This window comes from Bacteroides sp. OF04-15BH, assembly GCF_003477995.1.
Taxonomy (GTDB): Bacteria; Bacteroidota; Bacteroidia; order Bacteroidales; family Bacteroidaceae; genus Paraprevotella.
In genome coordinates this window covers 1-57671 of record NZ_QUEM01000020.1, presented here as the reverse complement: position 1 = coordinate 57671, position 57671 = coordinate 1, and the positions used below count along the sequence as shown (strand labels likewise).

45 protein-coding genes and 1 pseudogene are annotated in these 57671 nt (G+C 47.5%); 27 read left to right on the top strand and 19 right to left on the bottom strand.

What is annotated here, in order from left to right; genetic code table 11:
• Positions 1-8: 8 nt before the first annotated feature.
• Positions 9-782, top strand: a complete 774-nt coding sequence (locus DXA74_RS10075; RefSeq protein ID WP_118527211.1) for a sulfide-dependent adenosine diphosphate thiazole synthase — start codon at positions 9-11, stop codon at positions 780-782.
• A gap of 103 nt (positions 783-885) precedes the next feature.
• Here DXA74_RS10075 and DXA74_RS10070 read toward each other — a convergent pair whose 3' ends face one another.
• The 7 genes from DXA74_RS10070 to DXA74_RS10040 form a co-directional block, all read right to left on the bottom strand.
• Positions 886-2403, bottom strand: coding sequence for a hypothetical protein (locus DXA74_RS10070; RefSeq protein ID WP_147401081.1), 1518 nt, complete (start codon positions 2401-2403; stop codon positions 886-888).
• Positions 2404-2414: 11 nt separating this feature from the next.
• Complete coding sequence (locus DXA74_RS10065; protein ID WP_118527207.1) at positions 2415-3836, bottom strand: hypothetical protein; 1422 nt, start codon at positions 3834-3836, stop codon at positions 2415-2417.
• A complete protein-coding gene (locus DXA74_RS10060; protein ID WP_147401080.1) occupies positions 3833-4303 on the bottom strand; it encodes a T9SS type A sorting domain-containing protein in 471 nt (156 codons plus the stop codon). The genes DXA74_RS10065 and DXA74_RS10060 overlap by 4 nt, the downstream gene beginning before the upstream one ends.
• A 692-nt stretch (positions 4304-4995) precedes the next feature.
• Positions 4996-6504: a hypothetical protein gene (locus tag DXA74_RS10055; RefSeq protein WP_118527203.1), complete on the bottom strand. Its 1509-nt coding sequence runs from the start codon at positions 6502-6504 to the stop codon at positions 4996-4998.
• A gap of 11 nt (positions 6505-6515) precedes the next feature.
• The gene (locus DXA74_RS10050) at positions 6516-7859 is read right to left on the bottom strand and encodes a hypothetical protein (RefSeq protein ID WP_147401079.1); all 1344 of its coding nucleotides are present in this window, start codon (positions 7857-7859) and stop codon (positions 6516-6518) included.
• 83 nt (positions 7860-7942) lie between these two features.
• Positions 7943-8413 carry a T9SS type A sorting domain-containing protein gene (locus tag DXA74_RS10045; protein ID WP_147401078.1) on the bottom strand — a complete coding sequence of 157 codons (471 nt, stop codon included), beginning with the start codon at positions 8411-8413 and terminating at the stop codon, positions 7943-7945.
• A 299-nt stretch (positions 8414-8712) separates the two neighbouring features.
• Positions 8713-11955: a S41 family peptidase gene (locus DXA74_RS10040; protein WP_118527197.1), complete on the bottom strand. Its 3243-nt coding sequence runs from the start codon at positions 11953-11955 to the stop codon at positions 8713-8715.
• A 164-nt stretch (positions 11956-12119) separates the two neighbouring features.
• Between DXA74_RS10040 and DXA74_RS10035 the strand changes: the two genes are divergently transcribed.
• The 4 genes from DXA74_RS10035 (at position 12120) to DXA74_RS10020 (ending at position 15853) form a co-directional block, all read left to right on the top strand.
• Positions 12120-12728 (top strand): thiamine phosphate synthase, encoded by a 609-nt coding sequence (locus tag DXA74_RS10035; protein WP_118527195.1) that lies wholly within the window; start codon positions 12120-12122, stop codon positions 12726-12728.
• Positions 12729-12767: 39 nt separating this feature from the next.
• Positions 12768-13706, top strand: a complete 939-nt coding sequence (locus DXA74_RS10030) for a ribose-phosphate pyrophosphokinase (RefSeq protein ID WP_118527193.1) — start codon at positions 12768-12770, stop codon at positions 13704-13706.
• A gap of 79 nt (positions 13707-13785) precedes the next feature.
• Positions 13786-14883, top strand: a complete 1098-nt coding sequence (locus DXA74_RS10025; RefSeq protein WP_118527191.1) for a TlpA disulfide reductase family protein — start codon at positions 13786-13788, stop codon at positions 14881-14883.
• Positions 14884-14935: 52 nt separating this feature from the next.
• Positions 14936-15853, top strand: a complete 918-nt coding sequence (locus DXA74_RS10020) for a DMT family transporter (protein ID WP_118527189.1) — start codon at positions 14936-14938, stop codon at positions 15851-15853.
• Positions 15854-16454: 601 nt separating this feature from the next.
• Here the strand turns inward: DXA74_RS10020 and glgP are convergent.
• Both glgP and DXA74_RS10010 read right to left on the bottom strand, forming a co-directional pair.
• Positions 16455-19019: an alpha-glucan family phosphorylase gene (glgP, locus tag DXA74_RS10015; protein WP_118527187.1), complete on the bottom strand. Its 2565-nt coding sequence runs from the start codon at positions 19017-19019 to the stop codon at positions 16455-16457.
• 33 nt (positions 19020-19052) lie between these two features.
• Positions 19053-20702 (bottom strand): glycogen/starch synthase, encoded by a 1650-nt coding sequence (locus DXA74_RS10010; protein WP_118527185.1) that lies wholly within the window; start codon positions 20700-20702, stop codon positions 19053-19055.
• A 231-nt stretch (positions 20703-20933) separates the two neighbouring features.
• On the opposite strand from DXA74_RS10010, the gene DXA74_RS10005 reads away from it, so the two are divergent.
• Complete coding sequence (locus DXA74_RS10005) at positions 20934-21344, top strand: hypothetical protein (protein WP_147401077.1); 411 nt, start codon at positions 20934-20936, stop codon at positions 21342-21344.
• A gap of 70 nt (positions 21345-21414) precedes the next feature.
• On the opposite strand, the gene DXA74_RS10000 is transcribed toward DXA74_RS10005, so the two are convergent.
• The gene (locus tag DXA74_RS10000; protein WP_199666149.1) at positions 21415-22371 is read right to left on the bottom strand and encodes a calcium/sodium antiporter; all 957 of its coding nucleotides are present in this window, start codon (positions 22369-22371) and stop codon (positions 21415-21417) included.
• Positions 22372-22396: 25 nt separating this feature from the next.
• The gene (locus DXA74_RS09995) at positions 22397-23071 is read right to left on the bottom strand and encodes a zinc metallopeptidase (RefSeq protein WP_118527179.1); all 675 of its coding nucleotides are present in this window, start codon (positions 23069-23071) and stop codon (positions 22397-22399) included.
• Between the two features lie 171 nt (positions 23072-23242).
• On the opposite strand from DXA74_RS09995, the gene DXA74_RS09990 reads away from it, so the two are divergent.
• Together DXA74_RS09990 and DXA74_RS09985 are read left to right on the top strand one after the other, a co-directional pair.
• Positions 23243-23839 carry a lipocalin family protein gene (locus DXA74_RS09990; RefSeq protein WP_118527177.1) on the top strand — a complete coding sequence of 199 codons (597 nt, stop codon included), beginning with the start codon at positions 23243-23245 and terminating at the stop codon, positions 23837-23839.
• 7 nt (positions 23840-23846) lie between these two features.
• The gene (locus DXA74_RS09985) at positions 23847-24050 is read left to right on the top strand and encodes a hypothetical protein (protein WP_147401076.1); all 204 of its coding nucleotides are present in this window, start codon (positions 23847-23849) and stop codon (positions 24048-24050) included.
• A 73-nt stretch (positions 24051-24123) separates the two neighbouring features.
• On the opposite strand, the gene DXA74_RS09980 is transcribed toward DXA74_RS09985, so the two are convergent.
• Both DXA74_RS09980 and ilvA read right to left on the bottom strand, forming a co-directional pair.
• Positions 24124-24504 carry a RidA family protein gene (locus DXA74_RS09980; RefSeq protein WP_118527173.1) on the bottom strand — a complete coding sequence of 127 codons (381 nt, stop codon included), beginning with the start codon at positions 24502-24504 and terminating at the stop codon, positions 24124-24126.
• Between the two features lie 9 nt (positions 24505-24513).
• Positions 24514-25707, bottom strand: a complete 1194-nt coding sequence (gene ilvA / locus DXA74_RS09975; protein WP_118527171.1) for a threonine ammonia-lyase — start codon at positions 25705-25707, stop codon at positions 24514-24516.
• A 251-nt stretch (positions 25708-25958) separates the two neighbouring features.
• Here ilvA and DXA74_RS09970 point away from each other — a divergent pair, with 251 nt between their 5' ends.
• Both DXA74_RS09970 and DXA74_RS09965 read left to right on the top strand, forming a co-directional pair.
• Positions 25959-27347, top strand: a complete 1389-nt coding sequence (locus DXA74_RS09970) for a lipopolysaccharide assembly protein LapB (protein WP_118527169.1) — start codon at positions 25959-25961, stop codon at positions 27345-27347.
• A gap of 570 nt (positions 27348-27917) precedes the next feature.
• A complete protein-coding gene (locus DXA74_RS09965; protein ID WP_118527167.1) occupies positions 27918-29252 on the top strand; it encodes an NADP-specific glutamate dehydrogenase in 1335 nt (444 codons plus the stop codon).
• Positions 29253-29434: 182 nt separating this feature from the next.
• Here the strand turns inward: DXA74_RS09965 and DXA74_RS09960 are convergent, their stop codons facing one another.
• The gene (locus DXA74_RS09960; protein ID WP_118527165.1) at positions 29435-31216 is read right to left on the bottom strand and encodes a M6 family metalloprotease domain-containing protein; all 1782 of its coding nucleotides are present in this window, start codon (positions 31214-31216) and stop codon (positions 29435-29437) included.
• Positions 31217-31231: 15 nt separating this feature from the next.
• Complete coding sequence (locus DXA74_RS09955) at positions 31232-33190, bottom strand: M6 family metalloprotease domain-containing protein (RefSeq protein WP_118527163.1); 1959 nt, start codon at positions 33188-33190, stop codon at positions 31232-31234.
• Between the two features lie 225 nt (positions 33191-33415).
• Here DXA74_RS09955 and DXA74_RS09950 point away from each other — a divergent pair, with 225 nt between their 5' ends.
• The 17 genes and pseudogenes from DXA74_RS09950 (at position 33416) to DXA74_RS09870 (ending at position 50925) form a co-directional block, all read left to right on the top strand.
• Positions 33416-34291 (top strand): DNA/RNA non-specific endonuclease, encoded by an 876-nt coding sequence (locus DXA74_RS09950; protein WP_118527161.1) that lies wholly within the window; start codon positions 33416-33418, stop codon positions 34289-34291.
• A gap of 24 nt (positions 34292-34315) precedes the next feature.
• Complete coding sequence (locus DXA74_RS09945; RefSeq protein WP_118527241.1) at positions 34316-34975, top strand: B3/4 domain-containing protein; 660 nt, start codon at positions 34316-34318, stop codon at positions 34973-34975.
• A complete protein-coding gene (locus DXA74_RS09940; protein ID WP_233550511.1) occupies positions 34953-35510 on the top strand; it encodes a hypothetical protein in 558 nt (185 codons plus the stop codon). Before DXA74_RS09945 ends, DXA74_RS09940 begins: the two co-directional genes overlap by 23 nt.
• 308 nt (positions 35511-35818) lie before the next feature.
• Positions 35819-37018: a tryptophan synthase subunit beta gene (gene trpB, locus DXA74_RS09935; RefSeq protein ID WP_118527159.1), complete on the top strand. Its 1200-nt coding sequence runs from the start codon at positions 35819-35821 to the stop codon at positions 37016-37018.
• 12 nt (positions 37019-37030) lie between these two features.
• Positions 37031-38434 (top strand): anthranilate synthase component I family protein, encoded by a 1404-nt coding sequence (locus tag DXA74_RS09930; protein ID WP_118527157.1) that lies wholly within the window; start codon positions 37031-37033, stop codon positions 38432-38434.
• A gap of 25 nt (positions 38435-38459) precedes the next feature.
• Positions 38460-39065 carry an aminodeoxychorismate/anthranilate synthase component II gene (locus tag DXA74_RS09925; RefSeq protein ID WP_118527155.1) on the top strand — a complete coding sequence of 202 codons (606 nt, stop codon included), beginning with the start codon at positions 38460-38462 and terminating at the stop codon, positions 39063-39065.
• Positions 39031-40026 carry an anthranilate phosphoribosyltransferase gene (gene trpD / locus DXA74_RS09920; RefSeq protein WP_118527153.1) on the top strand — a complete coding sequence of 332 codons (996 nt, stop codon included), beginning with the start codon at positions 39031-39033 and terminating at the stop codon, positions 40024-40026. The genes DXA74_RS09925 and trpD overlap by 35 nt, the downstream gene beginning before the upstream one ends.
• Before the next feature lie 41 nt (positions 40027-40067).
• A complete protein-coding gene (gene trpC / locus DXA74_RS09915) occupies positions 40068-40871 on the top strand; it encodes an indole-3-glycerol phosphate synthase TrpC (protein WP_118527151.1) in 804 nt (267 codons plus the stop codon).
• A complete protein-coding gene (locus DXA74_RS09910; protein ID WP_233550510.1) occupies positions 40868-41509 on the top strand; it encodes a phosphoribosylanthranilate isomerase in 642 nt (213 codons plus the stop codon). Before trpC ends, DXA74_RS09910 begins: the two co-directional genes overlap by 4 nt.
• A gap of 16 nt (positions 41510-41525) precedes the next feature.
• Positions 41526-42299, top strand: coding sequence for a tryptophan synthase subunit alpha (gene trpA, locus DXA74_RS09905; protein ID WP_118527148.1), 774 nt, complete (start codon positions 41526-41528; stop codon positions 42297-42299).
• 208 nt (positions 42300-42507) lie between these two features.
• On the top strand, positions 42508-44172 hold the full coding sequence (locus tag DXA74_RS09900; RefSeq protein WP_118527146.1) for a putative transporter: 1665 nt from the start codon (positions 42508-42510) through the stop codon (positions 44170-44172).
• Positions 44173-44460: 288 nt separating this feature from the next.
• Positions 44461-46995, top strand: coding sequence for a DUF5686 and carboxypeptidase-like regulatory domain-containing protein (locus tag DXA74_RS09895; RefSeq protein WP_118527144.1), 2535 nt, complete (start codon positions 44461-44463; stop codon positions 46993-46995).
• 28 nt (positions 46996-47023) lie between these two features.
• A pseudogene (locus DXA74_RS09890) lies at positions 47024-48313 on the top strand (inositol-3-phosphate synthase).
• A 74-nt stretch (positions 48314-48387) separates the two neighbouring features.
• Entirely contained in the window at positions 48388-48885 is a 498-nt protein-coding gene (locus DXA74_RS09885) for a phosphatidylglycerophosphatase A (protein ID WP_233550509.1), read from the top strand.
• Positions 48876-49346, top strand: coding sequence for a GtrA family protein (locus DXA74_RS09880; protein ID WP_158576054.1), 471 nt, complete (start codon positions 48876-48878; stop codon positions 49344-49346). The genes DXA74_RS09885 and DXA74_RS09880 overlap by 10 nt, the downstream gene beginning before the upstream one ends.
• Positions 49343-49996, top strand: a complete 654-nt coding sequence (locus tag DXA74_RS09875; RefSeq protein ID WP_118527138.1) for a CDP-alcohol phosphatidyltransferase family protein — start codon at positions 49343-49345, stop codon at positions 49994-49996. Before DXA74_RS09880 ends, DXA74_RS09875 begins: the two co-directional genes overlap by 4 nt.
• The gene (locus tag DXA74_RS09870; RefSeq protein WP_118527136.1) at positions 49993-50925 is read left to right on the top strand and encodes a phosphatase PAP2 family protein; all 933 of its coding nucleotides are present in this window, start codon (positions 49993-49995) and stop codon (positions 50923-50925) included. The genes DXA74_RS09875 and DXA74_RS09870 overlap by 4 nt, the downstream gene beginning before the upstream one ends.
• Positions 50926-51017: 92 nt before the next feature.
• Here the strand turns inward: DXA74_RS09870 and DXA74_RS09865 are convergent, their stop codons facing one another.
• The 4 genes from DXA74_RS09865 to DXA74_RS09850 all read right to left on the bottom strand — a co-directional run bounded on the left by DXA74_RS09865 (position 51018) and on the right by DXA74_RS09850 (position 57436).
• Positions 51018-51779: a 4Fe-4S binding protein gene (locus DXA74_RS09865; protein WP_118527135.1), complete on the bottom strand. Its 762-nt coding sequence runs from the start codon at positions 51777-51779 to the stop codon at positions 51018-51020.
• Between the two features lie 219 nt (positions 51780-51998).
• Complete coding sequence (locus tag DXA74_RS09860) at positions 51999-53282, bottom strand: TolC family protein (protein WP_118527134.1); 1284 nt, start codon at positions 53280-53282, stop codon at positions 51999-52001.
• Positions 53283-53304: 22 nt separating this feature from the next.
• On the bottom strand, positions 53305-56394 hold the full coding sequence (locus DXA74_RS09855) for an efflux RND transporter permease subunit (RefSeq protein WP_118527132.1): 3090 nt from the start codon (positions 56392-56394) through the stop codon (positions 53305-53307).
• Between the two features lie 19 nt (positions 56395-56413).
• Positions 56414-57436 (bottom strand): efflux RND transporter periplasmic adaptor subunit, encoded by a 1023-nt coding sequence (locus DXA74_RS09850; RefSeq protein ID WP_118527237.1) that lies wholly within the window; start codon positions 57434-57436, stop codon positions 56414-56416.
• Between the last annotated feature and the right edge of the window lie 235 nt (positions 57437-57671).

The window sequence follows — 57671 nt, the reverse complement described above, 5'->3', positions numbered from 1 at the left end:
AAAGCAAAATGATCGAAACGAAAGTATCACAGGGCATTATCAGCACCTACTTTGAGAAAATGCAGAAGAATCTGAATCTGGACGTAGCCATCGTGGGTGGCGGCCCTTCAGGCATCGTAGCCGCTTACTACTTGGCCAAGGCCGGTTTGAAGGTGGCTCAGTTTGACCGCAAGCTGTCTCCGGGTGGAGGTATGTGGGGCGGTGCCATGATGTTCAACCAGATTGTGGTGCAGGAAGAAGCCATGGATATCGTGCGCGACTTTGACATCAACTACGCTCCGTTTGAGGACGGTCTGTATGTGATGGACTCTGTTGAGAGTACTGCCGCCCTGCTCTACAAGGCCGTACACGCTGGAGCCACCATCTTCAACTGCTACTCGGTAGAAGATGTCATCTTCAAGAATGATGTGGTGAGCGGTGTGGTTGTAAACTGGACTCCGGTTTTGCGCGAAGGTCTGCACGTTGACCCGCTGAACATTCTGGCAAAATGCGTAATCGACGGTACCGGACACGACAGCGAAATGTGCTGCACCGTGGCCCGCAAGAACGGCATCAAGCTGAACACCGAAACCGGTGGTGTAATCGGTGAGCGCTCACTGGACGTTGTTGCCGGTGAGGACGAAGTGGTGAAGGGCACCAAAGAAATCTACCCGGGACTGTATGTCTGCGGTATGGCAGCCTCAGCCGTTTCCGGGACTCCACGTATGGGACCAATCTTCGGCGGTATGCTGATGAGCGGTAAGAAGGTGGCCGAAATGATTATCGAAAAGCTGAAGAAATAAATCACCGATAAGCAAACAAAAGCCTCATGAGAACATAAAACTATGCTCATGAGGCTTTTATCATATTCTGACCTATATTCTTTCAGCTTAAATCAAGAAGGAATCACCAAATGTCCTCCGCTTTTTCAGGATTCTGAAATACTGTTGCAGGAACCAGCTCCAGATAATCCAGGAAAAGCTGACCATTGGAAGTTCCAACAGACTTTATTCTGAAATAATACTTTTTATCAGCTTTCATATCAAAACTGCCCACAATGCGACGACCTAATGGAGAGTAATCTCTAATATTGGACGTAAAAGCACTTTTAAAAACATTAGGTACTCTCATGTGTCCTCCTTGTGATAAAATAAGATCCAAATCCACAAAAGAAGAATCATTCCGTCCATACGCCTCATATCCTTCATTATAAGAAGTACGCTCATCGATAGGCAAACCAACAGGCTGCATGATATCCTCATCCCCCCAATAATACTGAACGATTGAACGAGACGGATTTCCAGAAAGTCCTAACCGCAATTGATAAATACCATCAAGGCTAACTGGAGGTAGTTCTATCAAAATATCCAAAGCACCATTCGTTGAAACCAACAGTAACTCATCTCCCTGATAATCAGACCAACCACTGTTATATCCCGGCAAATAATACAAATCACCCGCAAAAACCTTTATCTTGTCTTGATAATTAGGTTCTAAATAAAAGGCTCGAGCAGGAGATGTACTCAAAAGTCGACGATAGCCAAGATTCATCAATTCCGGAGAGATAGAAGCAATATCAACTCGTACTCTCTCTTGAGCAAAACCCTTATAAACCGTTTGATCATCATACAAAAGCAGATCATCCAAAAGATATACATTACCATTTGACGCTGCATACATGCGTTCCTGAGACAGGGATAATCCTTCCGAAATCACCTCTTTTTCCTGATATTCCTGTTGATCAAAAGACACAAAACGATTTATACGTACGCCCTCAGACTCCTTGCTTTCATAAATCTTAAGCAATCGTTGAGGAGTACCCATTGTTGCATAATAATCATATACTGGAACAGTAGGTTTGGCAATTCCTGTTTTAATGTAATCTTGTAAATCAAAATTCAACTCATTATAGTGATATACCAGCTGGTTTGGACCTAACTTTTGTGGCAACAAATGATAAGAAACAAATCTATTGGCGACATGATTCTCATTAGTGTATTGATCATCATACAACAAATTAGAATATGTCATATTATCAGCTAAATGGTCTTGTAAATAGGCCGTCAGCGTTGCAGCATCTGAGATTCCCAAAGAAGAAAATACAGGATCACTCTCCGCAAATACAGTAAAAGCAAACGGTCTTTCCTGTGGAATAAAACTCAGTTCACTGCTCCCTAAAGGAGAGGTTGAGGGTGGTGTCTGAATTGGTTTATAATGTTCGTCTTTACTTTGCATCAAAGCTTTGTCCCAACCTGTTTCTTGCAGTAATTTCGTAAAAACTGTCAGTTCTGATTTTTGTTCCATCAACTCAGGCAATAACAGGTCTTTTCCCTGAGGAAATTTATTTTCTTCCTGTCCCTGACAAGGGAATCCTATGATTAGGAACAGAAACAGGCATCCTATTTTTATATTTAAATTCTTCATAACTATCATCTTTAATATTCGTTTGCAATTGCTTCATTAATTTGCATCACAACTCCTGTCCCCATATCCAAAGTTATGAACGGATTTCTAAAATAACTTGTATTCTTCTTCCACGGTTCGCGCACACAACGGATAGAATTAGGTACAGATTTCGCATTAGAAACAGCAAAACCATCAGAGGAAGCATCTCGTGTAATGGAAACTTGCTGGGCAACTCCTGTTGACAGTATATTGCAGGACATAACTCTCATCGTATTTCCTTTAGGAATATCTACCAATACATTTCCAAAACATATATGCCTTTTAACAAAAGCAAGAGTCTTAGAAATCTTCTCACGCAACAACGCATCTGCATTTTCATTTCCTTGGAGAGAATTTTTGTACTCTTTAATCATATCCCAAGTAAAAACCTCCTTATTATTAATAGCGGTCTCTATAGCCTCATCCGTAGGAGCAAATATCGTGTAACTGACACAGGAACTTGTCCAGCAGAACTTATTCCATTGCTCCATATCTTTAAAGAAAGTAACATCGGCAACATGTGCTGCATCCATGTAACCACAGTCTAATAAGAACTGGGTTGGTACTTCCATCAATTTTAAAAACTCAGGAGCGATTTCTTTTAGGGCATCATAAGTCGTCAAACAAGTTTCACAGACAAAGGCATCGGTAACCTTGCATACTTTACCGTCTGATCCTTCAAATTGCTGAATTACATTAATCTTGGGGAGATTCGCCCAACCATTCTGTAAAGCCCACTTCCGATAAGTCCCTTCATAAATGTCATTTTCCATATTGACAAAAGAACCAGCCACTGTATAAGCCGGACTATCCGAACCGACAAGGAACTGATTGACAATCAATCTTTGCAAAATTCCAGCAATCTCTGTTTGACTAGGTCTGGAACCAATCATTTCTCGTCCTTTTTCTCCTGTTCTCGGATCAAACACGTATCTTTTCATCTGCAATGGAAAATTACTATTCTTATCCAAGGATACAGAAAGTAAATCATATGATGCTAACGTCAAAGGCAAACGAGCTGTAGGAATATTCAAAAATGCATCATCATTTGGAATAAGCACCAGCTTTACATTTGGGCTATTAAGATATCTCCAAAAAAACTCAGAAGGCAAACCAGGGATATCATCAAACAAAATAGTTTTCATGATTTCACAATTCTCCAGAGCCATGATCTGATTTGCCAGACTAATTGCAGTATCATTGAAATGAATCTGCTTTAAATCAGCCATAGGAATCCGAATCTCCCCCTGAGACCGAGTGTGAACCACCTGTGTGCATCCATCATCCTCAAAAGTAATCCGATATGCATCCGATAAATTATACTCTTTCGTTTGTGTCTGCACCTGAATCGGAGTTTGGCTCCATACATTTAGAGCAAACGCCATTGATATGAAAAGTAAAATATATTTCATCGTTTCAAGATTTTAATGGTTTGACTATTTACTTTAATTAAAAGCATACCCTTAGGAAGGCTAGCCAGAGACAATATACAAGAACCTTCGTGTACACGTACTGAACTTAAAAGGACACCAGAAAGATCGTAAACTTTCACAAAGGGGCAGTCTGTAATACCGCTTATGGTCAGCATATCACCATCCAAGCGATAACTTAAAACAGCCTCAGAAAGATTCTGGATTCCAGTCACAGAAGAATCAAAGGTCAATGTGGAAACATCCTCCAAAAGGAACAGAACATCATATTCTGGGTTCACTGGAGCATGTACCTTTAACAATGATTTTTGCAATTCAATTTCGGAAGATGAGTTCATAATAAATTGACGAACCGTACCATCTCGCATCTTCAAATTTGCTGTAAGATCATCAGCATGGATGCTTGCACTAGCAAGCAAAACCATTATACAAAATATTATATTTCTCATTGTGGTTAAAAATTAAGACAATTATTCAAATGCAAACCTAAAAAAAATAAAAACGAAAACAAAAAACAAGTGTAGAAAATCAGGAGACATACAAGATTTTGCATGTAGAAGAATGTATCATAAATAAAAATAAACAGAAAACTATGAGTTTACTAAAAACAAAATCTATAAGAAACAAATTATATTTCGTATTCGACGGATAATCAAAAGAAAAATCTACTATCAGGTCTTAAAACAGTTAATATAACTTTTAAAACAACATTAAATAAATTCAAACAATTTCTCTCCCAGTATATGTAATTATGACACTCATAGTCAAACATGCAAAATAGCGCTTCAAAATTATCATACTTAAAATAAGAAACATTCTAGCACATAGGAAAAACATATACAAATACAGCAAAAATAAAGCATGAATTTAACATGTTCTTTTGATCACAGGAATATTAAAAAAACAAATCAATATTTCATTGAATAACCATCTCGCTCATTATATGCTTCATCATTACCGCAACCTCAAAAACTTTATAAGATCTTTAAATGGAATTTTTAATAGAACTTGTGCAACAAAGGCCACACCCGATTAAAAGAAATCATTGTATGGCCTTTGTTGATGCAGAATCATCGCCAGATGTATTTATTTAGAACTTCAGAATCCATACATCTAGGCTATTAAGAATCTTATTGCAGAATTACCAAATATCTTCAGAAACCTCTGGATTATCATATACCGTAGAAGGAACCAATTCCAGATAATCCAATAAGACCTCACTATTCATACCAGAAGATGTCTTTATTCGAAGATAATATGTCTCACCAACTCGCATATCAAATACTCCAATAATACGCCGGATAGAAGTTTTTGAATCACGCAGAGATTCCCCTCCCCCCATAAAATTCTGGATTCCATTAGGAGCCTTCATAAGATTTGCCTGATAAAGAATCAAATCAGAGTCAACAAAAGAATCACTCCAACCAAAGGGAATATAACCCGTATTAAAATCCACCCGTTCATCAATAGGGATACCTATAGCCGCGATATTATCCTCTGTACCAAAATAATACTGCACAATACCACGTAAAGGGTTACTAAAAAATCCCATACGAACCTGATACATGCCATCGGCAGAAACTGGTGGAAGTTTTATTAGTACATCGCTTCCATCTTTCTGGGCATGAAGACTCAACTCATCTCCTTGATAATCACTCCAACCACCTCTAAATCCTGGATTATAAAACAGTTTTCCGGATAGTACTTTAATATTATCCATATAGTCCACTGGCAAATAAAGAGTCCGGAATGAATTATTCATCAGACGACGATAGCCCAGATTCATCAATTCGGGAGTCAATGCAGTAAAATCAAAACGCAGTCTTTCTTTTGCAAGTCCATTCAATGCAAAATCATCATCATAAACCAACATTTTATTCAGGAAATAAATGTTTCCGTTTGATGCCTTTTGCATATGCTCTCCTGAAACAAGAATGCCCTCAATCTTTACTTCTTGCTCCATAAAGGTTTGTGGGTTATGTTCTACAATACGGTTCAAGCGAACACCGCCAGAAGAAGTACTTTCATAAAGCTTCAGCAAACGACGATCTTCTCCCATCGTAGTATAATATTCATATACGGGAATTGTAGGATGAGCTATACCCGTTTCCAGAAAGGCGTCAAGATCAAAATCATACTCATTATAATGAATCACCAATTGCTCCGGTCTTAAAATCTGCGGCAAAAGATGATAAGCAACAAAACGGTTTACTACATGACGCGCATCCGTGTACTGATCATTATACAGCATACCTTCAAAAACAGAATTATCTGCATAATGCTCCTGCAAATAAGCCGTCAACGTAGCAGCATCCTTAATACCTCTTGAAGCAAAAACACTATCATGTTCTGCAAAAACAGTAAAGGCATAAGGACGGGACTCTGGAGTTACACTGGGACCCATTGTAGGATTCTGAGGTGGATTATATTCCATAACAAAATCTTCATCCTCTGCTGCCATTAAAACCTGATCCCATTGTGTTTCCTTCAACAGTTTTGTAAAGACCTTAAAATCGGCCTGCTGTTCCAGAGCTGCGGGTAATAAAAGTGCATCATCTTTAGATACATCACTAGTTTCCTGTGCCATTAATGAAAAGCCACAAGCCAGGCAAACTAGGGTAAGTCCCATTTTTTTATAGATGTTATTCATAATCGTCTTATTTATTCGTTTGTTATTGCTTTGTCTATCTGCATAACCACTCCAGATTGCATCTGGTCTGAAAAGAAAAGCTGATAATTAGATTCTCCGACCTCTTTTACATATCGAATTGAACTCGGGATGGTCTTTGCAGTAGATACCGAAAAGACATTTCCTTTATCTCTCCGAACAGAAACTGTCTGAGAAGTATGATTACCAGTCAACAGACAAGTTGTGATTTTGGATTCTGTATTTTCTGGAATATCTGTCATTACATTTCCAAACAAGATGTGCTGATTGATAAAGAAAAACAGTTCCGTAACCTTTTCGAGCACTTCATACTTACCCTTTATCTCCCAATCGGCAGAATCTATCAGATTATCCGCCATCGCCCTGATCTCATCCCAGGAAAGCAAGATACCACTACGGAAAGCTGCCTCCAAAGCCTCATCCGTAGGAGCAAATATGGTATAGTTTACAGCCGTAGAATTCCAACGGAACTTCTTCTTTCCGGAACTCAAAGTCTCGAAAAAAGAAAAATACGGTGTTCTCTCCCAATATTCATAATCAGGATCAAAAAATCCTAATTGATCCATCAAATCCAAAGGAATATCCTCCAGCAACTGCAAAAACTTTGGAGAAAGTTCCTGTAATGCCTCATGCGTGCTGCACAACGTTTCACTCAACACAGCATCTGTAATGATACATTTTCTATTGTCGGAACCATTCAAGACTTGCACCGCATTGACATTAGTCTGATATTTATTTCCTTTTCTTGTAGCTTCCAATTCATAGGTTCCCTTGTAACCTTCTTCCGATTCTTCAATCATTGAACCAGTCACGGTTTTCAGTTCCTTTCTATTTCCGAAAGCAAACTGATTCATAACCAAACGTTTTAAAAAGGCTCCCAACTCTGCAGAGGAAGGGGTTATTCCTAAAAATCCACCGACCTCACCCGTTTCTGGATCATATCTTTTCAGTTGAGCACGAAAAGGAAAAGAAGCAGCCTTATCCAAAGTTACGGACAAAACGCAAGGCAGGTTCGGAGTCTTTGGATTCACGACTGGAATAGCCTCAAAGGCTTTGTCTGTAGGAATGAAAACACGTGTAATATTAGAAGCATTAAGATAGGGAGCAAACATGTATGGAGCCAGGACAGAGTTTTCCTCAAACAAAATGGTTTTCATGATCTCGCATCCCTCCAGATTCTTAATCTGATCTGTCAGAGTGACCAAGGTGTCATTAAAATAAATTTGTTTCAAATCGGCCAAAGGTACACGAATTTCTCCCTGACTTTTTGTCTTGATAACTTGAGTCTGTCCTCCGTTCTCAAATGTAATGCTATAAGCATCCGACAAATCATACATTTTGGTCTTGGTCTGTACCTGAATCGGTGTCTGAGCCCACGCGCCGATGCTGGACGCCATCAATATAATCGGTAAAATCTTTTTCATCTCTTCAGAATTTTAATGGTTTGATTATTTACTTTTACTAATAACAATCCTTGAGAGAAATCCATCAACGATATGCTACATGAGGAACCCCGAACAGCAACATCCTTTAGAAGTACACCGGAAGCATCATATACCTGAACAGGCGCATTCCCCGTTACTCCACTGATATACAAGATTCCATTGTCCATACGATAACAAAGAGTCTCTGAAGAAACATTCTTGATATCCGTAGACGGCTGGCTAAAAGACAGGGAAGCAACATCATCTATCAAGAAAATAAACTCTGTTTTTTGTAACCAATGATTATATACCTTCAATAGATTCTTCTGCAACTTTACCTCGGAAGAAGCCTCCAGCTGCATTTGCAAAGACGATCCGTCGCGCATTTTCAGAAATGCAGTAAGATCATCTGCGTAGATATTTGGAAAGACCAAACATGCTACAATACTCAATAATATTTTTTTCATGTCTATAGATTTAAATAAAGAACAATTACAAATATATGTTTTAATCCAAGAGGAATAAATTAATTTTGTAGACTTTTTTACACAGTATTTAAAATACGAAGACCACAAAAATGTAAAAAAAGACACAAGGCATCATGGAATATATAAAAAAAGAGTTATCCCTCTTTTCTTACGAAAGAAAGGCATAACTCTTTTATCTCAAAACATGTATTTTGTATTTTCCGAAGAAGTCCTTATCAGAACCTTCCCCGTTTTGAAGTTCACCAATAATCAGAATGCATCATGCTTCGCGATTCGGATTACTTGTTCTGCTTGATTTCCTTCAGCATTTCCTGAACGGCGGCTTCCAGCTGAGCATCCTTGCCGGCAAGCACATCTTCAGGTTTGTTATACACCTCGATGTCGGGATCAAGCTGCTGGTTCTCCAGAACACCGCCACGCATATCCACGGCAGTAACCTGAGGAATACCGAACACCAGTCCGCCGTCGAGATACTCCCACCATACGGCTGTCATGGTTCCGGGCACCGGAGCACCAACCAGTTTACCGATACCCTGCTCCTTATAATACCAAGGAGTTCCGTGAGCATTGGAATAGTTGTCCTCACAAACGAGCATGCACGAAGGCTTGAACCAACGGTCGAACGGGTCGTTACCGATGAACTGACCGCGCGGTTTGTACTGCAGCGTGCGCTTACCACTCAGCAGGATACAGATATCGTCGTGCAGCCAGCCACCTCCGTTATGACGGGTGTCTACCACCACGGCATCCTTGTTACGGTTCTCGTCGCTCATCAACTCCTTATAAAGTTTCTGGAAACAAGCTGCGTTCATCTCCTTGATGTGCACGTAAGCCACACGGTTGTCGGACAACTGCGCTACCATGCGCTGATTGCGTTTTACCCAGCGGTCATACAGCAAATCGCTTTCACGACCGGAAGAGATCGGCTTCACTGTCACATGGAATTCTTTACCGCCGTCTTTTACCGTGAGGCGTGTGTAACGGCCCACCTTGCCTTCGAGCAACGGATAATAATCCATTCCAGCCTTGATTTTCACTCCGTCAATAGCCAGAATCACGGCACCGGCCTTGATCGGATGAGCAGCCAGTTCAACCGGACTGCCCTCGAGCACTTCCTTCACCTTCAGTCCGTCGCCCTGATAAGTCTCATCATAGAACACACCCAATGAGGCTGTAGGCAACGCGCCGCCGTAACCACCGAAACGGCATCCTGTGTGCGACACGTTCAGTTCGCCCAACATCTCGCTCGCCATTTCGGCAAAGTCATAGTTGTTGTTGATGTAAGGCAGATACTTGGAATACGTCTTATAGATGGCATCCCAGTCAGCACCGTTCATGTTCGGATCGTAGAGTTTGTCTTTGGTCTGTTTCCAGATGTGCTCAAACTGGTAAGCACGCTCCTCGTCCGGACGCGAAGTATAGAAAGCCTCAAACGGCACATTACTGATGCGTCCGTTTTCGATATCCAGTTTCTTGATCATGCCTCCGCTGGCCATATAGGCATTTTTCACTTCCGGATCGGCATCCAGATTGGCCCAATCCATGCCGCGCATTTTCAATTCATTGCGATACTCCTTGATGTGCTGCACCCAAAGTCCGGCACCGCCCTCGTATGGAGCCACATAATACAGTTTGCTTCCGTCCTTGCTCAGCACGGCATCGCCCAGATTGGTAGAATAAGGAGTGAGGCGCAGCGTGCGTTCCTCCAGATGTTCCAGGTCGAAGACCAGATCCTTGTTCTTCTCCTTTTCCTTGTTGGCCTCGTATTTCTTGCGCTCCTTGTCGGACATTTCCTTGACCTTCTTCTCCTCGGCCTCTTTCTCTTCCTTCTCACGCTCGGCCAGAAGTGCCAGTTCCTCCTTGTTCATCATAAAGCGGTCGTAAGCATCCGCATCGAAGAACATAATGTATTCGTCACGCTGTGAGCCCCAGGAACCGTGGCTGCGATAACCCGAACGGTCGCTCTGGAAAATCATGGCCTTACCGTCGAGCACCCACTTCGGACTACCCTCGCTGTAACCGCTGTTTGTCAGATTGTGGATCACCCCGCTACCGTCGGCTCTGACAAGCGCGATGTCCTTATTGTTCCAGCCACCCACACCGATATACTCCGTGAGCAGCCATTTGCCGTCCGGGCTCCAGGTAAAGTCCTGATCACCGTCGGTATAAGAATACTGATATTTGCCGTCCATCACCGTGCGCACCTTGCGCGACTTCACATCGAGCACACAGATTTCGGTGCGGTTCTTCAGGAAAGCCACCTCGCCTCCCTTCGGATTATACACCGGCTGGAAGGCTGTGTATTTGCCGTCAGTAAGTTGTTCTTCCTTGATCTCGGTGGCATAAGTAAAGTTCTTCTCATCCTTCTTGACCAGACTGGCCTGGAACACCTGCCACAGACCGTTGCGCTCGGAAGCGTACACCAACGAACGACCGTCGGGCGCGAAGTCCACGGTGCGTTCCTTCTGTGGCGTATCGGTAATCTGCTTGGTAGTCTTATAGTCAATTGAAGTGACATACACATCGCCACTCATCACAAAAGCGATCTCATTGCCTTTTGGCGATACGGAAATCTCACTGGCTCCGGATGAACGCAACTGGCGGATCACATCGCGCTGCATGTCGTCGCGCGTGATGCGCACCGTCACCTTCTTCGGTTCTCCGCCCGGCTGCAAGGTGTAGATTTCGCCATCGTAACTATAGCACAACAAATCGTTGTCCGAAGCCGACAGGAAACGCACCGGACAGTCCTTATAGTGTGTGAGCTGCACCGGATTGTCCTGCACGGAAAGACCTTTCTTGAAAATGTTGAAAGAGCCGCCCTCCTCGCTCAGATAATAGAACTGGCTGCCGTCGGCCGCCCAGAGCGGATTCCGGTTCTCGCCCTTGAAGCTGGTAAGCTGGCGATAGTTCTTTCCGTCATAGAGCCACACGTCGCTGGCGATGCTCGAAGTCTGGTGCTTGCGCCAATAGTCCTCATAGCCCTTGACATCCTCAAAAAGCACACCCTGACGGCCTACGTTGGGATTACGCATGGTCCATTCGGAGTAAAGCTGCGGACGGCCGCCCTGCACACTTACCTTATAGATATGTGTGTAGATACCGCTCGGATATTGCGTATTGTCTACCGAAGGCATGCCCCAGGCCGAGAAGAGCACCTGCTCATTATCCAGAAAAGCCACCGGGATTTCATTTCCCGAATTTGTGGTGATGCGCTTCGGCGCTCCCCCTTCGAGCGAAGACACATACACATCCATACTACCCTCGCGCGCACTGGCAAAAGCAATGTGCTTGCTGTCGGGGCTCCACACCGGAGCGTAATCATAAGCCGTATTGGCTGTGAGCTGGCGTGCTTCACCGCCCGCAGCCGGCACCGTGTAGATGTCTCCGCAATAAGTAAAGGCAATCTGCTTTCCATCCGGTGAAATGGAACACCAGCGAAGCCATCCGGGCTGCTCGCCGGCAGCCCACAAGTTGGTCTGGCAGGCCAGGGCCAAACCGAACAACATCTTCTTATTCATAAAGCAAAATGATGAGTTAAACCATAATTAATAAAGGACAAAGTTAACCATTATTATCCTAAGAACGCCACCGCATTGAAAAATAAAACGAAAAATAATTGAAACACTATGCGGGCTAATAGTTTTTTCTTACCTTTGCAACAAAAATAAGTGTTAAAGTTCTTATGAAATTGATTTTATTGACCAACGAGGAGTTCTTTGTTGAAGAAGACCAGATCATCAGTCTGCTTTTTGAGGAGGGTCTGGATGTTCTTCATTTGAGAAAGCCGGGCTCCGATCCGGTCTATTCGGAAAGACTTTTGACACTGTTGCCCGACGAATATCACAAGCAAATCGTCGTTCATGATCATTTTTATCTGAAGAAGGAATTCAACCTGATGGGGATCCATCTGAACAGCCGCAATCCGGAACCTCCCGCAGGCTATAAGGGGCATGTAAGCAAATCGCTCCACAGTCTGGAAGAGGTGACTGCCGAAAAGAAAAAGTTCGACTATGTATTCCTGAGCCCTATTTTCGACAGCATTTCCAAGTCCGGATATCCGTCTGCTTTTGACCGCACCCTGTTGGAATCCGCCCATAAATCCGGAGTGATCGACCACCGCGTGATGGCGCTCGGGGGCGTTTCGCTGCAAAACATACCGATAATCAAGGACTGCGGCTTCGGCGGCGTGGTTATCAAAGGCGATCTGTGGAACCGGTTCGACATTCATTCGAACAAAGATTTCAAAAGCCTGCTGGACCACTTCAAGATGCTGAGAAAGGCCGTAGGCTGAAAAAACGAATATTGTAACCCACAAATATTTTTTAAAACGATGAGCGAGAAAAGACCATTTAAAGTATTCTCAGGAACCAATTCAAAATATTTGGCTGAGAAAATCTGTGCAAGTTTGGGCTGTGAACTGGGTAAACTGCAAATTACTCACTTTGCTGACGGTGAATTTGCCGTTTCTTATGAGGAATCTATCCGCGGACGCGATGTATTCCTGATCCAGTCAACCTTCCCGAACTCAGATAACCTGATGGAGTTGTTGCTGATGATCGACGCTGCCAAGCGTGCGTCTGCCAAAAGCATCATTGCCGTTATCCCTTACTTCGGCTGGGCCCGTCAGGACCGCAAGGACAAGCCACGTGTTTCCATCGCAGCCAAGCTGGTAGCTGACATGTTGAGTGTAGCCGGTATCGACCGCTTGATTACTATGGACCTGCATGCCGATCAGGAGCAGGGATTCTTCAATGTTCCGGTTGACCACCTTTATGCTTCAAGCGTGATGTTGCCTTACATTCAGTCACTGAACCTGGAGAATCTGGTTATCGCCACTCCGGACGTTGGTGGTTCTAAGCGCGCCAGCACTTATGCCAAATACCTGAACTGCCCGATGGTTCTGTGTGACAAGAAGCGCGAAAAGGCAAACGTAGTTGCCAGCATGCAGATTATCGGTAATGTAAAGGATGCCAACGTTATCCTCGTTGACGACATGGTAGATACAGCCGGTACAATCACCAAGGCTGCCGACCTGATGAAGGAAAACGGAGCCAAGTCAGTAAGAGCTATCGCTTCTCACGGTGTGATGTCAGGACCTGCTTCAGAGCGTGTTCAGGACAGCTCTCTGATCGAGATGGTATTCACAGACAGTATTCCTTACTCAAAGCGTTGCGACAAGGTAAAGCAGCTGTCTATTGCTGACCTGATTGCGGAAACCATCCGTCGCGTAGAAACCAATGAGTCTATCAGTTCACAATACTTAGTGTAATAGACATTAATTACAAACAAACCGAAAACTGCTTTTAGGATTTATCTTAGAGGCAGTTTTTTTAATTTCATTACCAATTATGACTAAATCAATTTTAAAAGGCCTGCTGGCATCCTTGCTGATTCCAGTATGCTCGTGCCAGAACAATGAGTTTACCTTTACCGGAAAAGCAGAAGGCATTCAGGACGGCGACACGGTGTTCGTGGCCCGTCTTAACAATGCACAATGGGAAATGCGCGACACGCTCGTGGTCAACAACGGAACCTTTACCCTGACCGGAAAGGCTGACTCCTGCGAAATTCTCAACTACTGGATTGACAACGAAAACGGCTCTTATCAGGGTTTCTTCTTTAGCGAACCGGGAAAAATCACCCTGAACGCTGGTCCGGAAAAAAGCGTGGTGGGCGGAACTCCACTGAACGACCTCTATCAGCAGATCAGCGACTCGCTGTACGGATTCAGCGACCGCATTGCCGCACTTTATGAAACAGGCGACCCGTCTTCTGCGGCAACCGCACAGAAAGGCGAAGCGCTGAACCAGGAAATCAGAAACTATCTCAAGACACAGATCACCGAGAATGCCGACAATCCGGTGGGTCTGTTCCTGACCATTACCAATGCCACTGTTTTCTCTCCCGAAGAGATGGAGCAGCTGATTGCCTCACTGCCGGAAAAGACCCGCAACAACGCTGCCGTAAAAAACATATCTGCTGCCATTGAACAGCTGAAAAAGAATGCCGTAGGCCAACCGTACACGGACTTCGAAATGAATACTCCCGAGGGAAAAGCCATCAAGATCAGTGATTTCGTGAGCAAGAACAAAATCACCGTGCTCGACTTCTGGGCCAGCTGGTGCGGTCCCTGTATGGCCGAAGCACCGGAAATGGTGCGTATCTATGAGAAATTCCACACTCAGGGAGTGGAGTTTGTCGGCGTATCGCTCGACACCGACGAGAAAGCCTGGAAGAAAGCCATTGCCGACAAGGGGCTGAGCTGGCCACAGGGTTCGGAACTGAAAGAGTGGCAGCAGAACAACGGAGCGCGCCTGTATAATGTAGAGGGAATCCCTTACACCGTTGTCCTGTCACAAGAAGGTACCATTCTGGCCAAGGGACTTCGTGCAGCCCAGCTGGAGGAGTTCATCGGTGCTACCCTGTCCAAGGAAAAGGCTCAGTAATCGCCAGACACTCCCCCTTTGTATCACTAATTCATAAAAACAGCATTTTGTCATGAACAGTATAAAAGGTTTGATTTATGGAATTGTGACTTCGGTGACCTTCGGTCTGATTCCTCTCTTTACCCTGCCCCTGATGAAGGAAGGCATGTCGCTCGACTCGATTCTGTTCTACCGGTTTCTCTTTGCCACCATTGCCCTGGGCATCATGATGAAGGTACACAAGGAACCGTTTGCCATCAAGATGAACGACCTGCCGCTATTGGTGCTGCTTTCGACCTACTACATGGTCTCTGCACAGTTCCTTTTCTGGGGATACGACTATATGGGTGCCGGAGTGGCCACAACACTGCATTTCACCTATCCGGTGTTTGTCACCCTGCTGATGCTCATTCTGTTCCGCGAAAAGGCTTCCTGGGTCACCTGGCTGGCCATCATCTTGGCGGTTTACGGAGTGGCACGCCTGTCCATCGGCGGCGAAGACCATAAGTTCAGTTTCTTCGGTGTCGGCATCGTGTTATTGTCCGCATTGGGCTATGCCGCCTATATCACAACGGTGAACAAGTCGCACCTGCGCACCATGCCCAACCGCAAGCTGGCTTTCTATGTGTTTGTCTTCACCACCCTGCTTTTTGCCGGAAAGGTGTCTGTAACGCAAACGCTGCAGCCTATTCCCGACGTCATGTCCGGTGTGAATCTGGTATTGCTGGCCGTGCTGCCTACCGTGATATCAAACATCACCCTGCTGCTGGCCGTGCATCATATCGGTGGCACCATGACTTCGGTATTGGGAGCTCTGGAACCGGTTACGGCCGTATGTATCGGTGCCTTTGTCTTCGGCGAGGCCTTCACCTGGCAGCAGGGACTGGGCATTGCCATGATTCTGGTAGCCGTGACACTGATCATCCTCGGCAAACCGATACAGAACACGCTGTCGTCTGTCGTGAAGTTGATCCGTCCGCGCCATTCGTGAAACAACAGTGCGCCCTGCAAACACGGATACTACTGCTTGCAGGACTGAAATATCCAAAACTCCCGGAACTCAAAATGTTGGGTTCCGGGAGTTTTTGCTTTCAGATGATTCCCGAAATCACTGTTTCGCAAACCGTCTGTTTTTCTGAATAAAGATTTCTGGAGCATATCCTGAATGCCAGCACGCCTAAATCTGGAAAACGATGCAGCATCATTTTGTCGCTTTTACCGTTTTCAGGGCTTCGAACAGAGAAGCAGAACTTCAGAAAAAATATTTTTCATCGTCATGAAACCGGATTTTCATCAGGATGCTTTCCGAAAATCGTGCGCATCATCGTTCCAAGAGGCCTCAAAAACTGGTATTTCTCTTCCGGAAACGCACAGAAAAGTCCGAAAACAAAACCGCTGAATCTTAAACAAACGACACACAATCAGCAGGATAAGGGCGTTTCAAGCCCCTCAGAATCCTGAAATCCGGTCAGCCGATGCATATACCCGCAAAAACAGGAATCTGGGGAATATCAAAAAGCAAAGTGTCAAATTGTCCATACAAAAAAAACCGATCCTTACGGACCGGTTTTTTTCATATCGTGAATTGTAGATTAAGCGAACCATTTCACATAGCAGAAGTCTTCTCTGTGTGGCAGAGCCTCGTTCTTAGGATACATACGGCAAGCAGCCTTGAAGCTTCCGGAATTGTTCAAAGTATAAGTTCCGGCGAAAGTATACAGGTTGCCTTCCTTCTTCACTACTTCGAGTGGAGTTACTGAATAGATGTGATCCTTGCAATCCTTGTCGGTCATCAGGGTCACAATTTCGATACCGATAGCATCGTCCAGTCCCTGCTCGTCGATCGTGATCTTCACCTCATAGTCCTTACCGGTTTCAAGAGCACCTGAGCTCAACTGCTCGCTCTTCTCGAAAGAAACTACATTGATGTTGTCCCAGCAAGCAGCAACCTGCTCTTTCCAGGCAGCGATTTCCTTAGCCTTGGCATTGTCGTTGGCAGCCAGAGCCTTGAAGCGGGCAGCCTGTGGATCGTAGAACTTGGTATAGTAATCATCCAACTGACGCTTCATAGTATAGTGAGGAGCAATCTGAGCGATAGAGTTCTTGATGGTTCTTACCCAACCCTCTGAATAGCCCTTCTTGTTGCGTGCATAGTACAACGGCAGGATTTCGTTCTCCAGCAAGCTGTAGATGGTAGCAGCGTCGAGCTGATCCTGATGAGCCTGGTTCTCGTAAGTACGCTTCTCGGTCAAAGCCCATCCGGCGCCTTCGCGATAGCCTTCCAGCCACCATCCGTCAAGTACTGACAGGTTGAGCACACCGTTCATCAAAGCCTTCTCACCAGATGTACCAGATGCTTCCAACGGACGGGTCGGAGTGTTCATCCAGATATCTACACCGCTCACCAGACGACGAGCCAGCTGCATGTCGTAGTTCTCCAGGAAGATGATCTTACCCAAGAACTCAGGACGCTGAGAAATCTCATAAATCTTCTTGATCAGGCCCTGGCCGGCACCGTCAGCAGGATGTGCCTTACCGGTGTAAAGGAACTGTACCGGATAGTTCGGGTTGTTTACGATCTTAGACAAACGATCCAGGTCGGTGAACAACAGGTGAGCACGCTTGTAAGTAGCGAAACGACGACCGAAACCGATCAACAGAGCGTTCGGGTTGATCTTGTCCATCAGAGAAACCACACGTGAAGGATCACCCTGGTTTTTCAACCAGCTGCCACGGAACTGCTCACGGATGTAATCGATCAGCTTGTTCTTCAATTTCAGACGAGTGTTCCATACCAACTCATCAGGTACATTATAGATAGCTTCCCAGATGCTCTGATTGCTCTGGTCGCTCATGAAGCTCTTGTCAAAGTGCTTGATGTAGAATTCTTTCCACTCAGTAGCAGCCCAAGTCGGGAAGTGCACACCGTTGGTTACATAACCCACATGGCTCTCTTCCGGGAAGTAACCCTTCCAGATGTTAGAGAACATCTCGCGAGATACCTTTCCGTGCAACCAGCTCACACCGTTAACCTCCTGACAGGTGTTACAAGCGAAGGTTGACATACAGAAGCGCTCAGAATGATCTTCCGGATTCTGACGGCCCATGCCGATGAACTCATCCCAAGTGATACCCAGCATTGCCGGATAACCACCCATATATTTTCCGAACAGACCTTCGTCGAAATAGTCGTGACCGGCAGGAACCGGAGTGTGTACGGTATACAGAGAAGAAGCACGAACCAGCTCCAGAGCCTGATTGAAGGTAAGACCAGACTGAACGTAGTCCAACAGACGCTGAACGTTGCACAGAGCAGCGTGTCCTTCGTTGCAGTGATAGATATCCTTCTTGATACCCAGTTTCTTCAGAGTGAGCACACCACCGATACCCAACAGGATTTCCTGCTTCAAGCGGTTCTCCCAGTCGCCACCATACAGGGCGTGCGTGATGCTACGGTCGAACTCTGAGTTCATTTCGTTGTCGGTGTCGAGCAGGTACAATTTGATACGACCTACATTGACACGCCAAACGTATGCATGTACAAAGTAATTCAAATAAGGTACGTCAACGACCATCGGATTGCCGTCGGCATCCAGCTGACGCTCGATAGGAAGGCTTCCGAAGTTCTGAGCCTCATAGTTGGCAATCTGCTGTCCGTCCATAGACAGAGTCTGAGTGAAGTAACCGTAACGATACAGGAAACCTACGGCACACATGTCAACATTGCTGTCTGAAGCCTCTTTCAGATAGTCACCGGCCAATACTCCCAGACCACCGGAATAAATCTTCAAAACGTGATTCAAACCATACTCCATACAGAAATAAGCTACAGAAGCTCTCTTATGGTTCGGTTCTACATCCATATATGCGCGGAACATCTTGTACACGGCATCCATACGGGCCAGAATCATTTCGTCCTGAGCCAGTTCTTCCAGACGCTCGTAGCTGAGACGCTCCAGAAGCAATACCGGGTTCTGTCCTACTTCTTCAAACAAATCTTCGTCGAGAGAACGGAAAAGTTCACGTGCCTCATGGTTCCATGCCCACCAGATGTTGCGGGACAATTCAGCCAATTTGCTCAATTCATTAGGAATACGTGATTTCACGTTCACTTCTTTCCAGCTGATTCCATTTGAATTACTTGCTTTAATTTTCATAATTGCTAAAATTAGATTCAGTTTAAAATATTTTTATTTTTTATTTCTCATTGCAGCATGCGCAAGCGCAAAGTCGTATGCCTGATAATAATATTCGATGAAATTCTTCCACAATGCCTTGGATGCAATGCGCTCGGCCTTCTTTCTGATCTTGCGGACTTCTGCATCAGGCAAGGTGGCAAAGGTCACAATCTGCTGGCAGATGCTTTCGGCCACTTCCTGGAAATTATAGTCCGTACGCTTGATGACTGCCACTCCATCCTCCAGAGAGCCTTCATGGCCCAGCACCTCGTTCACCCACATTCCGAAACCGGAAAGATTGGTGGTCACACAAGGGATATGGAAAGCGACACTTTCCAGCGGAGTATAGCCCCAAGGCTCATAGTAAGAAGGATAAACACAAAGATCGTTACCAATGAGCAGATCGTAATAGCTCATGTTGAAAATGCCGTCGGCTCCATCCAGATAGCAAGGAACGAAAACGACCTGCACCCGACTGTCGGGACGGTTTGTCAACTGATAGTATCGCAATGTGTTCAGCACCGCATCATCGGGCTCGTTGTGCAGATGGTGGGTAATGACCGGATTTGCCAGAGCACCTTCAGCAGCTTCTCCCTGCAAACGGGCAGACAGGTCCTCACGCGGACCGGCACACCATGCAGGTACCTCCACAAGCGCCAGAATCGGACGAGACAGATCTTCCCGTTCGTTCAGCAGCTTCAGTGTGCTGAGGAATACATCAATACCCTTGTTCTTGAACTCATAACGGCCACTGGTGGTTACAATCAGAGTGTCCTCTGAGAATTTGTTTCCGGTAAGCTGCTCGGCAACCTGGAAGATCTTGGCACGGGCCTTGCGGCGTGCAGCAGTAAACTGCGCTCCCTTCGGAACAAAATCGCTTTCGAAGCCGTTCATCAGAATGACATCCGCCGGACGCTCCAACAGCACCTCGCACTCACGGGCCGTAACCTGACTCACCGTGGTGAAGCAGTCTACGAAATGAGCCGTCTGGCGCTCAATGGAATGCTTGGACTGCATATTCAGTTCGGCAGCCATCTGGTTTCCATTATAGGCTGTGAGATAATCATAAAGCGGCTTGTTGTTTCCGGCAATCGAACGGCCGATACTTGTAGCATGAGTAGTAAAGATTGTGGCAATCTGGGGCACATGCTTACGAATATACAAAGCACCTAATCCGGTCATCCATTCGTGAGCCTGATAAATCACGTCATATTTATCACGCAGCATGTAGTTATAAATGCTTTCTACAACCAGACCGGCAGCATAAGAAAACATGGAAGCCTCATCATAATCTCCGTAGGCATGAAGGGAATCCACCTGATAGTCCTCCCACATACGTGCGTAGATTTCATTCTTTATTTCATAATACGGAGAGAAATCAACCAACACGGCAATAGGTTTTCCGGGGATATTCCATCTTCCTACACGAACAGACAAGCCTTGTTTTTCGGCCTCACTCTTCCACCCCGACAACAATTTCTTGTCTTCGCGGAACAGAGGATTCTTTGTAGCCTTCCAAACATCCGGGCCGATAAACACAAGCTGATCCTTCTTATTGTCTTGTAAGGTCTTGGCACGAGTGGAAAGAACGGTGTAGATTCCACCTACTTTATTGCACACTTCCCAACTCGATTCGAAAATAAACAGTGTGTCTTTACTCATTAATTAACAATTAGAATTCGGTGCAAATATACATAAAAAGCATGAAAACAAAATTCTTTTACTCATTTTTTTTCTAAAATCCCTTATAGTTTCCTTTAAAAATCAAAAAAACAATTCATTTGCAAAGATGCTACAGATTTCGAAATTTCAAGAATATGACAAGAAATTGGAACAGATTTCTAATTAATATATTATCTTTGCAACTGTAAACTAAATTATCATTGCGGTATTATGAAAAGGAATTTAATGTTTTTGGTTCTGTGCGTTTGCAGTCTCCTTGTATTCGGACAGCAAACCTTCAAGGCCGACCTGTCGTGCAAGGAAGAAAACCTGCATCTGGTCATCGACCTTTATGCAGAAAGCATCAATGTGCCCGGCATGGAGATGTTCGGCCCGATGCACGGTTATCTCAACGGTAACGTGTATGGCATCTGGAGTATCACTTCAGCAAAAGTCATCAACGAGAACAATGCCCTGATCCGACTTTCAAATGATCAGGGATCGGAAACCCAGGAAGTCAAGCTGACCAAGACCGACGACCAATACATCTTCGAGCAGGTGGACGGCGTCAGTATTAAAAAGGTAGTTGGCAAGAAACTGGTCAAGATTCCCAAGAAACTTATTTTCAAACTTACCGAATAGTTTCCTAAAAAAAAGAGACGGAACCTCTTCACAGATTTTATCTGGACAGAGATTCCGTCTCTTTTTTTATTTAAAAGGCAAAGATGCTGTTTGCCAGATAGAGCAGATAAACCAGAATCAGTGAGAAACCTTCCCAACGTGAAATCTTCCGGTTGGTAAAGGCAAATCCCCACAGCAGCAGAATGCTTCCGACAAGCAGCAGCAAATCCACCGGAGTGATGCTGGCAGCCGAAATCGGAGAAACCAGAGCACAGACACCCACCACAAAGAAGATGTTGAAGATATTGCTGCCGATTACATTTCCGATGGCAATCGCCGAATTTCCCTTACGGGCAGCCACAATAGAGGTGGCCAACTCCGGAAGAGATGTTCCGCCGGCCACAATGGTCAAACCGATAATATGTTCGCTGACACCCCAGGAGCGGGCCAGATCGGACGCAGCCTCCACAAAGAAGTTTCCGCCGAAAATCAGACCGGCCAATCCCAATACGATATAGGCTGCAATGCGCCACATGCCATAGGCTGGAGCCGAAGCCGTTTCGCTCTCGGAGTTTGTGTCTGTAGAACGGGCTATGGAAAACGTATAATACATGAAGATAGCAAAGAACAGCAGCAGAATCAAGCCGTCGCCCATGGTAATCACCTGTTTCTCCGCACCGGCAAAGACCGTATCCTGGCACAGAACCAGCAGTGCCATGGAAGCCAGCAGGGCAAAGGGAATATCCTTGGAAAGCGAACTGCGGCTCACCCATATCGGGTAAGTAAGTGCCGACGCACCCACGATAAGCAGGGTATTGAAAATATTGCTTCCCACAATATTACCCATGGAAATGGCCTCGTAATGATGCAACACTGCCGTAAAGCTGGTTACAAACTCCGGCAGCGAGGTTCCGAAAGCCACTACGGTAAGTCCGATAACCAGATCGGACACCTGAAAACGGCGAGCCAGCGCTGTAGCTCCGTCTGTCAATTTGTCAGCACCCCACAACACCAGCACGATGCCCACAATCAGTAGCAAATAACTCATAACTATATCTGTTTCGTTTCCGTAATTACTCTCTGCGACCCATATAGATCATAATATAATAGACCAGAGAAGCCAAGGAGCCCAAAGCGGCTACGACATAAGTGTATGCTGCCGAACGAAGGGCAGACACAGCGGCTCCGTGATTGCTTCTGTTCGTCACTCCGGCACGGCTCAACCAGTTTACGGCACGACGGCTGGCATCAATCTCAACCGGCAAGGTGACAAAGCTGAACAAAGTGGTCATGGCAAACAGGGCAATACCGAAAAGCATGATACCCGGAAATACATTCAGCGTGAACATACCGATAAGCAGCACCCACTGCATCCAGGAAGAAGCAAAGGATACAATCGGAACCAGACCGCTACGCATGCGCAGAGGAGCATACGCATGGGCATGCTGCACGGCGTGTCCGCACTCATGGGCGGCTACGGCAGCCGCAGCCACACTGCAGGAGTGATAAACATCCTCGCTCAGGTTTACGGTTTTCTTTGTCGGATCGTAATGGTCGGTCAGGAATCCCGGAGTACAGGTCACCTGCACATCATAGATACCGTTGTCGCGCAACATCTTGACAGCCACATCACGACCTGTCAGTCCTCCGTCGACCGGAATTTCCGAATAACGTTCAAACTTACTCTTTAGGTTTGCCTGAATCAGATAACTAATTATCGCAAAACCAATAAAAATAATCCATCCCATATAAAAATCAAATTAAAATGTTTCTGTAAATATCGCATCAAAATTCATGCCACAACCTATTTCTGGCGTTTTTTTTTCGCAATCAGACAAAAAAAAATGCTTTCAACACTTTCTTTTTAGAAAATCCGTATATTTGCATATTCTATATCCTATTATATATACCATTAGATAATGAAAACGAAATATATTTTTATTTCCTCTCTTTTACTTGCAGCCGGAATCGGTTTCGGCTCTTGCGACAAGAAAACAGAAAGAGCCACAGAAACACAGGACTCCACCCTTCAAAAAGGAATCGTGGTGCCTGATACGGCCTTGTATGGCAGTCTGGGCGAAGGTACCGGCATGAGTTGCGTGGAAATCATCACCAACAACGGAGACACACTGACCCTGAACAAAATCAATGAGAACACCGGAGAAGCCGGCGTTCTGCTGGGAAGCACGGAGCGTTATGGCGATCCGCTGACCATCACGACCGACGCCAACCGCGAAAGTATCCGCACACTGGTCAACCTGAAGACACTGACCCAATCCTGGCAGACCAGCCCCGACAGCATCAGCCTGAAACTGAACCGCGACGGCAAAGTCTCTGCCCGTTGGGAAGGCAAGACCTATAACTACTGGAGCATGTGCAATGCCCATCTGCTCTTAGGCAACAAGAACAAAGAAAATGGGATTACGGCATGCGACACCTTCGAAATCCGCGAACTGAGCCGCGACTCTCTGATTCTGGCTTCGCACACCGACATTCTGAAATTTTATAAAAAGTAAAAGCAATATGGCAGCTAATCCTACAATGGTACAATGCATTCACTGCAAACACGGCAAGTTCATGCAATGGATGAAAAATCCCATCATCTGCCAGTGTTCCTTGACAAACGAGCGCTTTGTCGCAGAGGCCAAAAGACTGTGTTCCACCTATGAACGCACGATGGCCGAACCGCAAATCACGCACTACAAGAACTATAATGATGAGATATAAAAGAAATCGGGAGAACACCGTTCGTGGTTGTTCTCCCGATTTCTTTTCTTTTTTATCCCACAAGGGACAAGGCTTACTTCACGGCAATGCACTCAACCTCTACCAGTACACCCTTTGGCAAAGTCTTGACAGCCACAGCCGAACGAGCCGGGAACGGTGCGCTGAAGAAAGTGGCATATACCTCGTTCATCGCTGCAAAGTCGTTCATATCGGCCATGAATACGGTAGTCTTCACTACGTGGCTCAAATCCAGTCCGGCAGCCTTCATCACTTCTGAAGCGTTTGTCAGCGCCTGACGGGTCTGCTCCTGGATGCCGCCTTCAACAACCTCTCCGGTTGCCGGATTGATAGGAATCTGACCAGATGCAAAAACAAAACCGTTAACCTCAATAGCCTGGCTGTATGGACCGATAGCAGCCGGTGCCTTGTCTGTGTGTAATACTTTCTTTTCCATAATGATTTGTTATACTAAATTAAAACCTTCCTTCAATAATGCCTGACGAATGCTCTCAATATGCTCTTCATTACGTGTCTCCACGGTCATGCGCAATTCACAGGAGTTCACCTGCTGACTGTCATCATTACGCTCATGCTGCACGCGAATCACATTGCCACCGAGCTGGGCCACCACCTTGCTGACCTCCACCATCTGTCCGGGCTTGTCCTCCAGCTCCACGCTGAAAGTGAACACGCGGCCGCTCTTGGCCATACCGCGGCTGATCACACGACTCAGAATGGTGACATCAATATTTCCTCCGCTGACGATGCACACCGTCTTCTTGCCCTTGATCGGTACCTTATTGAACATGGCAGCAGCCACACTCACGGCACCGGCTCCCTCGGCAATCAGTTTCTGCTGTTCCAGCAGTGCCAAAATAGCAGCACAGATTTCATCTTCGGTCACCGTAACGATTTCATCCACATACTTGCAGCAGGTATCGTAGGTAATGTGTCCGGGTTCTTTCACGGCAATACCGTCGGCAATCGTCGACACGGCACTCAGTGTCGTGCGGCACTGCTGTTCCAGACTGTGCAGCATGCTCGGAGCACCCTGAGCCTGAACACCATATACCTTGATTCTCGGGTTCAACGACTTGATGGCAAAGGCAATTCCACTGATCAGTCCGCCACCGCCAATCGGTACAATCACCGCATCCAGATCGGGCAGCTGGTCCAGCAGTTCCAGACCGATGGTACCCTGACCGGCAATGACATGCTCATCGTCGAACGGATGGATGAATGTATAGCCATGCTCGTCGCGTAATCGGATTGCCTCCTGAAAAGCATCATCATAAACACCGGGCACCAGACGGATCTCCGCTCCATAATGGCGGGTTGCCTCAACCTTACTCATCGGAGCACCCTCGGGCAGACAGATCAGAGACTTGATGCCATGAGCCGAAGCACCCAAAGCCACGCCCTGGGCATGATTTCCTGCCGAACAGGCAATGACACCCCGCATTTTCTCTTCATCACTCAACTGCGAGATTTTATAACATGCTCCTCTCAATTTGAAAGAACCGGTGGTCTGAAGATTTTCCGGTTTCAGATAAATGTCACTCTCCACGTTAATGTTTGGAGCGTGAATCAGGTCCGTGCGTCGGATGATATGACTCAGCACGTATCTTGCTTTGTAAAAATTATCAAGATTCAACATATTGATTAATATTAATGTCGTACAAAATTGCAAAAAAAACAGAAGTCCGCCAAGAATTAACAAAAAAATATTCTGGCGGCAAAGTTCCATGACAAATAACAAAACCATTACAAATATCATAATTTTCTATTTTTCTTTCTTATTATGATATAACGAAGTCAGTTTTTTTGTATCTTTGTCCGTGTTTTCAGAGCTTGTATATTTAAAAGCAAAAATAGTAGTTTAGAATTATCATTTAAAATATAATCAGCATGAGATTACAGAAATTTGCCATCACGTTTGCCTTGGCAGCTGCTGCAACACCGGCTTTAGCCCAATACGAAGGTACTTCAGTGTATGATCGTATCGGACACGGAGAGGACAGCATTGAAGTATTGAACAACCTCGTTTTATACCGCGACTACTACAAAGCCAAGGACTGGGCATCGGCGTACGAACCTTGGAAACAAGTTTTAACCAAAGCCCCATTTGCTCAGGTAGGTGTCTATGCCTACGGTGCTGCCATCTTGGGAAATCTGATCATCAACACAACAGACGTAGCCCAGAAGAAGGTCTATTTCAATGAACTGATGGATTTGTACGACACCCGTTTGAAGAACCTCGACGGTCTGAACTCATTCACCAGTGAAAACGCTCAGGCCACCAAGGGTGATGTAGTAGCCCGCAAGGCTTTCGACTATGCTTACTACGGACAGGGTGTGGCTGACGATTTCAGCGTTGACAAGGCATACAGCATGTTCCGTGAAGGAATCGACATGATCAAGGCTGAGGGTGCCAAGGAAATTCCGGGCTTCGTATTGGATAAGTTCTTCGACATTTCTTATCAGAAATATGTTGCCGACAATCAGGGCTTCCGCGCACAGTTCCTGCAGGACTACCTGGAGTCAAAAGAAGTTTGCGAGAAGATGCTCGAACTGGCCAACCAGGCTCAGGACCAGCAGGCCGCACAGAAGATCGTAGCTCAGTACGACCCGACACTGAACCGTATTGAAACCATCTTTGCCCAGTCAAAGGCTGCCGACAGAGATCAGATTATCGCCATCTTCACTCCTAAGGTTGAAGAGAACAAGAGCAATCTGGCTTATCTGAAATCAGCACTGGTTCTGTTGGCTTCTAACGACTGTGATGATACCGACGTTTACTACAAGGCTGCCGAGTATGCCTACAACATCGAGCCAAGTTACGAGTCTGCCATCGGTATGGCTCAGAAGCTGAACAAGGCTGGCAAGAGCGCCGAGTCTGTACAGTACTACGACAAGGCTCTGGAGTTGTGCCAGACAGAAACCACCAAGGCAAACATCGCCTTGAAGATTGCCAGCGCTCTCTCAAAAGCTAATGACGTAAACGGCGCATTCAGCTATCTGGACAAGGCTGTCAGCTATAACAGCGCTGTTACCGGAAAGACTTATCTGCTGCGCGCTCAGATTCTGGCCAAGCAGAAGAAGTTCACCGAGGCTGCCAACTACTGCACCAAGGCTGCTGAAGCCGACATCAGTATCTCCGGTACTGCAAACCGTCTGAAAGCAAGCATCATCGACGTACAGCGCAAGAACGCCGAGTACGAGAAAGCAAATGCCGCTTATCAGGCAGAGAAGGCAAAACGCCAGAAAGAGGAAGACTTCTGGAAAGCCGGACAGTAATCGCAAGATTTTCCACATTCTATATAATAAGGAGGAAGCCATTAAGTTTCCTCCTTATTTTTTTCTCCTGCCCGCAACAGGGTTCCCGCTCCCCCAGCCCCTTTTTCCAGAATCATCCCGATGACAGTCCATTAACATCCTGACGATAATCGATTATCGACCCGATCATAAAAACAAGCCATCGTGACAAAATGTAAGCTCCGGAAATCTCAAAAGCTGAAATTTTCCATACCCATGCATTCCTGCGAAAGGCCCTGACGAAAGCCTCATCGGCAAAACACATCTTTTCAGACACAAAAAATCACACATTTCCGTAAAAAAGTAAGAGATTACGGCTTTATTTATTCAAAGATAGAGAAAAGGCTAAAAAAAAAGAATAAAATGACAAACTTACAATCAGACGCAAAACACACCCTTTTTACAAAACAATTATAAAGCCAGAAGGGCATTTTAGTATTAAAAACACATTAAAGCCGAATATCTAAAAACTTTTAGCTACTTTTTTTTGTGTTTTACTCCCTTTTTCGTACTTTTGAACTCGAAAAATTAATCATCAAAAATTTAAGTCAAATGAATGCAAGCAAAGTGTTAGAGGATCTGAAGAAAAGATTCCCTGGAGAAACAGAGTATCATCAGGCAGTAGAAGAAGTTTTGGGTACTATTGAAGAAGAATACAACAAGCACCCGGAATTCGAGAAATACAATTTGATCGAGCGCCTGTGTATTCCAGACAGAATCTATTGCTTCCGTGTAACCTGGATGGATGACAACGGCAATGTGCAGACAAACATGGGATACCGTGTACAGCACAACAACGCCATCGGCCCTTACAAAGGCGGTTTGCGCTTCCACCCGTCAGTTAATCTTTCTATCTTGAAGTTCCTGGCCTTCGAGCAGACTTTCAAGAACTCATTGACAACTCTTCCTATGGGTGGTGGTAAAGGTGGTTCAGACTTCAACCCTGCTGGCAAATCTGACAACGAAATCATGAGATTCTGCCAGGCATTTATGACTGAATTGTGGCGTCATATCGGTCCGGATACAGACGTTCCTGCCGGTGATATCGGTGTGGGTGGCCGTGAGGTTGGTTACCTGTTCGGTATGTACAAGAAGCTGGCTAAGGAATTCACCGGAACTCTGACCGGTAAGGCTATGGAGTTCGGCGGTTCTCTGATCCGTCCTGAGGCTACCGGTTACGGTAACATCTACTTCCTGCAGGAAATGCTGGCTACCAAAGGCTTGGACATGAAGGGCAAGGTTTGTGCCGTTTCAGGTTCAGGAAACGTAGCTCAGTACACTATCGAGAAGGCTATCGAACTGGGTGCCAAGGTGGTTACCTGCTCAGACAGCAACGGTTACATCTACGATCCGGACGGTATCACTACCGAGAAGTTGCAGTTCATCTTCGAATTGAAGAACGTACGTCACGGACGTATCAAGGAATATGCCGAGAAGTTCGGTTGCCAGTATGTTGAGGGCGAGCGTCCTTGGGGCGTGAAGTGCGATATCGCATTGCCTAGCGCAACTCAGAACGAAATCAACGGCGAGGATGCCAAGAAGTTGGTTGCCAACGGCTGTATCGCTGTATCTGAGGGTGCCAACATGCCTTCTACTCCAGAAGCTATCCACGTATTCCAGGAAGCTAAGTTGCTGTACGCTCCGGGTAAGGCTTCAAATGCAGGTGGTGTATCTGTATCTGGTCTGGAGATGTCTCAGAACTCTCTGAAGTTGAGCTGGACTCGCGAAGAGGTAGACGCTCGTCTGCACGGCATCATGAAGAGCATCCACGAGGCTTGCGTGAAGTACGGAACTCAGCCAGACGGATATGTAAACTACGTGAAGGGTGCCAACGTGGCAGGTTTCATGAAGGTTGCCAAGGCTATGATGGCTCAGGGTGTTCTCTAAACACATTCCATTCATATATAAAAAACAGTGCGATTCGCTTCGCACTGTTTTTTTATTTTCTACCTATGTATATAAAACTCTGGGCATTCTGTCTTTGCACCGTCGGCAAAGAGCAGAATGCCCAGAGTTGATTTTTATTCAGCTGTTCCGAATCATACGGAAACAGCCTGATTTAAATTCCTTTAATGAATCAGCACCTTGCGGACTTCCTTTCCGCTACGAAGCAGATAAACACCTGACGGAAGCTGATCGGCTTCTTCTCGGGTCGTAACCACGCCCACCTTGGTACCATCTGTCCGGTAAACGGTCCACGGTCCTTTCACGGCTCCTTCCTGAAGTGCCGTACGCACGGAGGTAGAGTTCTTCTCCAGGAAATCAAAACTGATCAGTCCGTTTTCTTCCTTTATATTATAGATCGGTTTTGACATCAGTCCCAATCCGCTCTTGTTCGGAGTATGCAGCAAAGCACAGGGAACACTCGTGTCAGTAAGTTCCGTTACCTGCGACGTACCGGGGAACAGGTCACCGGCATAACTGGAGTTTCCGGTCTTCAAACTGTTGTCAGCCGGAATAAGGCTCATGCGCTGCCGGCTGGCTCTGGTATTAACGGTATTCATGCCCCATACGCGCGCATCGTAATCCACGTGAACCACCATCATACCGTGTCCGGGCATATAGGTATCCCATCCTTTCTGCTGACGGTTTTCCAGAAGATAGTACTCACTTTCGTTGGCATCGTTCATCAGAGCATAAGCCACCGGCTCGTCGGACAAGATCGGCATCTGTCTGACGGCAGTTGCCTCGGTCAGCACCACGGGGTCGAGCCATCCGCACACCATACGTTCGTAGGCCGTATAGCCAATCGGAGTATTTCCGTTATTATTATAACATCCGTAGTCCATCAGGCTCCAGACATCCATACCGAAGTTGGTACCATAGGTATCGTAGAAATCCGGGAGTCCGAAGCAGTGAGAAAACTCATGGCACATCGTACCGATACCGGAAAGAACGGTTCCCCGCGTTCCGGTCAGCTCGCTGCTGCAAGCATACTTACCGACTACCGTACCATCAATGACCAGATTGGAACCGTCGCGCTCCTGCACATAAGACTGATGCGGCCAGACGGTATTGGCCGGAGCACCGTTACTCTCGGCATATCCGGCATAAACTACAAAAATCTGCTCGGCTTCGCCATCACCGTCCCAGTCATAATCGCTGAAATTCACGCTGTCCTTGGCCAGTTTGCAGGCATCAAGCGCCATTTCGCCGGCACGCAGGTCGTAGCCGTTCCGATTCTCCCCGTAATAACTCATCGAATTCGGAAGCGTTACCGGACCAACCACATCGAAAGAGAAGTCAAACTTGCCATAGGACTGGCTCAGGAAATAGTCGCGCACACTGCCATACTGCCCGTTCTCGCGATATCCTTCCTCGTTCATATAGCGATAGAAAGTCTCATGCGGATTCTCGATCTGCATCTTCACATCCTTGAAATTCACCAGAATGACCAGACCTTTCTTCTTGCCTTCCATCGGCGCTCCCAGCTCCTGCCCTCCAAAAACGCGGGAAGTGACCCGAGTGGGTGCCCTGCGGATGATCTGACTGGACTTGCGCTGTTCACGGATTTCAGTGACCAGCCCTTCGAATATTTGCTTCAGGCTGTCGGCCTTTTGAGACTCTTCGGGAGTACGCATTCCGGCATCATGAGCCAGCATGTCGGCATATACCGCCAGCGTGTCGGACGACAGAGTGGCATAATAAAAGCCATTGCCGGACTCTTTTACCGGAACGCCATCCAGCGTTTCGTAGTATCTCAGATATTCATCACCGCAAAGTCGTATTTGCAGTTCCGAGCCATCCGGCTGTGTAACGCTCTTCACGACCTTACGTGCCGGAACAGCATACAGGAAAGGAGCGGCCAGAACTGCACAAAGACAGGTAAAACCCCTTAATTTTTTGTTCATGTTCGTTGTGTTTTATTATTTCAGATATAGTTTTCCGTTAAAGTTCTTCGACTTCACCACATACAATCCCTCTCTCAGGTTTTTCCGTGCCTCGGCCAAAGATGATTCCAGTAATCTGATGCCCTGCAAGTTATAAACCTCTACCACAGTGTCGTCAGCCGGTATGTCGTTAATGGAATTCACGGTTACGCCGGCAGTCTTCCACGCTGCAAAGGCAGAATTCTCATATTTGTCGGCCAAAGCCATCACCCGATAGCAATAGTCCACGCCATCGGACAGTCCGGACAAGGCTACCGAATTGCTTTTCACAGAGTCCACGCACTGGATATTTTCATCATTCAGATCATCCACCCGCTTGTATTCTATCCGATAAGCCTCGGCATGCTCCACAGCAGGCCAGCTGATTTGCAAACCGTAAGGGATGTTCTTCTCTACAGCCTCATCCAGCACGGGAGTGGCCAGCACTCCGAGCGGCATAAACTTAAAGGTTACCACCCCGTCGTGTTCCTCCACCTGCTTGATCGGCTTACCCATGAACTCTCCGCGATACACCTCTGCAGCCGGCACACTGGCATCCGTCAGTTCCGTATTGCCGGTCTTTCCCGGATAAGGATGGCCAGCCAAAGCATCCAGCAACTCAGCAGCCGAGCCCGCATTAAAGTTTCCGATCAGCTTATTGTTGGCCGGAACAATGGTCATTCGCTGATGATACATGTCTTCATTGACCAGGTTCATGTTCCACACTTCTGTATCGTAGTCTACATGCGTCACGAGCATACCATGTCCCAAAGTGGAAAGCTTGACATCCCAACCTTTGGGTTGCATATTGTGCAGCACGTAATATTCATCCGGATTTTGGTCATTGACAATCTTATAGGCAACGCCTCCTTCTTCCAGAGATTTCATGCGCACCGTCTGCGGTTCTTTCAATTCCACCAGACTGCGCCATCCCATAAAGTCGCGCTCATAACCGTTGTAACTGCCGGGATTATAGCCATTGTTGGTAAAGTAACCGTAGTCCATCACCGACCAGTAGTCCATACCGAAGGAGTTGTGCTCCGCATTGTAAAAATCAGGCAGTCCCAGCACATGCGACATTTCGTGGCACATAATACCGATACCGTCGGCCTTTCCTCCGACAATGACTCCATTATCCTTAATCGGGCGCAACTCATTGCAGCAGGCCGACACCGCAAAAGACAGGTCGCCCACCGTCATTCCGCCATTGGTTTCCTTAGGCCAGATGGTAGAGGCACTGCCTCCGTTTGCCTGTCCCAGACCGGCATAAAGGAAAAAGACCATATCAACCATTCCGTCGGCATTGCTGTCATACACCGACCAGTCACTGCGAAGGCTCAGTGCCTTAGTCAGTGCCTCGGTATAAAAATCGCCGATATTCACATCAATCTTACCGTCCTGATCCTGACCATAATAAGCGGCTTCCTTATCCAAGGTTACCGGACCGATGATGTCGAAATCCCAGAACAGAGTACTGTCACTCTGCGCTGCAAAATAATCGCGCACGGCTCCAAAACTGCCGGCTCCGGTATAATAGTTTCCGTCTTTTGTTCCGTTACAGTATTTGTCGTAGAAAGTATTTACTGCTTCTCCGCCTTCGGCCACACTGAAGGCCTTATCCTTAAACTGAACCAGAACGACCGGTACCTTATAGGTTCCCTTCGGATTCAGATTGGCTCCGATACGCGGAGCTGCCGCACTCCGAAGACGGCTCACCCGCTGCACAGCCGCATTCAGGTCATACGAAGCATAACGGAAGCGCTCACCGGAGCCTACCGGTTCCAGCATACGTCCGTCCTGATCCATATAAAAGCATCCATATTCGTCGCCCCAGAAAGAAACTTCAACAGTCTCGCCATTAAGTAAAGTAACAATCTTTTTACATTTTTCGGCCGGAGCAGCCTGCAACTGCCATGCCAAAGCCGATAACAATAAAGTAGAAAACAGTTTCTTCATGTTCTAAGTGATTAATTCTGAGCAAATATACAAAAATAAAGCTGATTCTGCGATACATCAAATTAGAAATCTTGCGGGAGCAACCCGATTGTGAAACAATCCGACTGAATCCTCTGTCCGCCACAGAAACTTGCGCACAAAAGAATCTCTAAAGGAAATCCGTGAACGCTCATTCGGTTTAAATTTGTATCTTTGCAGCGTTATTTTTCACATACGCTTCATATTATGACCAAGAAAATTTTAGGTTTACTGGCCGGAATCGCTGTAATCGGCGGAGTGAACCTTGACCGGATACAAACATTCTTACAGCAATCGGGACTGCAGTCTGCCGAATTGACAACACGGATTCCGTCTGCTTCTCATCAGACAGAAAGCAAATCGCAGAAACAGAAGGCATCCACCAACAAAAAGATGCGCCTGGAGATTCCGGCCTTCCTGACCGACCGTCCCGAAGAGGTGATCTGGCACGACGGGTACACCGTTTCCTTCAACCGGCGCACCAAAATACCGAATTGGGTGGCCTGGGAACTGACCAAAGCCAGAACGGAAGGAACCGTAAGCCGCAGTGATGATTTCCAGCCGGACCCGGATGTCAAGAAAGGAAGCACAGCTGAAGACAGTGATTATCGCGGCTCGGGATATGACCGCGGACACATGTGCCCGGCTGCCGACAACAAATACAGCGAGCAGGCCATGACCGAATGTTTCTATTTCAGCAATATGTGTCCGCAGCTGCACAGCCTGAACGGCGGCGACTGGAAGGAACTGGAAGAGAAATGCCGCAAATGGGCGCGCAAGTATCAAAGCATCTATATTGTCTGCGGCCCTATTATTTATAGCTCTTATCCCAAAACCATCGGACAGAACAAGATCACCGTGCCCGACGCGTTCTATAAAGTCGTCATGCGGCAGGAAAAGGATGGAGATGCCAAAGCCATCGGATATGTGTTCAAACACAAAAAGCAGAACAAACCGCTGAAAGACTATGCCGTAAGCGTAGATGAGGTGGAAGAACTTACCGGCATTGACTTCTTCAGCAAACTGCCGGATGAGGTAGAAGATAAAATGGAGGCCAGCTATAACGTCAACGACTGGCAATAAACACCTATTATATATATAATGGTTATGAAAATAGAAATTACAGACGAAATCCGGAACATCTGCCCGGATTTTATCGGTGCTGCACTTACAGCCACCATCACAAACACAGAATATGATGCGGAACTCTGGGAAGAAATCCGAAGCGAAGAAGAACGCATCCGCACACACAATCTGGACTATATCCGGGGAATGGAATCCATTCAGAGCACCCGGGCTGCCTATAAGGCTCTGGGCAAAGACCCCAGCCGCTACCGTCCGGCAGCCGAATCCCTCATCCGGAGAGTCCTGAAGAATCAGGATCTGTATCAGATCAATACCGCTGTGGATTTGATCAACTTAGCATCCATGGCTACGGGATATTCCATCGGTGGATTCGATTCCGATAAGATTATCGGTGACATCGCTCTGGGAGTGGGACACGCCGACGAGCCGTATGAAGGTATCGGACGCGGCATCCTCAATATTGAAGGACTGCCGGTTTATCGGGATCAGATCGGAGGATTCGGCACTCCGACCAGTGACCACGAACGCACCAAGCTGAGTCTGGACACACGGCATACCACCGTGCTCATCAACGGATATGACGGAAACCGCTCCGGAGTACAGGCATGTGCCGAAATGATAGCCAACTTATTTATAAAATATACCAAAACAACAGACTATGAAATCAATTTTTATGCTTAGAAACGCTTCATGGCGCTTTTTCCTGGTGGCACTCCTGTTCGGAATTTCCGGTGCGCTCCATGCACAGATGCCTACTCCAGACCCAACCGTATTCATTATCGTCAACGACCAAAAAGCCCCGATGCGCTCCGTAACCAGCCAGACAGAAGAAAAGAAAGGTTGGGACATTCAGGGCATCAATGTGGGGAAAAAGCTGATCCGATACTTTTGGGGCAAACAGTCCAAACAGCTGACAGAAAGAAAGCCTTGTTTCGTCATCTATCCCAAGGACGCCACACTGAACGACTATGCGCTGATCCGCCTGAACAAACGTCGTGACCACCGTCGTCTGCCATACGCAGACCTGAACGAGTGCGGCTCCATCCGTATCAACATCGACTCCTTCGTGATCGAGAACCTGCCGGAAATGGGATTCTTCGTGACCCCAAAAGAGGAACTCTTCCCCGGCGAATATATTCTGGTGAACCTGAAACAGACACCGTGCAACGAATCGGGAGATATTGTAGCCTATGACTTCTCCGTTCAGGGCAAATAAGGGCAACAAAACCTGATCAGCAAAAAAATGAAAAACGGAAAGAAAAAAATCCGTTTTCTTTTGGATGTATCAAATAAAAAACATACATTTGCAACGTAACAAAAACAAAAAAGCAAAAAGAGAAATCATGAACATGAACAAGAATACATATTGGTGGTGGCGCTACTCAGAACTCAAAAGGTCGTGAGGAGCTAGTCTTGTATATCTTGGTGTTCATACTTGAAATAAAAAGATACTGAAAAGGCTTGTCGTACTTGCGACAAGCCTTTTTTTCATACCCGTAAACAACAACCAAAAACAATATAAATATGAAATCTTACAACATTGATCAAAACGGTTATTATGGTGAATTCGGCGGAAGTTTTATTCCCGAAATCCTTCACAAGGCAATTGAATCGCTGAGAGAGCAGTATCTGACCATCCTGGAAAGCGAAGAGTTCCAGAAAGAATTCCACGAACTGCTGCGCGACTATGTAGGCCGCCCTTCTCCTTTGTATCTGGCCAAGCGCCTGAGCGAGAAATACGGCTGCAAGATCTATCTGAAGCGTGAGGACCTGAACCACACTGGAGCACATAAAATCAACAATGCCATCGGCCAGATTCTGTTGGCCCGCAAGATGGGCAAGAAGAGAATCATCGCTGAAACCGGTGCCGGACAGCATGGTGTGGCAACCGCTACTGCCTGCGCCCTGATGAACATGCCTTGCCGCGTGTATATGGGTGCCATCGACATTGAACGCCAGCATGTCAATGTAGAGAAAATGCGTATGCTGGGAGCCGAAGTATTCTCCGTAACTTCAGGAAGCCAGACACTGACAGATGCCGTAAACGAGGCGCTGCGCGACTGGTGTACCAATCCGGAGGACACCTTCTATCTGTTGGGTTCTGCCGTAGGACCTCATCCTTACCCGGATTTGGTAGCCCGCCTGCAAAGCGTCATCAGCAAGGAAATCAAGGAACAGCTCATGGAGAAAGAAGGACGCGACTATCCGGACTATCTGATGGCCTGCATCGGTGGAGGCTCAAATGCCGCAGGAACCGTATATCACTATATCGATGACGAACGCGTAAAACTGGTATTGGGCGAGGCCGGTGGATATGGTATTGCCACCGGAAAGACTGCCGCTTCTATCACTGCCGGAACAGAAGGTATCATTCACGGTTTCCGCACTCTGGTTCTTCAGGACGAGAACGGACAGATCAAGGAACCTTATTCCATCTCTGCCGGTCTGGACTATCCGGGAATCGGCCCTCTGCACGCTCATCTGGCAAAAGAAAGAAGAGCACAGGTAATGGCGATCAACGACGACGAGGCGCTGCGTGCCGCTTTTGAACTGACCCGCCTGGAAGGTATCATCCCGGCTCTGGAGTCTTCTCACGCGCTAGCCATGCTTCCGAAAATGAACTTCAAGAAAGACGATGTTGTGGTGCTCACCGTAAGCGGACGCGGTGACAAGGATTTGGAAACTTATCTGGCACACAAAGACGAATTCTGTCCGAACGACTAAGACACACGACACATGCAACCACACAAATATCACGTAAAATCACGACAAATTCTGGGCGACCTGCTGACGCCCGTAAGCACTTACCTCAAGGTGCGCGACTTATATCCTCAAAGCGCCCTGATGGAAAGTTCTGATTATCACGGCAACGACAACAGCCGTTCATTTATCGCCTTGAACCCCATGGCCAGCATCGAGATTGGCCATGGGCGGGCAAAGGCTTCATTTCCCGACGGCACAAACACAGAACAAAACATTGACGACACTTGCAGAACCGAAGATGTGCTCAACGGTTTTCTGAACCGGTTTGCCGTAGAAGGCGAATACAGCCAATATTGCGGACTCTATGGCTTCACCTCTTTCAACGCCATACGTTATTTCGAACATATCCCCATCAAAGACAGTGTTTCCGAAAAGAACGACGCGCCGGACCTGATCTATATACTCTACAAGCAGGTCATCGTGTTCGATCACTTCAACAACTCTCTGACCTTACTGGAACTTGTTTCTGAAGGTGAAGAGGATGGTCTTGAAGAACTGGAGAAAATGATTCTGAACCGGAAATTCACCGCCTACTCCTTCCGTCCCGTTGGCGACATCACCAGCACCCTGACGGATGAGGAGCACAAGAGCAACATCCGCAAGGGTATTGCCCACTGCATGCGCGGCGATGTGTTTCAGATTGTATTGAGCCGGCGCTTCATCCAACGGTTTGAAGGAGATGACTTCAACCTGTACCGCGCCCTGCGCCACATCAATCCCAGCCCTTATCTGTTTTATTTTGACTTCGGAGGATTCCGCATTTTCGGTTCATCACCGGAAACGCACTGCAAGATTGAAAACGGAAAGGCCTATATTGACCCTATTGCCGGCACCACCAAACGCACCGGCAACAAGGAAACGGATCAGAAGAATGCCGAATATCTGCGCCACGATCCGAAAGAGAATGCAGAGCATGTCATGCTGGTAGATTTGGCGCGCAATGATCTGAGCCGTAACTGCGACCATGTGCAGGTGGAATTCTACAAAGACATGCAGTATTACAGCCACGTCATTCATCTGGTGAGCCGCGTCAGCGGACAGCTGTTGCCGCAGAGCAATGCCATCAAGACCTTCATCGACACATTTCCGGCAGGCACGCTGTCGGGAGCACCGAAAGTAAAGGCTATGGAACTGATCTCGCAATACGAACCGCACAACCGGGGCGCCTATGGCGGCTGCATCGGATTTATCGGACTGAACGGCGACCTGAACCAGGCCATTACCATCCGTACGTTTGTCAGCCGCAACCAGGAGTTATGGTTCCAGGCCGGTGGAGGCATCGTGGCCCAAAGCAATGAAGAATATGAACTCCAGGAAATCAACAACAAGCTCGGTGCGCTGCGCAAGGCCATCGAACAGGCCGGAAAGATTTCCTAATTAAGATTCCATAAAAGAACCGGATATGAAAGTAGTTATCATCGACAATTACGACTCGTTTACCTTCAACCTGAGTCACATGGTCAAGGAGCTGGGAGCGGAAGTAACCGTATGGCGCAATGATCAGTTCCGCATGGAGGATTTGCAGGCCTTCGACAAGATTATTCTCAGTCCCGGACCGGGCATTCCCGAAGAGGCAGGCCTGCTGCTCGACACCATCCGCACTTATGCCGGAAAGAAACCTATCCTCGGTGTCTGTCTGGGGCATCAGGCCATCGGCGAGGTGTTCGGTGCCCGGCTCACCAATCTGAGCCAGGTGTTCCACGGCATACAGAGTCCGTGCCACCAAAAGCACAACGACTATCTGTTCCAAGGTCTTCCGGAAACCTTCCCTATCGGACGTTACCATTCCTGGGTAGTGTCGCGCGAAGATTTCCCCGAAGAACTGGAAGTAACCGCCTGGAGCGATGAAGGACAGATCATGGCACTGAAACACAAACAATACGATGTCCACGGCATACAGTTCCATCCGGAATCGGTACTGACCCCACAAGGTAAAGACATCATTAAAAACTGGCTAACACATCACGACACAAATGAAACAGATTCTGACACGACTGGTCGAGAATGAAACTCTAAGTCGGGAAGAAACCCGGCAAATCATGCTCGACATCACCCAAGAAAAATATACCGACGTACAGATCACTGCCTTTCTGACTTCACTCCTGATGCGAGGCATTCAGGTAAACGAACTGCTGGGACTGCGCGACGGACTGAAAGAAAGCGGCAAAACACTTGATTTCTCGGACTTCAACACCATAGACATCGTCGGTACCGGTGGCGATAACAAGAATACCTTCAACATTTCCACCTGTTCGGGATTTGTAGTGGCTGCTGCCGGATATCCGGTTGCCAAACACGGCAATTACGCTTCTACCTCCACATCCGGAGCCAGCAATGTGCTCGAGGCATTGGGTGTACGGTTCACCGACAACGAAAATCAGCTGCGCCGCAATCTGGCCACCTGCGGATTTACCTACCTGCATGCGCCGCTCTTTGCCCAAGGAATGAAGTTTGTGGCTCCGGTAAGAAAGGCGATGCAAATCCCCACTTGTTTCAATCTGCTGGGACCGCTGGTCAACCCGTCCAATCCCAAGAACCAACTGCTCGGCGTGGCCACCCTGAATCAGATGCGCCTGTACAGCACCGTAAACCAACAATTGGACATCAATTACGGTATCGTAAACAGTATGGACGGTTACGATGAAATCTCACTCACAGGCACCTTCAAGATCAAAACTCCGGGCATGGAACAGATATTTACGCCAAAGGATTTAGGATTGCCCGTCATCCGCCCGGAAGAAATATACGGCGGCGAGTCGGTGGAAGAGGCACGCGACATTTTCGTGAGCATCCTCAAAAACGAAAGCAATGAAAGCCGTAAAACTGTTGTTCTGGTAAACGCCGCCTTTGCCATCAAGGTTATGGAACCGGATCTGGAGATGGGCGACTGCCTGGCTCGGGCACGCGAAGCTCTGGAGAGCGGGAAAGCTTATCAGACTCTGCTACGCTACATCGAACAGAACAGCTGAAGACAACAGGAAACGATTCTCAAACAAACACCACAAACACGATGAAAGATATATTGGAAGAAATCATGGCTCACAAACGCCATGAAGTAGAAGCTAGCAAACGGGAAGTACCGTTGTCGGTACTGGCAAATCTGTTAAAGGAGTGCTATTGCCAACGCCAGCTCCGCCCTACTCATTCTCTAAGTCAGGCTTTACGCAGCTCCAACAGTGGCATTATCAGCGAATTCAAGCGAAAATCTCCCTCAAAAGGATGGATCTCCCCCAATGCAGACCCGGCAATCATCGCTCCGGCATACGAACAAGGGGGAGCCACCGCCTTATCCGTATTGACTGACACAAAATATTTTGGCGGCAGCAGCGAGGACCTGCTCACGGCACGCTCCAAAGTAAGCCTCCCCATCTTGCGGAAGGACTTTATCTGCGACGAATACCAACTCTATGAAGCCCGTCTTTGGGGAGCAGATGCCATCCTGCTCATCGCTTCTGCACTGGAACGTAACACTTGTATCGCTCTGGCCCGCAAGGCAAAGGAACTGCAACTGGAGGTATTGCTCGAGCTTCACCACGAACGGGAACTGGAATATCTGAACGATGCCGTGGATGTGGTGGGTATCAACAACCGCAATCTGGGTACCTTCCACACCGATACCGAACATTCGTTTCTCTTGGCAGAACAACTGCCCTGCGAAACCGTCCGCATCTCGGAGAGCGGTATTGCGGATGCGGCCACCGCACGCGAACTGCGCCAAAAGGGTTTTCAGGGATTCTTGATCGGAGAACTGTTCATGCGCACCGAAAATCCGGGCGACAGCCTGAAACATTTTCTTGAACAGATGCACGTATGAAAAAGCCATTCTCCTGTATTAAAGTATGTGGCATGCGCCAAAGTGACAATATCCGGCAAGTAGAAGCATTGGGCATTGACATGATGGGATTTATCTTTTGGGAGCCGTCCGCTCGTTACGTATCCCAAAAGCCGGACTATCTGCCGGCCTGTGCCCGCACCGGCGTGTTTGTCAACGCAAGCCCAGAATATATCCTGTCCACGGTACGCACCTATGGTCTTTCTTATGTGCAGCTCCACGGACAGGAATCCCCGGAATTTTGTCACCATCTGCGCCAGAATCTGAATCAAAGCGGACTCGCGTCCGTGCAGCTCATCAAGGCATTCAGCATTTCAACGCCCGAAGATCTGGCACCAGTCCAGAAATACGAAAATCTGTGCCACTTTCTGCTCTTCGATACGAAAACCCCTCTTCCCGGAGGCAGCGGCAAACAGTTCGAGTGGCAAATCCTGCAACACTATTCCGGTACGCTTCCCTTCTTACTGAGTGGCGGCATCGGTCCAAATGATACTCATCGCCTACAAGAATTCCACCACCCGCTCTGCGTCGGTATTGATCTGAATTCACGCTTTGAAATATCCCCGGGACTGAAAGACGCTACCCTACTGAAAAATTTTCTGACACAATTGAACTCATAAATACATCAGACACAAAATGAACCGCATCAACAAATTATTCCAAGAGAAAAAACAGAATATCTTTTCTCTTTACTTCTGTGCCGGACATCCTCAATTGGACAGTACCGCAGAAATCATCCGTACATTAGAAAACAAAGGAGTGGATCTGATAGAGATCGGCATCCCGTTCAGTGATCCGCTGGCCGACGGGCCTGTTATCCAAAAAGCCACCCGTCAGGCATTAAACAACGGCATGTCGCTGCGTCTGCTCTTTGAGCAGCTGCGTAATATCCGTCAGTCCGTACAGATTCCTCTGGTCATCATGGGATATCTGAACCCCATCATGCGTTTTGGCTTCGAGGCTTTCTGTCAGGCATGCTCGGAATGCGGCATTGACGGCATGATTATCCCCGACCTGCCTTTCCGTAATTATCTAGAAGAATACAAGCCAGTAGCCGACCGCTATGACCTGAAAATGATCATGCTCATCACTCCCGCCACGGAAGAAGAACGCATCCGACTCATAGACCAGCATACAGACGGCTTTATCTATATGGTATCCTCTGCAGCCATTACCGGCGCACAGAAATCTTTTGGAGACCCTTTGCAGGAATACTTCAATCGGGTGAATCACATGAATCTGAAGAATCCGCGCCTCATCGGATTCGGCATCAGCAACCGCCAGACACTGGAAACGGCACGCGCCAATGCCGCCGGAACCATCATCGGCAGTAAATTCATCAGTCTGTTGGAAGAATCCGGAAACGCAGGGGACGCCTTGGACCGACTAATGAAAGACTTGCAGCAATAAACGAACCATCATCAAAGAACAGATACTTTCTGAAAGAGCGGAGCACCGACTGAAGGTCCACAAAATCAGTATCGGACTCCGCTCTATTTTTGTCCTCCGGGAAGGAAAAAGAAAGACACGCACAAGGAGAATATGCATTTTTTTGAATAAATATAAAAAAAGTGCATTCCGAATTTCTGCTGACAAAGAAAAGATATAACTTTGCAGCATGGAATGGATAAACAGTATATTCTTTGAACATTCGGCCCTTCAGGCCATCATCATTTTATCGCTGACCACCGCCATCGGCATTTCGCTGGGCAAGATCCGCATAGGAGGTATCTCATTGGGAGTTACCTTTGTCTTTTTTATGGGTATCGTAGCCGGACATCTGGGCATCTCCCTCAATCCGGACATGTTGAACTACGCCGAGAGTTTCGGTCTGGTGCTCTTTGTCTACTCACTGGGCCTTCAGGTGGGTCCGGGATTCTTCAGCGCTTTCCGAAAGGAAGGTATTCAGCTGAACCTGCTGGGCCTGATAGTCATCCTGTTAGGCACAGCTATGGCCATCATCATCAGCTATGCATCACAGATTCCGCTCAAGGACATGATCGGTGTGCTTTGCGGTGCCACCACCAACACGCCGGCACTGGGTGCCGCCCAACAGACCTTAAAACAGTTGGGACAGGAAGCCAGCAGTGCCGCGCTGAGCTGTGCGGTGACTTATCCGCTCGGTGTTGTGGGTGTCATTCTGGCTATCATTGTCATCAAGAAACTGATAGCGCGCCCGCAGGACATGGATATCAAGCAGGAAGATGATCCAAACCACACTTACATTGCCGCCTTTCAGGTACACAACCCAGGCATCTACGGTAAAAAAATTGAGACACTGGCCAACGACAGTCATACCAAATTTGTGATTTCACGCCTGTGGCGCAACGGAAAAGTAAGCATTCCGTCGCGCGAAACCATTCTGATGGAAAACGACCGCATTCTGGTAGTCACCATCGAGAAGGACATGCCTATTCTGACCATGCTCTTCGGAGAGCAGGAAAACCGCGATTGGAATAAAGAGGATATCGACTGGAACAGCATCGACCGTGAACTGGTATCCAGCTACATTGTGGTGACCCGTCCGGAAATCAACGGTCGCCGTCTGGGTTCTCTCCGTCTGCGCAATGCCTACGACATCAATGTGAGCCGCGTGCTGCGTAGCGGTGTGAAGTTGTTGGCTACTCCCGATCTGGTGCTTCAGTTGGGCGACCGACTCACCGTAGTGGGCGATGCGGCAGCCATCAAGCAAGTGGAAAAGATTCTGGGAAATACCGTCACTTCTCTGAAAGAGCCTAATCTGGCAGCAATTTTCATCGGCATTGTGATGGGACTGATTCTGGGTGCCATACCGATTAGTATCCCGGGCATTGACACTCCGGTAAAACTGGGACTGGCCGGTGGTCCTATTGTAGTAGGTATTCTCGTAGGTTGTTTCGGACCGCGTCTGCACATGCGCATCTACACCACCCGCAGTGCCAACCTGATGCTGCGCGCCATCGGTCTATCGCTCTATCTGGCCTGTCTGGGTATTGATGCCGGAGCCCATTTCTTTGAAACCGTCATGCGCCCCGAAGGAGCGGCATGGATCGGTATCGGCTTTGCCATTACTCTCATACCGGTAATTCTGGTGGGCTGGATTGCCTTGCGCTTCAGCAAAATGGATTTCCGTACCACTTGCGGTATGCTCTGCGGCAGTATGGCCAACCCGATGGCACTGAGCTATGTGAACGATACCTATCAGGGAAGCAACCAGGCTTCGGTAAGCTATGCCACCGTCTACCCGTTGGCCATGTTTATCCGCGTTATTCTGGCACAGATTATTCTGATGATATTCATCTAGATATTCCGGAAAAGAACAAATCATTATTTTTTAGAAAGATAACCAAACAGACCGCATTTCTGAATCTTGCGTGAAGACTTTTCAGAAATGCGGTCTGTTTTTCTTTTTCACACTTCCGCAACCAGTCTCCGAAGCTATTCCTGGCTTCTTTACATTGATAATTATCATTCGTTATAAAATCTTATATAAGCAACAGGATTATTGAATATTTTCGAAGAAAAATAGACCTTTTTCCTTTTTCACTTCTGCTATACCTTTGCGTCTCAAAATGAAATGTAGCAATAAAATATGAGGTCTATTAAACTTTTACTGATTATCGGAATGTTCTGCTGTTCCCTGTCAAGCTTTGCGCAATATACCTTTAAAGGAACAGTACAAGACTCACTCACAAAAGAAACTCTGCCTTACATCTCATTATACTTTGAAGAACTAAAAGACGGTTGTATCAGTAACCTGCAGGGACGATTCTCGTTTACCAGCCCCGTAGAAAAACTCACGCTCCGGATCTCAGCAATGGGATATAAAGATTTTGTATGCCTATTGACTTCCAAGGACACTGCGGATATACAAATACTCCTGCAACCCACTGTTTTCTCTCTGAATGAAGTTGTCGTTCATTCGGGAAAAGAAAAATACAAGAGAGACAATCCCGCCGTTCGTTTCGTACGAGAAATGATCCGTCACAGAGACGACAACGATCCCGACCAACTGGAATTCTGGAAACGCAACCGATATGAGAAGACAACATTCTATATCAACGAATTTGACAGTGCCAAACAGAAAAAGTGGCTCTACCGTAAATTCACGTTCCTGAATAATTATGTAGACACATTGGAATCCGACGGAAAACCGGTACTGGCTGTATCCGATCGGGAACTGCTGGCTCAGGATTATTTCCGTCGCGAATCAAAGGAGCAGAAACAGGTCGTTCAGGCACGCCGACAGGCCGGTATCGACGAAATGTTCTCCCAGCAAGGTATGGAGCAGGTTATCAGTGTCACCATGACAGACGTTGACATCTTTCAGAATAACATCACCTTGTTTACCAACAAGTTTGTCAGTCCTCTTTCCAAAATGGGACCGTCCTTCTACAAATATTATCTGATGGACACACTGGTCATCAACAACGAGCCTTGTGTTGATCTTACCTTCGTTCCCTTCAATTCAGAATCCTTCGGATTTACCGGTCATCTGTTCGTCTCTCTGAACGGAGAGTATTTTGTGCACCAGGTAAAAATGAATTTTCCGAAAAAGATTAATCTGAATTTTGTGGATCACATGTCTCTGGAGCAGAACTTCCGACGTACCCAGGGCAATATCCGGGAAATGACGGACGAGAAGATCATGACAAACTTCAAGCTCACCGGAAAAGACGACGGCATGTACGCCTGCCGCAGTGTTCAATACAGCAACTACACTTACCAGCCGACGCCTGATGATCTGACCGTATTCAAGCATCCGCAGAAAGTCATTGAGGAAGATCATTCTGAGACACATACTCAGGAATACTGGGCGGAAATGACTCCCAAAGACTCTACCCGCAAGGCAACTTCCGTAGACAAGATGATGCAGCAGCTCCGAAGCGTGCCGGCCTTTTATTGGACCGAAAAGGTACTGAAAGTACTCTTTACCGGTTATATCCCTATTCCGGAAGAGAAACCGGTGTTCTACTACGGAATCATGAACACCACCATCAGCGGCAATGCTCTTGAAGGAGTACGACTCAGAGCCGGCGGTATGACAACAGCCCGTGTCAACCCGCATCTGTTTGCACGCGGATATGTAGCATACGGATTCAAGGACCACCGCGTGAAAGGACTTGGCGAACTGGAATACTCTTTCAACAAGAAAAAGGAATATGCCAATGAATTCCCGATCCATTCGCTGCGCCTGTCCTACAAATCGGATATTGACCAGTATGGACAGCATTATCTGTATACCAGCCAGGACAATGTCTTTCTGGCCCTGAAACGAAAGAGAGACGACCGGATCGGTTATTTGCAGAAAGGTGAACTGACCTACACGAATGAGTTTCATTCCGGATTCTCCTTTCAGATAGCTACACGACTGCGTCGTGACGAAGCCTCATCTCTGGTACCGTTTGTGAAACAGAGTGACGGAAGTCTTGTTGAAAGCATTCAGAATACAGAACTGGAACTCAAGCTCCGTTATGCTCCGAACGAGAAATTCTTTCAGACCCAATGGAACCGTTATCCGGTTTCTCTGGATGCTCCGGTCTTCACCCTCTCCCATACTTTGGCTGCAAAGGATATATTGGGCGGAGACTATCGGTATCACCATACCGAATTCGGATTCCAGAAACGTTTCTGGTTCTCGGCCTTCGGTTATACGGATGTGATTCTCAAGGCCGGAAAAGTATGGAATAAGGTGCCGTTCCCGCTTCTGATCATTCCCAACGCCAACCTGTCGTATACCATACAGCCGGAGTCATACAGCCTGATGAACGCCATGGAATTCATCAACGACCAGTATGCCTCGTGGGATGTCACTTACTATCTGAACGGTTTCCTCTTCAACCGGATTCCGTTGCTCAAGCATCTCAAATGGCGCGAAGTCATCGGCTGTAAAGGAATGTTCGGCTATCTGAGCGAAAAGAACAGACCCAAAGGTAATGACGACCTGTTTGCCCTGCCATACGGCAGCACGCTGATGCAGAGCAACCTCCCTTATGTGGAGATCAATGCCGGTATAGAAAACATTTTCAAGATACTCCGAATAGACTATGTTCACCGGCTGACCTACAGGAATCTGCCACACATCAGCAAACACGGAGTGAGAATCAGTTTACACATGACATTTTAAACTCTAGAACTTTATAAAAAGTAGAAAAATGAAAAAGAACATTGAACCAGCACAAGGAAAGCTTGGTATTTTAATCGTTGGAGTTGGTGGAGCCGTTTCCACAACATTGATTTCAGGTGTATTGTCTGTCCGCAAAGGACTTTCACAACCGGTAGGATCAATCACCCAGATGGCAACAATCAAGATGTAAAACGGAAAAGAAATGCCGATAAAGGATATTGTTCCGATTGCAGACTTGAAGGATATTGTGTTCGGGGGCTGGGACATCTTCCCGGAAAACGCTTATCAGGCAGCCGTATATGCCGAGGTGCTGAAAGCCAAAGATCTTGAATCTATCCGCACGGAGTTGGAAAACATCACTCCGATGAAGGCAGCTTTTGACCATAATTACGCCAAAAGACTCAACGGAACATTTATCAAAGACACCCAGACCCGCTGGGATATGGTGGAACAGCTGCGCGCCGACATCCGCAATTTCAAGGAGCAGAACCAGTGTGACCGTATTGTCGTTCTCTGGGCTGCCAGCACCGAAATATTCATCGCTCCATCTGCCGAACACCAGTCACTCCAGGCTTTGGAAAAGGCGATGAAGGAGAACAACACAGCTGTAATCCCGCCAAGCATGTGCTATGCTTATGCCGCCATTGCCGAAGGTTGTCCGTTCATTATGGGTGCTCCGAACCTTTGCGTGGATATTCCGGCTATATGGGAGTTCTCAGAGAAAATGAATGTTCCGATTGCCGGAAAAGACTTCAAGAGCGGACAGACACTGATGAAAACCGTTCTGGCACCTATGTTCAAGACCCGAATGCTGGGAGTATCCGGATGGTTCTCAACCAATATTCTGGGTAATCGCGACGGAGAAGTTCTGGACCAGCCGGAAAACTTCAAGACCAAGGAAGTCAGCAAACTGTCGGTCATCGAGCAGATTTTCGAACCGGAGAAGTATCCGCAACTCTATGGCAATCTCTATCACAAGGTTCGCATCAACTATTATCCGCCACGCCGCGACAACAAGGAAGCCTGGGACAATATTGATATCTTCGGCTGGATGGGATATCCGATGGAGATCAAGGTCAACTTCCTTTGCCGTGATTCCATTCTGGCCGCTCCAATTGCCCTCGACCTGGTATTGTTCAGCGACCTGGCAGCCCGCGCCGGCATGAAAGGTATTCAGACCTGGCTCTCCTTCTTCTGCAAGAGCCCGATGCACGATAATGAACACCAGCCCGTACACGATTTGTTCCAGCAGTGGCGCATGCTGAAACAAACCATCCGCGAAATGGTTGGAGAAAAAGAACCGAGTTATCTGGATTAAGCCCATATATTAACAACAGCTACGAAGGGCAGACCTGCTGCCCTTCGTAGCCGTATCATCAACCCTATCTGATTATGTCCTCTAAACGAACCGAAAAGTTTTCCATGTTCTGTGCCAAACTGATCGGCACCGGAGCCGGAGCCGGATATTGTCCGTTTGCACCGGGCACAGCCGGCTCATTGCTTGCCGGAATCATCTGGTTGCTGTTATGCCGACTGCTTCCGGAAAACAGATTATACGATCTGCTCCCCTGCCTGATCATTCTGTCCACGCTGGCCGGAGTCTGGGCAGCCAACAAATTACAGTCTGTTTGGGGCGAAGACCCTTCACGGGTAGTGATTGACGAGATGGTCGGCACCTGGATTGTCCTTTATGTGGTTCCTGTCGGGAATCTGTATCTGGGCCTCACAGGTATTCTGTTTTTCCGTCTGTTTGACATCTTCAAGCCGTTAGGTATCAGACTTCTGGAGGACGTGTCCGGAGGCTGGGGCGTCATGCTCGACGATATTCTGGCCGGAATATATGGAGTTTTATGTATGCTTCTTTTGCAATGGATCACTTTTTGTTTCTAAATAAGAAAATATACAACAGGATCTGCTGTTTTTTCAGAGCGCAATGTTCCGCACTTATAGCCACCGGCACGGACTATCTGGTTACCGCCCTGATGCTTCATGGCACCTCATTGCCTTATGTATATTCCACCGGCACAGGTTGCCTTGCGGGCGGAATATGCAATTGCATCATCAATTACAAATGGGTATTCCGGGTTCGTCAGGGGCATAAACTGCACATAGCATTGCGTTATCTGTTCGTATGGATTGTCAGTCTTTTATGGAACACCGGCGGCACCACTCTGCTGGGCAACTTCTGGCTCCAGGCCGGAGGCGGCACTTTTCTCACGAACAGTCCGGAACAGATATTCCTGATTTCCAGAATCGCCGTATCCGTAGTTTGTGCGCTTTTCTGGAACTATCCCATGCAGCAGTTCTTTGTCTATCAGATTCATCAAACAAAACCTATTCAAGACTCATGAACTACAGAGATTATCTACAACAACTGATTTACAGAATCACCAATCCGCTCATCCGGACCCTGATCCGCATCGGAATCACCCCCAATACGGTCACCACACTGGGATTCCTGTTTAACACCCTGGCGGCTGTGCTGTTTATTGCAGGCGGCTTTCAGGAGACAGACAGCGGACTCACGTATGTCGGCTGGGGAGGAGCCATCCTTCTTTTTGCCGGTCTGTTCGACATGATGGACGGCCGTCTGGCCCGTCAAGGGAATATGTGCTCCACCTTCGGTGCCCTTTACGACTCTGTACTGGACCGTTACAGCGAGCTGGTGACTCTCTTTGGCATTTTGTTTTTCTTGCTTTTGCATCAATATTTCTGGAGTGCCGTGCTTACAGCGCTTGCTCTGGTCGGCTCCATCATGGTCAGCTACGTGCGTGCACGTGCCGAAGGCTTAGGCATCAGCTGTAAGACCGGTCTGATGCAACGCCCCGAACGGGTAGTCCTCACCGCTTTGGGCTGTATCCTGTGCGGCATCTGCCAAGGTTGTTCCTTCCCTTCCATCTATCTGCTGATTATTCCCATGGGACTCATTGCCGTGCTGGCTAACTGGACGGCTATGGTACGCATCCAGCATTGCAAACACGAATTAAACCAGAAACAATGAAATATCCTCAACTCCCCAACAAGTCAGAATGTATATGGGCCGGTATCCTGATTCTTCTGTATCTGACCGCAACCGGTCTGTTTGTCGGCCTGCGCGGAGACCATTTTCTGATCACCGCCATGTTTCTGGCTCTGTTCCTCTGGAGCAGAGAGAGCCGGAAACTGGCTGTTGCCTTGCTGCCCTTCATCGTCTTTGCCATTTCATACGACTGGATGCGCATCTGCCCCAATTATGAAGTCAACCCCATAGACATACGCGGTCTTTATGAAACCGAGAAAGAATGTTTCGGCGTGTGGTCGGAAGGTACCCGCATCACTCTTTGCGAATATTTCTCCACACACCATCATGCCATAGCCGATCTGCTGGCCGGATTCTTCTACCTTTGCTGGGTACCGGTGCCTATCGCTTTCGGCATCGGACTGTATTTCAAGCAACACCGCAAGCTCTATCTTCATTTCTCCCTGGTATTCCTGTTGGTCAATCTTCTGGGATTCGCCGGATATTACATTCATCCGGCCGCCCCACCCTGGTATGTCATGGAGTATGGATTCGAGCCTATCATGAATACTCCGGGGCATGTGGGCGGTCTGGGACGGTTCGATCAGCTGGTCGGATTACCCATTTTTGAATCCATTTACGGGCGCAACTCCAATGTCTTTGCGGCTCTGCCCTCATTGCATTCCGCCTATATGGTCGTTACTTTATACTATGCCCTTAAAGGACACTGCCCGGTGTGGCTGTGCAGCTGCTTTGCCGTGATCATGGTTGGCATCTGGGGAACAGCCATTTATTCCGGTCATCATTATGTCATTGATGTCCTGTTGGGTATCGGCTGCGCCCTACTGGGTATCCTGTTGTTTGAAAAGATGTTCTTACACTCCAAGAGATTCCGGAATTTTCTGCAGCACTACCATACCTATATTAAATAACCCATAAAGATATTTCTTTATGACAAAAAGGAGAGGGAAAACAATTGCTGTCTTCCCTCTCCTTATTTTAAATCCCCGATTCTGTCTGCCCATTAATAAAGATACAGCTCATTTTCCTTGCGTTTGGAGCAGGCTTTATTCAACATCATTTTGCCCAGGAACAACATCAACGGGCTTACCTTGCGTGCTTTCTGAGGACAGATGGCAACACATCGCATGCACGAAATACAAGCCTCACGGTCGATATGATGAAAATCATTCCCGTCAATGGCACCAACCGGACATTTTCTGGCGCAAAGTCCACAATTCGTACAGGCACGGGTAGCTTTCGGTATCATTCCCGTAGCGCTGATTTTACGATAAGGACGGTTCCCGGGAATATTGGGCTCGGTGGCATTTCCCGAAAGCAGTTTGCCACGAATCTGTTCCGCAAACTCAATCAGTTGTTTCCGGTCTGCCTCATCAGGTCTGCCCTGCGCAAAATTCCGCAAGATGGAATGCTCGGCAACTGCTGCCACTGAGGCAATCACGCGGAATCCGGCTTTGGTGGCCGTATCGCGCAGCTCGGTCAACGTATCTTCATAGGCCCGGTTTCCATAAACGCAAACCAGAACCGCTTTGGCTCCATTCCCGTTAATGGCGGCAATACGCTTCACGGCAATGGCGGGAACACGGCCGCTATAAGAGGGTACCGCAATCAGGGCCACATCATCTCCGGAAAGTGAGATTCCCCCAAAATTCCGTGTTCTGTCTGTCAGATCGATCACCTTCTTATCTCCGGCACATTCATTGGCCAAAATGTCGGCCACCTTCTGAGTACCACCCGTAGGACTGAAACAAATATTATAAAACATAAACCTTCTCCTATTTCTATTTATTCATTAATCTGCAATACTCTTACATACTTTCAATCAAGGACTACAAAGCTGTCCTCCCTGTTTTCATACCGGCATGTTTTTCTTTTCATGCAAAGTTAATCATTTATATGCATTCCGATATCGTAAAAACAAAAAACAGTCGGAACTGCATGCCTATTTTCCATCACGGTTTCAGGCATACGGTTCCGACTTCTATCAGCGGGTAATCTGAATATACTCTCTCTTCTTCAACTCATATTGCATACAAGCCTCCACATACTGGTCACGGCTCTGCTGATAGATTGTCTGCGCCTGAAGCAGATCCGTCATCGTTGACGTTCCGGCATCATAGAAATCCTGATTCATACGCAGGTTTTCTTCTGATTTTCCGATGGACAGACGGGCTATCTGTGTCTGCTGATAGGCATCATTCAGTTCATTCCACACATGCTGCATACGGATGACCAGCATCTCACTCTGGTCGGTCAGGTTGTTACGGGCATTTTCCAACTGCAACTTCTGCTTCCGCAGCGCGTGCGATCCGCCCCACCATCCGGTAATCGGAACATTTACCGTAGCAAAGCCCACCCAAAAAGGATGATCCTTCTCCAGAAAATTATGGTACGCATATCCGCCCCCGATAGCCACAGAAGGCATATTCTTGCCCAGTGTCATTTTATATTGCAGCTCGCTGGCTTTGATGTTCTGCTGCAAAAGCGCGAACTCATCGGTCTGCAACAAAGCGGCCTGATGGTCACAACGCAGACTGTCGGGAGGCGTCAAGGCAGTATACAATACCGGTGAAACGATCCGTATGCTGTCGTCCGCGTATCCCATATACTGCGCCAGCATATCCTTGCTCAGAGCCAGAGAATTCTGCACTTGCAGTTTCCCGCTCAGGGTTTCGTTCTGTTTCAACTCCACCTGAAGCAGATCATTGCGTGTGGTCATGCCGGCTTCGACCGATGCCTGCACGTCCTTCAGGATACTTCCCAGCTGTTGCTCCACCTCGGATATGGTTTTCAGTTTCTCTTCCAGCACCACACATTGCCAAAAGTAGCGCTGCACGGTGAGCTCCACTTCCTTTTCCGAAAGATTCATCTGCAACCGTTTCACTTCTTCGCCGGTATGAGCCAGCTTGTTTCCATTTACAATCTGGCCACCGGTAAACAAAGGCAAGGCCGCTGTGACACTGCCCGTTACTCCATTCTTGAGCATGGTCATGCTCATGCCCGGAGCCAGTTCCATCTTGGCCAGTCCCTTATCGGAAATAAATCCTCCGGCCGCCGCACTTACACTCGGAAAATATTTCGTAAAGGCTTCCTTGCTGTCTTCCTGCGCCATGGCAAGTTCATTCTGCGCATTCTTGACCCGCACATTGTTTGTCAGTGCCTTTTGCACGCATTCATCCAGAGTATAGGCTTTTTGTGCCGAAGCCATACGGATATTCGCACAACACAATACTCCGGATAGCAGCAACAATTTATAGTTCGGTTTCATAAATTCATTTGTTTTTACATCATCAAATCTTTTCCAACGCTTCGTTCAGCGCGCGTTTCTTCGTACTTCCGCGGAACATCAGCATATAGCTGACGGGGAGCACGGTAAGCAATAAAAGCATGGTAATCAGTGTACCGTAACAGATCACCGTGCCCATAGGCATCCACAAACCGCTCTTGCCCAAGATCATCGGAATCACACCCATAGAGGCGGCAGCCGATGTCAGGAAGATCGGTCGCATACGGCGACGGGCCGAATGATAGATGGCATCACGTACATGCATTCCTTCAGTGGCACGGAGCTCCTCGGCATAGTCTATCATGATGATACCGTTACGCACAATGATACCCATCAGACTGATGATACCCAAGGTGCTGGTCATACCAAATTCCACACCTTGAATCAGCACACCGGCTGCCGTACCAAACAGACAGAGCACCATGCTGCAAAAGATCAGGAACGCGATGCTGATCTTCTTGAAATGGGCTAACAGAATAAAGAAGATCATAAAGGCAGCAATGGCCAGGGCCGACATGATCAACGGCATATTCTCCTGATCCTGTTCCAGATCACCGCCGTAGTTCAGTTCCACACCCTGCGGCAAATGCAGTTCATCGACCTTACTCATCACCTTCTTGGTGAACTCGGCCACATTAACTCCGCGCTGCACATCCGACATCACGGTGATGGTATAAACACCGTTACGACGCACAATCTGTCCGTTCTGCATTTGGGGGGTCAGGATGGCAATCTGGCGCAGAGGAACGGCCGGACCTCCGATGACCGGAATCAGTTCGTCATTCAGGTCTGCCACCGTACAGCTATCGGCATGCTCGCTTTTGAGCGTCACGGCCGTCTTGCGGTCGCCGTCCCAGACCTGAGTCACCGGCATTCCGTCGCCATAGCGCATGGCAAGAGTGGTTTCCAGCATCAGATTATTGATGCCCATCCGCGAAGCCTCATCTTCTTTCAAGGTCACTCCAACAGTTGCCTGCGGTTCACTGAAATTGGTTTGTGCCAACTGTACCTCGGGCATGCTGCGCAAAAGAGCAAGGCACTGATCGGCCGTCCACCGCAAGGAATCCAGATTGCTTCCGCTGAAGCGCAGCTCCAACGGATAGACCGACTGGCTGAAACTGATCTGCTTGAAACGTACCCGTGCCTCAGGGAAGGCATTTGTATACAGAGGGGCATAGTGATCGAGCAAAGCAACCGTTTCCTGGTTTCCGGCCGTATTGACAATCAGCTGGGCATAATTCGTGCCGCCCAGCTGCGGGGCATAGGCGGTATGGAAACGGGGCGATGAGCAACCGATAAACGAAGTCACTGACATGACGCGCTCATCACGGCGCAGAATATGCTCCATGCTGTCGGCCACAGCCTGTGTCTGCTCCACAGCCGTACCGACCGGCAGATAAATCTCTACGGCAAACTGGTTCCGGTCTGCCGCCGGCATCAGTTTCTGCGGCACCTTGCCCAACAGGAAAGCTCCGGCCACAACAGAAAGGACACCCACGGAAAGAGTCACGTAAGGATGGGCAAAACAGCCATCCAGCACCTTGTTATATCCTTTCTGAAGCCAATCCATAATGGAAAAGCCCTTTTCCTTACGAGCCACCGGCTTGCGGATGAACCAGAATTGCATGAAAGGCACAAGCAATGTAGCCACCAGTAATGAAACGGTCAGAATGAGCGTGATGGCCCACGGGAAACTGACCAGAAAATCATGGAACATGCCCTTCATGACCATCAGGAAGGGGAAGAAGGTTATACTGATGGCCAGCGTAGCCGAAAGGATTGACTGGAAGAAGTGTGTGGCACTGACCACAGAAGCATGCCATCGGGACACGCCCTCACCGATCTGCTCCAGATAACTGTCAATGATGACTATGGAGTTGTCCACAATCATACCTAAAGTCACAATCAGAGCGGCCAGAGTCACCGTATTCAGTTCTATGCCCAGGGCATAAAACAGTCCCAAAGAGATAAAGATGGTGATGGGAATAGTGGATGCAGCCACCAGAGCTACCCGCAACGGCAAGAGCAGCATGACCACAATCACCACGGCAACAATGGCAATCACCAGCTCACGCAGGAAGGAGTTCACACTGTCGCCCACCACCTGTGCCTGATCGGTGATACGGCTGATCTTGACATCCGACGGCAGTTCCTTCTCGAAATCCTGAATCACCCGATTCACTTCCTCACCCATCTGCACAATATTCTTGCCCTGCTTCATTTCCACGCTGAGCAGAATACATTTGGTACCGTTGTTCTTAATATAACTGTCGACATGAGGATACTCGCGGACCACACGGGCCACATCCTTCAGACGCACCGTATGTCCGGTGGGATCAGCATACACAATCTGCTGTTCGATGTCGTAAATCGTATTATAGGTGCGGGCCACATGCACCGGCAAGATATACTCCGGTGTCTGAAGGCGCCCACCGGTCGTAACAAATCCTTTGGCAAAGAGAGAAGCGCCTATGGTCTGTTCATTCAGTCCGTACTGCGCCAGACGGGCCGGATCCAGATAAATGGAAATCTGTTCGTTGCGCTCGCCGCTGACCGTCATACGGCCCACACTGTTGATTTTACGCAAACGCTCCTGCAGGTCGTCCATATAGTCGGAAAGTTCCCGATAGGTCTTGTCGCGGCTCTCCATCGTAACGAGCAGTGCCGAGGTGTCTCCAAAATCATCCATCACCTGCACTGCCAGCACGTTCGAAGGCAGCTGCGCCTTGAAACCGGCAATGCCATGCTTGAACTTGCTCCAGAAAGCATCCTTGTCGTTCAGCTCATCATTCAGCTCCACCTGAATAAAGACCATCCCGTCGCGGGTGGTAGAAAAAGTCTTCTCTTTCTTGACTTCCTTATACGAAAAGATATAATCCTCCAACGGCTTGGTCACCTGCTCGGTCATCTCTTCCACCGTATTTCCGGGTGCCACGGCAATGACCATACCCTGACGGATCGTAAAGCTCGGAAATTCATTCTTCTGCATCTGCGGCAGACTATAGATTCCAAAGGCAATGAGACAGCAGGTCACCAGAATGATAATCTGGCGATAATGCATGGCCCACTCCACTACATTCCGTTTCTTTTTCATAATCCAAATCCTTTTTACATTAAAAACTCAAAGGAGTATTCTCGCAGACTTTCTGCTGCCCTTCGGTGATAATTTCGTCACCGTCCTTCAGTCCGCTCAGCACGGTCACCCCGCTTGACGTGAATTCTCCGCAACGGATCTCCCGTTTTGTGGCCTTGCCCTTCTGGTTGAGCCATACAAAGGTGCGGTTCTGTTCATCAATCTGCAGGACACGTGCCGGAATCACATAGTTTTGTGCAGCTCCCTCTGTCGGGAGATAAACCTCGGCCACCATGCCGGGAAGCACATTGCCCTGCGCTCCCGAAAGTTTTATCTTGACTTCGTAAGAGCGCGACATCGGATTGGCCAGGATACCTTTCTCACAGACGTTACCGGTCAGACGGGCCTGCCCCAGTGCCGGAATGATGATTTGGGCAGTCTGCCCTTCATATACCTTGCTAATATCCGTCTCAGGCACTGAAATCTTTATGGCCAGACTGTTGCCGGTAACCAGACGGACCACCGGAGCACCCGGAGCCACATTCTGCCCCACCTCGGCCACCTTTTCGGCTATCACTCCCGAATAAGGAGCATACAGCTTGCAGTCGTTCAGATTCTTGCGGGCCATGGCTTCCATGCTTCTGGCCTGTGCAAGCTTGCTTTGGATTTCCACCCACTTGATTTCTGCCAGACTCCCTTTATCATAAAGTTCTTTCATACGCTTCCAGGCATCCTCGGCCTGACGGAGTGAGGCCACGGCCGCTTCATGAGCACTTTTCATGGCCGTGGAATTGGCCCGGGCTATCAGCTGTCCTTTTTTTACCTTGCTGCCCATGCCCACATAAATCTGTTCTATCTGGGCCATAAACGGAAAGCTCAGGGCTCCTCCGTTTTCTTCAGTCACGGTTCCCGAAAACCGCCATGTTTCCTGTTGAGAGGCTGCTCCCACTTTCAAAACCTTCACCTTGACCGGCTCCGCCTTTTGGGGCACCTCAGTAGCCTTGTTGCAACTGCACAGACACAGTGCAAATACCAGCATCGTCAAACAATCTTTTTTTTTCATATCATTCTCGTTATTTGGATATTTGTTAAAAACCGATGCAAAGAAAAGGGCTTTGGCAATGAATGCGAACAAGAATTCTTCCACAGAAGTGTTCCTTTTTTCTTTTTTCGGACAAATAGAACATTTCTATAGAAAAACATACCACTGGCAAATGAAAAAAAATAGCTTTCTTTGCATCAGGAAAATCATAAAGGAGAACCTGTTGGCGGAATTAAAAAACCGCCTGAAAATTAGT

Bases quoted from the DNA above. Each gene is read 5' to 3' on its own strand.
- DXA74_RS10075 (WP_118527211.1), top strand. From the start codon at position 9: ATGATCGAAACGAAAGTATCACAGGGCATTATCAGCACCTACTTTGAG.
- DXA74_RS10070 (WP_147401081.1), bottom strand. From the start codon at position 2,403: ATGAAGAATTTAAATATAAAAATAGGATGCCTGTTTCTGTTCCTAATC.
- DXA74_RS10065 (WP_118527207.1), bottom strand. From the start codon at position 3,836: ATGAAATATATTTTACTTTTCATATCAATGGCGTTTGCTCTAAATGTA.
- DXA74_RS10060 (WP_147401080.1), bottom strand. From the start codon at position 4,303: ATGAGAAATATAATATTTTGTATAATGGTTTTGCTTGCTAGTGCAAGC.
- DXA74_RS10055 (WP_118527203.1), bottom strand. From the start codon at position 6,504: ATGAATAACATCTATAAAAAAATGGGACTTACCCTAGTTTGCCTGGCT.
- DXA74_RS10050 (WP_147401079.1), bottom strand. From the start codon at position 7,859: ATGTATGATTTGTCGGATGCTTATAGCATTACATTTGAGAACGGAGGA.
- DXA74_RS10045 (WP_147401078.1), bottom strand. From the start codon at position 8,413: ATGAAAAAAATATTATTGAGTATTGTAGCATGTTTGGTCTTTCCAAAT.
- DXA74_RS10040 (WP_118527197.1), bottom strand. From the start codon at position 11,955: ATGAATAAGAAGATGTTGTTCGGTTTGGCCCTGGCCTGCCAGACCAAC.
- DXA74_RS10035 (WP_118527195.1), top strand. From the start codon at position 12,120: ATGAAATTGATTTTATTGACCAACGAGGAGTTCTTTGTTGAAGAAGAC.
- DXA74_RS10030 (WP_118527193.1), top strand. From the start codon at position 12,768: ATGAGCGAGAAAAGACCATTTAAAGTATTCTCAGGAACCAATTCAAAA.
- DXA74_RS10025 (WP_118527191.1), top strand. From the start codon at position 13,786: ATGACTAAATCAATTTTAAAAGGCCTGCTGGCATCCTTGCTGATTCCA.
- DXA74_RS10020 (WP_118527189.1), top strand. From the start codon at position 14,936: ATGAACAGTATAAAAGGTTTGATTTATGGAATTGTGACTTCGGTGACC.
- glgP (WP_118527187.1), bottom strand. From the start codon at position 19,019: ATGAAAATTAAAGCAAGTAATTCAAATGGAATCAGCTGGAAAGAAGTG.
- DXA74_RS10010 (WP_118527185.1), bottom strand. From the start codon at position 20,702: ATGAGTAAAGACACACTGTTTATTTTCGAATCGAGTTGGGAAGTGTGC.
- DXA74_RS10005 (WP_147401077.1), top strand. From the start codon at position 20,934: ATGAAAAGGAATTTAATGTTTTTGGTTCTGTGCGTTTGCAGTCTCCTT.
- DXA74_RS10000 (WP_199666149.1), bottom strand. From the start codon at position 22,371: ATGAGTTATTTGCTACTGATTGTGGGCATCGTGCTGGTGTTGTGGGGT.
- DXA74_RS09995 (WP_118527179.1), bottom strand. From the start codon at position 23,071: ATGGGATGGATTATTTTTATTGGTTTTGCGATAATTAGTTATCTGATT.
- DXA74_RS09990 (WP_118527177.1), top strand. From the start codon at position 23,243: ATGAAAACGAAATATATTTTTATTTCCTCTCTTTTACTTGCAGCCGGA.
- DXA74_RS09985 (WP_147401076.1), top strand. From the start codon at position 23,847: ATGGCAGCTAATCCTACAATGGTACAATGCATTCACTGCAAACACGGC.
- DXA74_RS09980 (WP_118527173.1), bottom strand. From the start codon at position 24,504: ATGGAAAAGAAAGTATTACACACAGACAAGGCACCGGCTGCTATCGGT.
- ilvA (WP_118527171.1), bottom strand. From the start codon at position 25,707: ATGTTGAATCTTGATAATTTTTACAAAGCAAGATACGTGCTGAGTCAT.
- DXA74_RS09970 (WP_118527169.1), top strand. From the start codon at position 25,959: ATGAGATTACAGAAATTTGCCATCACGTTTGCCTTGGCAGCTGCTGCA.
- DXA74_RS09965 (WP_118527167.1), top strand. From the start codon at position 27,918: ATGAATGCAAGCAAAGTGTTAGAGGATCTGAAGAAAAGATTCCCTGGA.
- DXA74_RS09960 (WP_118527165.1), bottom strand. From the start codon at position 31,216: ATGAACAAAAAATTAAGGGGTTTTACCTGTCTTTGTGCAGTTCTGGCC.
- DXA74_RS09955 (WP_118527163.1), bottom strand. From the start codon at position 33,190: ATGAAGAAACTGTTTTCTACTTTATTGTTATCGGCTTTGGCATGGCAG.
- DXA74_RS09950 (WP_118527161.1), top strand. From the start codon at position 33,416: ATGACCAAGAAAATTTTAGGTTTACTGGCCGGAATCGCTGTAATCGGC.
- DXA74_RS09945 (WP_118527241.1), top strand. From the start codon at position 34,316: ATGAAAATAGAAATTACAGACGAAATCCGGAACATCTGCCCGGATTTT.
- DXA74_RS09940 (WP_233550511.1), top strand. From the start codon at position 34,953: ATGAAATCAATTTTTATGCTTAGAAACGCTTCATGGCGCTTTTTCCTG.
- trpB (WP_118527159.1), top strand. From the start codon at position 35,819: ATGAAATCTTACAACATTGATCAAAACGGTTATTATGGTGAATTCGGC.
- DXA74_RS09930 (WP_118527157.1), top strand. From the start codon at position 37,031: ATGCAACCACACAAATATCACGTAAAATCACGACAAATTCTGGGCGAC.
- DXA74_RS09925 (WP_118527155.1), top strand. From the start codon at position 38,460: ATGAAAGTAGTTATCATCGACAATTACGACTCGTTTACCTTCAACCTG.
- trpD (WP_118527153.1), top strand. From the start codon at position 39,031: ATGAAACAGATTCTGACACGACTGGTCGAGAATGAAACTCTAAGTCGG.
- trpC (WP_118527151.1), top strand. From the start codon at position 40,068: ATGAAAGATATATTGGAAGAAATCATGGCTCACAAACGCCATGAAGTA.
- DXA74_RS09910 (WP_233550510.1), top strand. From the start codon at position 40,868: ATGAAAAAGCCATTCTCCTGTATTAAAGTATGTGGCATGCGCCAAAGT.
- trpA (WP_118527148.1), top strand. From the start codon at position 41,526: ATGAACCGCATCAACAAATTATTCCAAGAGAAAAAACAGAATATCTTT.
- DXA74_RS09900 (WP_118527146.1), top strand. From the start codon at position 42,508: ATGGAATGGATAAACAGTATATTCTTTGAACATTCGGCCCTTCAGGCC.
- DXA74_RS09895 (WP_118527144.1), top strand. From the start codon at position 44,461: ATGAGGTCTATTAAACTTTTACTGATTATCGGAATGTTCTGCTGTTCC.
- DXA74_RS09885 (WP_233550509.1), top strand. From the start codon at position 48,388: ATGTCCTCTAAACGAACCGAAAAGTTTTCCATGTTCTGTGCCAAACTG.
- DXA74_RS09875 (WP_118527138.1), top strand. From the start codon at position 49,343: ATGAACTACAGAGATTATCTACAACAACTGATTTACAGAATCACCAAT.
- DXA74_RS09870 (WP_118527136.1), top strand. From the start codon at position 49,993: ATGAAATATCCTCAACTCCCCAACAAGTCAGAATGTATATGGGCCGGT.
- DXA74_RS09865 (WP_118527135.1), bottom strand. From the start codon at position 51,779: ATGTTTTATAATATTTGTTTCAGTCCTACGGGTGGTACTCAGAAGGTG.
- DXA74_RS09860 (WP_118527134.1), bottom strand. From the start codon at position 53,282: ATGAAACCGAACTATAAATTGTTGCTGCTATCCGGAGTATTGTGTTGT.
- DXA74_RS09855 (WP_118527132.1), bottom strand. From the start codon at position 56,394: ATGAAAAAGAAACGGAATGTAGTGGAGTGGGCCATGCATTATCGCCAG.
- DXA74_RS09850 (WP_118527237.1), bottom strand. From the start codon at position 57,436: ATGAAAAAAAAAGATTGTTTGACGATGCTGGTATTTGCACTGTGTCTG.